Origin of the sequence: Pedococcus sp. 2YAF34 (assembly GCF_052114585.1) — a bacterium.
Taxonomy (GTDB): Bacteria; Actinomycetota; Actinomycetes; order Actinomycetales; family Dermatophilaceae; genus Pedococcus.
The window spans coordinates 1-57046 of record NZ_JBFRFA010000021.1 but is presented as its reverse complement, the minus strand read 5'-3'; the positions used below and the strand labels follow the sequence as shown (position 1 = coordinate 57046).

The 57046-nt window shown below is 69.5% G+C and carries 56 protein-coding genes and 2 pseudogenes (1 of these 58 cut by a window edge); 50 read left to right on the top strand and 8 right to left on the bottom strand.

All coding sequences use genetic code 11. From position 1 onward, the window contains the following. The 9 genes from AB4Z02_RS12410 to tuf form a co-directional block, all read left to right on the top strand. Positions 1-1243 carry the 3' portion of an MCE family protein gene (locus AB4Z02_RS12410; protein WP_441971273.1) on the top strand. 38 nt of this gene lie to the left of the window's left edge, so 1243 of the gene's 1281 nt are visible here — the last part of the coding sequence; its start codon lies beyond the left edge, outside the window; the stop codon is at positions 1241-1243. Continuing rightward, positions 1240-1857, top strand: coding sequence for a hypothetical protein (locus AB4Z02_RS12405; protein WP_441971271.1), 618 nt, complete (start codon positions 1240-1242; stop codon positions 1855-1857). The genes AB4Z02_RS12410 and AB4Z02_RS12405 overlap by 4 nt, the downstream gene beginning before the upstream one ends. Before the next feature lie 22 nt (positions 1858-1879). After that, entirely contained in the window at positions 1880-2548 is a 669-nt protein-coding gene (locus AB4Z02_RS12400; RefSeq protein WP_441971269.1) for a hypothetical protein, read from the top strand. A 399-nt stretch (positions 2549-2947) separates the two neighbouring features. Further along, entirely contained in the window at positions 2948-6424 is a 3477-nt protein-coding gene (rpoB, locus tag AB4Z02_RS12395) for a DNA-directed RNA polymerase subunit beta (RefSeq protein WP_441971267.1), read from the top strand. Positions 6425-6525: 101 nt separating this feature from the next. Continuing rightward, positions 6526-10404, top strand: a complete 3879-nt coding sequence (locus AB4Z02_RS12390; protein WP_056883289.1) for a DNA-directed RNA polymerase subunit beta' — start codon at positions 6526-6528, stop codon at positions 10402-10404. Positions 10405-10790: 386 nt separating this feature from the next. Then, positions 10791-11165 (top strand): 30S ribosomal protein S12, encoded by a 375-nt coding sequence (gene rpsL, locus AB4Z02_RS12385; protein ID WP_056883290.1) that lies wholly within the window; start codon positions 10791-10793, stop codon positions 11163-11165. Continuing rightward, positions 11165-11635 carry a 30S ribosomal protein S7 gene (rpsG, locus tag AB4Z02_RS12380; RefSeq protein ID WP_056883291.1) on the top strand — a complete coding sequence of 157 codons (471 nt, stop codon included), beginning with the start codon at positions 11165-11167 and terminating at the stop codon, positions 11633-11635. The genes rpsL and rpsG overlap by 1 nt, the downstream gene beginning before the upstream one ends. Before the next feature lie 114 nt (positions 11636-11749). Next, complete coding sequence (fusA, locus tag AB4Z02_RS12375) at positions 11750-13867, top strand: elongation factor G (protein ID WP_056883292.1); 2118 nt, start codon at positions 11750-11752, stop codon at positions 13865-13867. A 119-nt stretch (positions 13868-13986) separates the two neighbouring features. Next, a complete protein-coding gene (gene tuf / locus AB4Z02_RS12370) occupies positions 13987-15183 on the top strand; it encodes an elongation factor Tu (RefSeq protein WP_056883293.1) in 1197 nt (398 codons plus the stop codon). An 84-nt stretch (positions 15184-15267) separates the two neighbouring features. Here the strand turns inward: tuf and AB4Z02_RS12365 are convergent, their stop codons facing one another. After that, on the bottom strand, positions 15268-16554 hold the full coding sequence (locus AB4Z02_RS12365) for an alpha-hydroxy-acid oxidizing protein (protein ID WP_056883294.1): 1287 nt from the start codon (positions 16552-16554) through the stop codon (positions 15268-15270). Between the two features lie 235 nt (positions 16555-16789). On the opposite strand from AB4Z02_RS12365, the gene AB4Z02_RS12360 reads away from it, so the two are divergent. From AB4Z02_RS12360 to rplQ, 33 genes and pseudogenes are all read left to right on the top strand, one after another. Then, positions 16790-18757, top strand: a complete 1968-nt coding sequence (locus AB4Z02_RS12360) for a S53 family peptidase (RefSeq protein WP_200949229.1) — start codon at positions 16790-16792, stop codon at positions 18755-18757. A 110-nt stretch (positions 18758-18867) separates the two neighbouring features. Next, entirely contained in the window at positions 18868-19956 is a 1089-nt protein-coding gene (locus tag AB4Z02_RS12355; RefSeq protein ID WP_441971265.1) for a YihY/virulence factor BrkB family protein, read from the top strand. A gap of 345 nt (positions 19957-20301) precedes the next feature. Then, entirely contained in the window at positions 20302-20610 is a 309-nt protein-coding gene (gene rpsJ / locus AB4Z02_RS12350; protein ID WP_009775966.1) for a 30S ribosomal protein S10, read from the top strand. A gap of 11 nt (positions 20611-20621) precedes the next feature. Further along, positions 20622-21275, top strand: coding sequence for a 50S ribosomal protein L3 (gene rplC, locus AB4Z02_RS12345; protein WP_345500363.1), 654 nt, complete (start codon positions 20622-20624; stop codon positions 21273-21275). Between the two features lie 5 nt (positions 21276-21280). Continuing rightward, a pseudogene (gene rplD, locus AB4Z02_RS12340) lies at positions 21281-21952 on the top strand (50S ribosomal protein L4); the annotation flags it as partial. 95 nt (positions 21953-22047) lie between these two features. Beyond that, positions 22048-22353, top strand: coding sequence for a 50S ribosomal protein L23 (rplW, locus tag AB4Z02_RS12335; protein WP_056883297.1), 306 nt, complete (start codon positions 22048-22050; stop codon positions 22351-22353). Positions 22354-22387: 34 nt separating this feature from the next. Then, on the top strand, positions 22388-23224 hold the full coding sequence (gene rplB, locus AB4Z02_RS12330; protein WP_056883298.1) for a 50S ribosomal protein L2: 837 nt from the start codon (positions 22388-22390) through the stop codon (positions 23222-23224). 18 nt (positions 23225-23242) lie between these two features. Then, entirely contained in the window at positions 23243-23524 is a 282-nt protein-coding gene (rpsS, locus tag AB4Z02_RS12325; protein WP_056883299.1) for a 30S ribosomal protein S19, read from the top strand. A gap of 32 nt (positions 23525-23556) precedes the next feature. Further along, a complete protein-coding gene (gene rplV / locus AB4Z02_RS12320; RefSeq protein WP_056884063.1) occupies positions 23557-23925 on the top strand; it encodes a 50S ribosomal protein L22 in 369 nt (122 codons plus the stop codon). Then, on the top strand, positions 23925-24743 hold the full coding sequence (gene rpsC / locus AB4Z02_RS12315) for a 30S ribosomal protein S3 (protein ID WP_056923995.1): 819 nt from the start codon (positions 23925-23927) through the stop codon (positions 24741-24743). The genes rplV and rpsC overlap by 1 nt, the downstream gene beginning before the upstream one ends. Before the next feature lies 1 nt (position 24744). Then, on the top strand, positions 24745-25164 hold the full coding sequence (gene rplP / locus AB4Z02_RS12310) for a 50S ribosomal protein L16 (RefSeq protein WP_056883301.1): 420 nt from the start codon (positions 24745-24747) through the stop codon (positions 25162-25164). Beyond that, positions 25164-25376 (top strand): annotated as a pseudogene (rpmC, locus tag AB4Z02_RS12305) (50S ribosomal protein L29); the annotation flags it as partial. The gene rplP and the pseudogene rpmC, both read left to right, overlap by 1 nt. Before the next feature lie 35 nt (positions 25377-25411). Further along, positions 25412-25702, top strand: a complete 291-nt coding sequence (gene rpsQ, locus AB4Z02_RS12300) for a 30S ribosomal protein S17 (RefSeq protein ID WP_441971261.1) — start codon at positions 25412-25414, stop codon at positions 25700-25702. A gap of 148 nt (positions 25703-25850) precedes the next feature. Beyond that, a complete protein-coding gene (gene rplN, locus AB4Z02_RS12295; RefSeq protein WP_056883304.1) occupies positions 25851-26219 on the top strand; it encodes a 50S ribosomal protein L14 in 369 nt (122 codons plus the stop codon). Positions 26220-26222: 3 nt separating this feature from the next. Continuing rightward, on the top strand, positions 26223-26573 hold the full coding sequence (gene rplX, locus AB4Z02_RS12290) for a 50S ribosomal protein L24 (RefSeq protein WP_056883305.1): 351 nt from the start codon (positions 26223-26225) through the stop codon (positions 26571-26573). A gap of 5 nt (positions 26574-26578) precedes the next feature. Then, on the top strand, positions 26579-27145 hold the full coding sequence (rplE, locus tag AB4Z02_RS12285) for a 50S ribosomal protein L5 (protein WP_056883306.1): 567 nt from the start codon (positions 26579-26581) through the stop codon (positions 27143-27145). Between the two features lies 1 nt (position 27146). Next, positions 27147-27332, top strand: a complete 186-nt coding sequence (locus tag AB4Z02_RS12280) for a type Z 30S ribosomal protein S14 (protein ID WP_056883307.1) — start codon at positions 27147-27149, stop codon at positions 27330-27332. A gap of 99 nt (positions 27333-27431) precedes the next feature. Further along, positions 27432-27830 carry a 30S ribosomal protein S8 gene (gene rpsH / locus AB4Z02_RS12275; RefSeq protein WP_056883308.1) on the top strand — a complete coding sequence of 133 codons (399 nt, stop codon included), beginning with the start codon at positions 27432-27434 and terminating at the stop codon, positions 27828-27830. A gap of 12 nt (positions 27831-27842) precedes the next feature. After that, positions 27843-28379: a 50S ribosomal protein L6 gene (rplF, locus tag AB4Z02_RS12270; protein ID WP_056883309.1), complete on the top strand. Its 537-nt coding sequence runs from the start codon at positions 27843-27845 to the stop codon at positions 28377-28379. A 3-nt stretch (positions 28380-28382) separates the two neighbouring features. Continuing rightward, entirely contained in the window at positions 28383-28757 is a 375-nt protein-coding gene (rplR, locus tag AB4Z02_RS12265) for a 50S ribosomal protein L18 (protein ID WP_056883310.1), read from the top strand. Between the two features lie 46 nt (positions 28758-28803). Continuing rightward, complete coding sequence (gene rpsE / locus AB4Z02_RS12260; RefSeq protein ID WP_056883311.1) at positions 28804-29451, top strand: 30S ribosomal protein S5; 648 nt, start codon at positions 28804-28806, stop codon at positions 29449-29451. Continuing rightward, positions 29448-29630 (top strand): 50S ribosomal protein L30, encoded by a 183-nt coding sequence (gene rpmD, locus AB4Z02_RS12255; protein WP_056884064.1) that lies wholly within the window; start codon positions 29448-29450, stop codon positions 29628-29630. Before rpsE ends, rpmD begins: the two co-directional genes overlap by 4 nt. A 2-nt stretch (positions 29631-29632) precedes the next feature. Continuing rightward, positions 29633-30133, top strand: coding sequence for a 50S ribosomal protein L15 (rplO, locus tag AB4Z02_RS12250; protein ID WP_082590327.1), 501 nt, complete (start codon positions 29633-29635; stop codon positions 30131-30133). Positions 30134-30333: 200 nt separating this feature from the next. After that, positions 30334-31647: a preprotein translocase subunit SecY gene (gene secY / locus AB4Z02_RS12245; RefSeq protein WP_441971256.1), complete on the top strand. Its 1314-nt coding sequence runs from the start codon at positions 30334-30336 to the stop codon at positions 31645-31647. Beyond that, positions 31648-32223 carry an adenylate kinase gene (locus tag AB4Z02_RS12240; RefSeq protein ID WP_441971254.1) on the top strand — a complete coding sequence of 192 codons (576 nt, stop codon included), beginning with the start codon at positions 31648-31650 and terminating at the stop codon, positions 32221-32223. It begins immediately after the preceding gene. Beyond that, positions 32223-33065: a type I methionyl aminopeptidase gene (map, locus tag AB4Z02_RS12235; protein ID WP_056883314.1), complete on the top strand. Its 843-nt coding sequence runs from the start codon at positions 32223-32225 to the stop codon at positions 33063-33065. Before AB4Z02_RS12240 ends, map begins: the two co-directional genes overlap by 1 nt. A gap of 151 nt (positions 33066-33216) precedes the next feature. Then, positions 33217-33438 (top strand): translation initiation factor IF-1, encoded by a 222-nt coding sequence (infA, locus tag AB4Z02_RS12230; RefSeq protein ID WP_013493543.1) that lies wholly within the window; start codon positions 33217-33219, stop codon positions 33436-33438. Between the two features lie 72 nt (positions 33439-33510). Beyond that, the gene (gene rpmJ / locus AB4Z02_RS12225) at positions 33511-33624 is read left to right on the top strand and encodes a 50S ribosomal protein L36 (RefSeq protein ID WP_010148647.1); all 114 of its coding nucleotides are present in this window, start codon (positions 33511-33513) and stop codon (positions 33622-33624) included. A 257-nt stretch (positions 33625-33881) separates the two neighbouring features. Continuing rightward, positions 33882-34259 carry a 30S ribosomal protein S13 gene (gene rpsM / locus AB4Z02_RS12220; RefSeq protein WP_056883315.1) on the top strand — a complete coding sequence of 126 codons (378 nt, stop codon included), beginning with the start codon at positions 33882-33884 and terminating at the stop codon, positions 34257-34259. Next, positions 34259-34663 (top strand): 30S ribosomal protein S11, encoded by a 405-nt coding sequence (gene rpsK, locus AB4Z02_RS12215; RefSeq protein WP_056883316.1) that lies wholly within the window; start codon positions 34259-34261, stop codon positions 34661-34663. Before rpsM ends, rpsK begins: the two co-directional genes overlap by 1 nt. Before the next feature lie 23 nt (positions 34664-34686). Further along, positions 34687-35295: a 30S ribosomal protein S4 gene (gene rpsD / locus AB4Z02_RS12210; protein ID WP_056883317.1), complete on the top strand. Its 609-nt coding sequence runs from the start codon at positions 34687-34689 to the stop codon at positions 35293-35295. A 143-nt stretch (positions 35296-35438) separates the two neighbouring features. Next, on the top strand, positions 35439-36473 hold the full coding sequence (locus AB4Z02_RS12205; protein ID WP_056883318.1) for a DNA-directed RNA polymerase subunit alpha: 1035 nt from the start codon (positions 35439-35441) through the stop codon (positions 36471-36473). 62 nt (positions 36474-36535) lie between these two features. Next, positions 36536-37225, top strand: a complete 690-nt coding sequence (gene rplQ / locus AB4Z02_RS12200) for a 50S ribosomal protein L17, sunset domain variant (RefSeq protein WP_056883319.1) — start codon at positions 36536-36538, stop codon at positions 37223-37225. Positions 37226-37319: 94 nt separating this feature from the next. On the opposite strand, the gene AB4Z02_RS12195 is transcribed toward rplQ, so the two are convergent. Next, the gene (locus tag AB4Z02_RS12195) at positions 37320-38513 is read right to left on the bottom strand and encodes an MFS transporter (protein ID WP_441971250.1); all 1194 of its coding nucleotides are present in this window, start codon (positions 38511-38513) and stop codon (positions 37320-37322) included. Between the two features lie 165 nt (positions 38514-38678). On the opposite strand from AB4Z02_RS12195, the gene AB4Z02_RS12190 reads away from it, so the two are divergent. Further along, positions 38679-39626, top strand: coding sequence for a tRNA pseudouridine synthase A (locus AB4Z02_RS12190; protein ID WP_441971248.1), 948 nt, complete (start codon positions 38679-38681; stop codon positions 39624-39626). Here the strand turns inward: AB4Z02_RS12190 and AB4Z02_RS12185 are convergent. After that, positions 39581-40144, bottom strand: coding sequence for a cupin domain-containing protein (locus AB4Z02_RS12185; RefSeq protein WP_162253898.1), 564 nt, complete (start codon positions 40142-40144; stop codon positions 39581-39583). The genes AB4Z02_RS12190 and AB4Z02_RS12185 overlap by 46 nt on opposite strands. Positions 40145-40206: 62 nt before the next feature. Here AB4Z02_RS12185 and AB4Z02_RS12180 point away from each other — a divergent pair, with 62 nt between their 5' ends. Continuing rightward, positions 40207-40851 carry a TetR/AcrR family transcriptional regulator gene (locus tag AB4Z02_RS12180; RefSeq protein WP_441971246.1) on the top strand — a complete coding sequence of 215 codons (645 nt, stop codon included), beginning with the start codon at positions 40207-40209 and terminating at the stop codon, positions 40849-40851. Here the strand turns inward: AB4Z02_RS12180 and AB4Z02_RS12175 are convergent. After that, the gene (locus AB4Z02_RS12175) at positions 40841-41758 is read right to left on the bottom strand and encodes a hypothetical protein (protein ID WP_441971244.1); all 918 of its coding nucleotides are present in this window, start codon (positions 41756-41758) and stop codon (positions 40841-40843) included. The genes AB4Z02_RS12180 and AB4Z02_RS12175 overlap by 11 nt on opposite strands. Positions 41759-41959: 201 nt before the next feature. Here AB4Z02_RS12175 and AB4Z02_RS12170 point away from each other — a divergent pair, with 201 nt between their 5' ends. Continuing rightward, positions 41960-43642, top strand: a complete 1683-nt coding sequence (locus AB4Z02_RS12170) for an ABC-F family ATP-binding cassette domain-containing protein (RefSeq protein WP_441971243.1) — start codon at positions 41960-41962, stop codon at positions 43640-43642. A gap of 139 nt (positions 43643-43781) precedes the next feature. Continuing rightward, the gene (gene pulA, locus AB4Z02_RS12165) at positions 43782-49592 is read left to right on the top strand and encodes a pullulanase-type alpha-1,6-glucosidase (RefSeq protein WP_441971241.1); all 5811 of its coding nucleotides are present in this window, start codon (positions 43782-43784) and stop codon (positions 49590-49592) included. A gap of 104 nt (positions 49593-49696) precedes the next feature. Here pulA and AB4Z02_RS12160 read toward each other — a convergent pair whose 3' ends face one another. From AB4Z02_RS12160 to AB4Z02_RS12150, 3 genes are all read right to left on the bottom strand, one after another. Further along, positions 49697-50362: an LmeA family phospholipid-binding protein gene (locus AB4Z02_RS12160; RefSeq protein WP_441971239.1), complete on the bottom strand. Its 666-nt coding sequence runs from the start codon at positions 50360-50362 to the stop codon at positions 49697-49699. A gap of 142 nt (positions 50363-50504) precedes the next feature. Further along, on the bottom strand, positions 50505-51827 hold the full coding sequence (locus AB4Z02_RS12155; protein WP_441971238.1) for an MFS transporter: 1323 nt from the start codon (positions 51825-51827) through the stop codon (positions 50505-50507). Then, complete coding sequence (locus AB4Z02_RS12150; RefSeq protein ID WP_441971236.1) at positions 51824-52453, bottom strand: helix-turn-helix domain-containing protein; 630 nt, start codon at positions 52451-52453, stop codon at positions 51824-51826. Before AB4Z02_RS12150 ends, AB4Z02_RS12155 begins: the two co-directional genes overlap by 4 nt. Positions 52454-52688: 235 nt before the next feature. Here AB4Z02_RS12150 and rplM point away from each other — a divergent pair, with 235 nt between their 5' ends. From rplM to glmM, 3 genes are all read left to right on the top strand, one after another. Next, a complete protein-coding gene (gene rplM / locus AB4Z02_RS12145; RefSeq protein WP_056883326.1) occupies positions 52689-53132 on the top strand; it encodes a 50S ribosomal protein L13 in 444 nt (147 codons plus the stop codon). Between the two features lie 42 nt (positions 53133-53174). Beyond that, complete coding sequence (gene rpsI, locus AB4Z02_RS12140) at positions 53175-53675, top strand: 30S ribosomal protein S9 (protein ID WP_056883327.1); 501 nt, start codon at positions 53175-53177, stop codon at positions 53673-53675. Positions 53676-53851: 176 nt separating this feature from the next. Next, the gene (glmM, locus tag AB4Z02_RS12135; protein WP_056883328.1) at positions 53852-55198 is read left to right on the top strand and encodes a phosphoglucosamine mutase; all 1347 of its coding nucleotides are present in this window, start codon (positions 53852-53854) and stop codon (positions 55196-55198) included. A 29-nt stretch (positions 55199-55227) separates the two neighbouring features. Here glmM and lhgO read toward each other — a convergent pair whose 3' ends face one another. Continuing rightward, positions 55228-56463: an L-2-hydroxyglutarate oxidase gene (lhgO, locus tag AB4Z02_RS12130; protein WP_056883329.1), complete on the bottom strand. Its 1236-nt coding sequence runs from the start codon at positions 56461-56463 to the stop codon at positions 55228-55230. A 106-nt stretch (positions 56464-56569) separates the two neighbouring features. Here lhgO and AB4Z02_RS12125 point away from each other — a divergent pair, with 106 nt between their 5' ends. Further along, on the top strand, positions 56570-56998 hold the full coding sequence (locus tag AB4Z02_RS12125; protein ID WP_056883330.1) for an organic hydroperoxide resistance protein: 429 nt from the start codon (positions 56570-56572) through the stop codon (positions 56996-56998). Positions 56999-57046 lie beyond the last annotated feature (48 nt).

Sequence of the window (57046 nt, the reverse complement as noted above, 5' to 3'; positions counted from 1 at the left end):
CATGCTCATCACCCTGCTGACCGTCTCGGTGCTCTCGGCCCGCTACGTCGGGCTCTACGACCGGGTCGTAAGCGGCCAGTACCGCGTCTCCGCCGACTTCGCCCAGTCCGGCGGCATCTTCGTCGGCTCCGAGGTCTCCTACCGTGGCGTCACCGTGGGTCGGGTCGACCGCCTGCGGTTGTCCAAGGACGGGGTCGTCGTCGAGGCGAAGATCAAGCGAGGGGTGAAGATCCCCAAGGACACCAAGGTCGTGGTGGAGAACCGCTCGGCGGTGGGGGAGCAGTACCTCGACTTCCAGCCCCGCAGCGACCGCGGGCCCGACCTCGCCGACGGCGACAGCATCCCGCGCAAGGACACCGGCTACCCCCTGCGCGTCGACACGCTCCTCCTCGACCTCGACCAGACCGTCAACTCGGTCGACCGCGGCGACCTGGCCACCGTGGTCGACGAGCTGGGCACCGGCTTCGCCGACGGCGGGCAGGACCTCCAGCGCCTCATCGACAGCGGCGACGCCCTCACCAAGGCCGCCACCGAGGCGCTGCCGCAGACCGAGAAGCTCATCGACGACGGCCGGATCGTGCTGGACACCCAGCGCGACACGTCGGGGCAGATCAAGGTGTTCGCCAAGAACTTCAAGGAGCTGTCGCAGACGCTCAAGACGTCCGACGGCGACCTGCGCCTGGTGCTGGACAGGGGAGCGGTCGCCTCGGGCGAGCTCGAGGCCCTGATCCGCGACAACAAGGGCAACCTCGCGGCCCTGCTGGCCAACCTCATCACGATCGGCCAGGTGACCACGTCGCGGCTCGACGGCATCCAGCAGCTGCTGGTCACCTACCCCGACGTCGTCGCCGGTGGCTACACGGTGGTCCCGGGGGACGGGACGGCCCACTTCGGGCTGGCCCTGGCCCAGGCCCCGCCCGTCTGCACCCAGGGTTACGGCGGCACGAAGCGGACCAACCCCAAGACCACGACCAACCTGCCCCCGGTCAACACCTCCGCCCGGTGCACCGCGCCCCGCGGCTCGGGGACCACCGTCCGAGGCGCCCAGAACGCCCCCGGCCCCTCGGGCGGCTCGAGCACGAACTCCACCCTGCCGCTCGCTTTCGGCGACCAGCCCGTATCCCCGGGCATGGCTGCCTCGTTGGGCATGACAACGCCACAGGTGTCGGTCCCCGTCCCCCCGTCTGGGGGTGACGGCAGCGATCCCTCGTGGTTGTGGATCATGAAGGAGGCTGCTCGATGAGCACGATCACCACCCACGCCGGGAGGGCGGTGAAGGCCGGACGCGCCCGCCCGGGCGCGGCTGCCGACACGACACAGCACGAGCTGCAGGACGGTACGGCGCCCGCCGCACCCTCGCGGGTCGGCGTCGCCCGCATCACGCCCCGCCTCGTCTGGGCGTTGGTGGTCCTCGCCCTCGCCGCGTCCGTCGCGCTGGGGGCCACGCGCGGTCGCGACTGGTACTCAGCCCGCCAGACCCAGCAGGCCCACTCCGCCGCGGTGGCCGCCGCCAGGCAGCTGGCCATCAACTTCGTCAGCGTCGACTACACCAAGGTCGACGCCGACACCGCCCGAGTCCGCGCAGGCGCCACGGGGCAGTTCCTCAAGAGCTACTCGACCTCCGTCGAGGAGCTGAAGAAGGTCCTCGTCGCCAACAAGACGGTGTCCACCGTCCAGCGCACCGAGGCGGCGCTCGTCTCGGGCGACCGCGACTCGGCGGTGGCGCTGGTGGGCGTCGTCGCCCCCACGAAGAACACCGCCGTCCCGGCGGGGGAGACCAAGACCTACCGGATGCGCCTGGAGCTGCGTCGGGTCGGCGAGGCATGGAAGGTGGAGAACCTTGAGTTCGTCGGCTGACACCCCCCGTCCCCGTCCCAGGGTGGCCGGTCACCGGGCCCGCGCCCGCGCGGCGGAGCCCGTCCACCGCACCTCAGAGCCCGCGCCGGTCACCGCGACCGCGCCCGTCGTCGAGCCGGCCGCCCAACCGGTCGTCGAGCCGGTTGTCGAGCCCAGGGCCGAGGTCGGCGAGCCCGGCGCCGAGGTCGCGGGGTCCCCGGCCCGCACCCGGGTCGGCCGACGCCGGTGGGCAGTTCCCCTCGTGGCCCTCGTGGCCAGCCTTGCGGTGCTGGGCACGGTCCTCGGCGTCAGCCTGCGCGACTCCGGGCAGGAGGCCTCGGTCGAGCGCGCCGCCTCCAGCCAGGCGCGCACCTCGATCGAGCAGATGCTCAGCTACAACTACAAGACCATCGACGCCCAGTCGGCGCAGATCGAGGGCCTGCTGACGGGGGCCTTCAAGGGCGAGTTCACCGCCGCCATGGACAAGCAGATCAAGCCGCTGGCCGTGAAGAACCAGACGGTCGTGCAGGCCCGGGTGTCCGACATCGGGGTCATGAGCTCCACGCCGACCACGGTCAAGGTGATGGCCTTCGTCAACCAGGCTCGCGTCGGCAGCGACCAGAAGGACCCCGTTGTCGACCAGAACCGGGTCCTGGCGACCATGTCCAAGGTCGGCGACCGGTGGCTGGTGAGCCGCGTCGACGCCTTCTGAGCGCCCTCCCGCACCGACGCTGACCTGCGGCGACGTCCCTCCCGGGACGTCGCCGCAGGCGTCTGCACCCACCGTTCGGCCCCCCACCCGTGTGGCGCCCTTGACGTGTGGGCGCCGGGGCGTCATCCTCGTCTGCGTCGCACCCGCCCCTTGTGGGGGCGAGACCCCCGTCAAGGCGTTGGATCTTCCCGCTGGACACGGTTGGACGAGGCTGCCCTTCTACTGTATGCTCATCCTTTGCGCTGCCCTCTTTCGTCGACCCCGCCCCAGACACCAGCCCTTCGTCGTGCCCTCCGGCACGAATTCGTGGCCAGGACCGTGACGGAGCCGTGATGGCGGCTGGCGCTACTTCGGTTTCGAACCATCAGTTTTAAGACAGGCCCGTGGAAGGACCCCTCCTTGGCTGCCTCGCGCAACGCGACTCAGACTGTGTCCACCGCACGGACGGCTTCCGGCCGTCTGTCGTTCGCGAAGATCCGCGAACCCCTCGAGGTCCCCGACCTCCTGGCGCTGCAAACGGAAAGCTTCGACTGGCTGCTCGGTAACGAGCGCTGGCAGGCCCGTGTCGCAGAGGCCAAGGCCGCGGGTCGGGGGGATGTGCCGGATCGCTCCGGCCTCGAGGAGATCTTCGAGGAAATCTCACCGATCGAGGACTTCAGCGGCTCCATGTCGCTGTCGTTCCGTGACCACCGCTTCGAAGAGGTCAAGTACTCCATCGAGGACTGCAAGGAGCGCGACCAGACCTACTCCGCGCCCCTGTTCGTGACCGCGGAGTTCATGAACACCACGACGGGCGAGATCAAGAGCCAGACCGTGTTCATGGGCGACTTCCCGCTCATGACCGAGCGTGGCACCTTCGTCATCAACGGCACCGAGCGCGTCGTCGTCTCCCAGCTCGTCCGCAGCCCGGGCGTCTACTTCGAGCGCACGCCCGACAAGACCTCCGACAAGGACGTCTACACGGCGAAGGTCATCCCCAGCCGCGGTGCCTGGCTCGAGTTCGAGATCGACAAGCGCGACATGGTCGGCGTCCGCGTCGACCGCAAGCGCAAGCAGTCGGTCACGGTGCTGCTCAAGGCCCTCGGCATGTCCGAGGCCGACATCCTCGAGGAGTTCGGCGACTACGAGTCGATGCGCCTCACCCTGGAGAAGGACCACACGGCCGGCCAGGACGACGCGCTGCTCGACATCTACCGCAAGCTGCGCCCGGGCGAACCGCCGACCCGTGAGGCCGCCCAAACCCTGCTGGACAACCTCTACTTCAACCCCAAGCGCTACGACCTCGCCAAGGTCGGCCGCTACAAGATCGACCGCAAGCTGGGCGTCGCCGCCGAGCTCGGCGACTCGGTCCTGTCGGTCGACGACGTGGTGGCCACGATCAAGTACATCGTCGCCCTGCACGCCGGTGAGACCACGCTCAAGGGCAAGAACGGCGAGGACGTCGTGGTCGAGGTCGACGACATCGACCACTTCGGCAACCGTCGACTCCGCAACGTCGGCGAGCTCATCCAGAACCAGGTCCGCACCGGCCTGTCCCGCATGGAGCGCGTCGTCCGCGAGCGCATGACCACGCAGGACGTCGAGGCGATCACGCCGCAGACCCTGATCAACATCCGCCCCGTGGTGGCCTCGATCAAGGAGTTCTTCGGCACCTCCCAGCTGTCGCAGTTCATGGACCAGAACAACCCGCTCGCGGGCCTGACGCACAAGCGGCGTCTGTCGGCCCTCGGCCCGGGTGGTCTCTCCCGTGACCGCGCCGGCATGGAGGTCCGTGACGTCCACCCGTCGCACTACGGCCGCATGTGCCCGATCGAGACCCCTGAGGGCCCGAACATCGGCCTCATCGGCTCGCTGGCTTCCTACGGGCGGATCAACGCGTTCGGCTTCATCGAGACCCCCTACCGCAAGGTGGTCAAGGGTCGCGTCACCGACGACATCCAGTACCTGTCCGCCGACGAGGAGGACCGCCACGTCATCGCGCAGGCCAACGCCGTCATCGACGCCGAGGGCAACTTCACCGACGAGCGCGTCCTGGTCCGCACCAAGGGCGGCGAGGTCGACTACATCCCGGGTGAGGACGTCGACTTCATCGACGTCTCGGCCCGCCAGATGGTGTCCGCCGCGACCGCGCTGATCCCGTTCCTCGAGCACGACGACGCCAACCGTGCGCTCATGGGCTCCAACATGCAGCGCCAGGCGGTGCCGCTGGTCAAGTCCGAGGCTCCGCTGGTCGGCACCGGCATGGAGTACCGCGCCGCCCTCGACTCGGGCGACGTCGTCCGAGCCGAGGCCGCTGGTGTGGTCACCGAGGTCTCCGCCGACCTCGTCACCGTCGCCGGTGACGACGGCACCAGCCGCACCTACCGGATCGCGAAGTTCGCGCGCTCCAACCAGGGCACCTCCTACAACCAGGTCGTCGTGGTCAACGAGGGCGACCGGGTCGAGGCCGGCGGCGTCATCGCCGACGGTCCCGCGACCGACGGTGGCGAGATGGCGCTCGGGCGCAACCTGCTCGTGGCGTTCATGCCGTGGGAGGGCCACAACTACGAGGACGCGATCATCCTCAGCCAGCGCCTGGTGCAGGACGACGTCCTCTCCTCGATCCACATCGAGGAGCACGAGGTCGACGCCCGCGACACCAAGCTCGGGCCGGAGGAGATCACCCGGGACATCCCGAACGTCTCAGAGGAGGTCCTCGCCGACCTCGACGAGCGCGGCATCATTCGCATCGGCGCCGAGGTCCGCGACGGCGACCTGCTCGTCGGCAAGGTCACGCCCAAGGGTGAGACCGAGCTGACGCCGGAGGAGCGCCTGCTGCGCGCCATCTTCGGTGAGAAGGCCCGCGAGGTCCGCGACACGTCCCTGAAGGTGCCCCACGGCGAGACCGGCACGGTCATCGGCGTCAAGGTGTTCGACAAGGACGAGGGCGACGACCTGCCCCCGGGTGTCAACCAGCTGGTGCGCGTCTACGTCGCCAACAAGCGCAAGATCACCGATGGTGACAAGCTCGCCGGCCGTCACGGCAACAAGGGCGTCATCTCCAAGATCCTGCCCGTCGAGGACATGCCGTTCCTCGAGGACGGCACCCCCGTGGACGTCGTGCTCAACCCGCTCGGTGTCCCCGGTCGTATGAACGTCGGCCAGATCCTCGAGCTGCACCTCGGCTGGGCCGCCTCGCGCGGCTGGGAGATCGCCGGCAACCCGGACTGGGCCAAGCTCATCCCGGAGGACGCGCGCCAGGCCCCGGCCGGCACCCGCGTCGCCTCGCCGGTGTTCGACGGTGTGCGTGAGGACGAGATCGTCGGTCTGCTCGACTCGACGACCAAGACCCGCGACGACGTGCGCCTCATCGACGGCTCCGGCAAGTCCCGGCTCTTCGACGGCCGCTCCGGCGAGCCGTTCCCCGAGCCGGTGTCGGTGGGTTACATGTACATCCTCAAGCTGCACCACCTCGTGGACGACAAGATCCACGCCCGCAGCACCGGCCCGTACTCCATGATCACGCAGCAGCCGCTGGGTGGTAAGGCGCAGTTCGGTGGCCAGCGCTTCGGTGAGATGGAGGTGTGGGCCCTCGAGGCCTACGGCGCGGCCTACGCGCTGCAGGAGCTCCTGACGATCAAGTCCGACGACGTGCAGGGTCGCGTCAAGGTCTACGAGGCGATCGTCAAGGGCGACAACATCCCAGAGCCCGGCATCCCCGAGTCCTTCAAGGTGCTCATCAAGGAGATGCAGTCGCTGTGCCTCAACGTCGAGGTGCTCAGCAGTGACGGCACCTCCATCGAGCTGAAGGAGTCCGACGAGGACGTCTTCCGCGCGGCGGAGGAGCTCGGCATCGACCTGTCCCGGCGCGAGCCCAGTTCGGTCGAAGAGGTCTAGGGCGTCGGTGTGCCGCGCCCGCACCCCGGTGCCGCGCGGCACACCGCCCCTCCTCCCGACCCACCCCCAGACTTAACAAGAGACACGAGAGAAGGAACCACGTGCTCGACGTCAACTTCTTTGACGAACTGCGCATCGGCCTGGCCACGGCGGAGGACATCCGCCAGTGGAGCCACGGTGAGGTGAAGAAGCCGGAGACCATCAACTACCGCACGCTCAAGCCCGAGAAGGAGGGCCTGTTCTGCGAGCGCATCTTCGGCCCCACCCGGGACTGGGAGTGCAACTGCGGCAAGTACAAGCGCGTCCGCTTCAAGGGCATCATCTGTGAGCGCTGTGGTGTCGAGGTCACGCGCGCCAAGGTGCGTCGTGAGCGGATGGGCCACATCGAGCTCGCCGCCCCCGTCACCCACATCTGGTACTTCAAGGGCGTCCCGTCGCGCCTGGGCTACCTGCTCGACCTCGCCCCGAAGGACCTCGAGAAGGTCATCTACTTCGCGGCCTACATGATCACCTCGGTCGACGAGGAGCAGCGCCACAAGGACCTGCCCTCGCTCGAGGCCCAGATCGAGGTCGAGAAGAAGGAGTTCGAGAACCGTCGCGACTCCGAGATCGAGGCCCGGGCCAAGCGCCTGGAGTCCGACATCGCCGAGCTCGAGGCCGAGGGTGCCAAGGCCGACGCGCGCCGCAAGGTCCGCGAGTCCGCCGAGCGCGAGATGAACCAGATCCGCAAGCGTGCGGACCAGCAGATCGAGCGCATCGACCAGGTCTGGGACCGGTTCAAGAACCTCAAGGTCCAGGACCTCGAGGGCGACGAGATCCTCTACCGCGAGATGCGTGACCGTTTCGGCCTCTACTTCGAGGGCGGCATGGGCGCCGCGGCGATCCAGAAGCGCCTGCAGGACTTCGACCTCGAGGCCGAGGCCGAGCTGCTGCGCGAGATCATCGCCACGGGCAAGGGCCAGAAGAAGACCCGCGCCCTCAAGCGCCTCAAGGTCGTCACCGCGTTCCAGGCCACGACCAACAAGCCGGCCGGCATGGTGCTCGACGCCGTCCCGGTCATCCCGCCGGACCTGCGCCCGATGGTGCAGCTCGACGGTGGCCGGTTCGCGACCTCGGACCTCAACGACCTCTACCGTCGCGTGATCAACCGCAACAACCGGCTCAAGCGCCTGCTCGACCTCGGTGCGCCGGAGATCATCGTCAACAACGAGAAGCGCATGCTCCAGGAGGCCGTCGACAGCCTCTTCGACAACGGCCGTCGTGGTCGCCCGGTCACGGGCCCCGGCAACCGTCCGCTCAAGTCGCTGTCCGACATGCTCAAGGGCAAGCAGGGCCGGTTCCGCCAGAACCTGCTCGGCAAGCGCGTCGACTACTCCGGCCGCTCGGTCATCGTCGTCGGCCCGCAGCTCAAGCTGCACCAGTGCGGCCTGCCCAAGCAGATGGCGCTGGAGCTCTTCAAGCCGTTCGTGATGAAGCGCCTGGTCGACCTCGACCACGCGCAGAACATCAAGTCGGCCAAGCGCATGGTCGAGCGTGCCCGTCCGGTCGTGTGGGACGTCCTCGAAGAGGTCATCACCGAGCACCCCGTGCTGCTCAACCGCGCACCCACGCTGCACCGCCTCGGCATCCAGGCCTTCGAGCCGCAGCTCGTCGAGGGCAAGGCCATCCAGATCCACCCGCTCGTCTGCTCGGCCTTCAACGCCGACTTCGACGGTGACCAGATGGCCGTGCACGTGCCCCTGAGCACCGAGGCGCAGGCCGAGGCCCGCATCCTCATGCTCTCGAGCAACAACATCCTCAAGCCGGCTGACGGCCGTCCCGTGACCATGCCCACCCAGGACATGATCATCGGCCTGTTCCACCTCACCTCCGAGGTGGAGGACGGTCGGGGCACCGGTCGCGCGTTCTCCTCGGTCGCCGAGGCCCGCATGGCCTTCGACGCCGGCAAGCTCGAGCTGGGCAGCAAGATCAAGATCCGCCTGCTCGACGTCGTCCCGATCCCGGGCACCGAGCTGCCCGAGGGTGTCGAGGTCAACGAGCTGGGCCAGGTGCCCTCGCTCACCGTCGAGACCACGCTGGGCCGGGCGCTGTTCAACCAGACGCTGCCGGTGGACTACCCGTTCGTCGACGCCCCCGTCGACAAGAAGCGGCTGTCCACGATCGTCAACGACCTGGCCGAGCGCTACAGCAAGGTGCAGGTGGCGGCGAGCCTCGACGCGCTCAAGGAGTACGGCTTCCACTGGGCGACCCGCTCGGGCACCACGGTCGCCATCTCCGACGTTGTGACCCCGCCGCGCAAGCTCGAGATCCTCGAGGGCTACGAGACCAAGGCCACCAAGGTCCAGGTCCAGTACGAGCGAGGCCTGATCACCGACGACGAGCGTCGCCAGGAGCTCATCGAGATCTGGACCCAGGCCACCAACGAGGTCGCCAAGGAGATGGAGGCCAACCTCCCGAAGACCAACACCATCTACAAGATGGTCTCCTCGGGTGCGCGTGGTAACTGGATGCAGCTGCGCCAGATCGCCGGTATGCGTGGCCTGGTGTCCAACCCGAAGGGCGACATCATCCCGCGTCCGATCCGCGCGAACTTCCGCGAGGGTCTGTCGGTGCTCGAGTTCTTCATCTCCACGCACGGTTCGCGCAAGGGTCTTGCCGACACCGCGCTGCGTACCGCCGACTCGGGTTACCTGACCCGTCGCCTGGTGGACGTGTCGCAGGACGTCATCATCCGCGAGGACGACTGCGGGACCGACCGCGGCCTGACCATGCCGATCGCCCAGCGCACCAGCGCCGGCGCGCTCGTCGAGCACGACGACGTGGAGACCTCGGTCTACGCCCGCACGCTCGCCGCCGACGTCGAGAAGGACGGCTCCGTCCTCGCCGAGGCCGGCATCGACCTCGGTGACGTGGTCATCGACGCCCTCGTCGCCGCAGGCGTCGAGGAGGTCAAGGTCCGCTCGGTGCTCACCTGTGAGTCCCACGTCGGCACCTGCGCCGCCTGCTACGGCCGTTCGCTGGCCACCGGCAAGCTCGTCGACATCGGTGAGGCGGTCGGCATCATCGCCGCCCAGTCCATCGGTGAGCCCGGCACCCAGCTGACGATGCGTACCTTCCACACCGGTGGTGTGGCCGGTGACGACATCACCCAGGGTCTGCCGCGTGTCGTCGAGCTCTTCGAGGCCCGTACCCCGAAGGGTGTCTCCCCGATCGCCGAGGCCTCCGGCCGCGTCACGATCGAGGACACCGACAAGACGCGTCGCCTCATGCTGACGCCGGACGACGGCTCCGAGGAGCACGCCTACCCGGTGAGCAAGCGTGCGCGCCTGCTCGTCCAGGACGGCGAGCACGTCGAGGTCGGCCACCAGCTGACGGTCGGTTCCATCGACCCGAAGCAGGTCCTGCGCATCCTCGGGCCGCGTGCGGTCCAGATGCACCTGGTCGACGAGGTCCAGCACGTCTACCGCCAGCAGGGTGTGTCGATCCACGACAAGCACATCGAGGTCATCGTGCGGCAGATGCTGCGCCGGATCACGATCATCGAGTCCGGTGACGCCGACCTGCTCCCCGGTGAGCTGGCCGAGCGTGGCCGCTTCGAGAACGAGAACCGTCGCGTGGTGGCCGAGAACGGTCGCCCCGCCTCGGGTCGTCCCGAGCTCATGGGCATCACCAAGGCCTCGCTCGCGACCGACTCGTGGCTGTCGGCTGCCTCCTTCCAGGAGACGACCCGCGTGCTCACCGAGGCTGCGATGAACGCCAAGTCGGACCCGCTGCTGGGTCTGAAGGAGAACGTCATCCTCGGCAAGCTCATCCCGGCCGGCACGGGTCTCCCGCGCTACCGGAACATCAAGGTCGAGGCCACGGAAGAGGCCAAGGCGGCGATGTACTCGATGCCGAGCTACGAGTACGACTACCCGGTCTTCGGGCCCGGTTCCGGCGAGGCCATCCGCCTCGACGACGCCGAGCTCGGGCTCGACTGACGGTCGCTCGCACAGCACGACCCGAGGGGGTCGGCCCGGTTCGCCGGGCCGGCCCCCTCGGGCGTGCACCCTCGCCGCCGGTGGCCGGGGGAGGGGCCCCATACCGATTTGGTCGGGTCCCACGCAGGCGGTATCTTTGAACACTGTGTCTGAGGGCCAACCCTCGGGCATGCCCGCTGGAGCCGCCGCCGATCAGGCAGCCGGGCCAGCACACCTCTCGCCGGGCAACCCACGACCGATCCGCATGGATGGCGCGTGGGGAGTGCAGGGGAGAGCGCCGAGCGCGACACACCCGAGTGCGGGGGTCGGGCGGAGCGGCAACACCAAGGAGTGCCAGGGGGCGTCAGCCCCAGGGTGCAGAACATCAACTACGTACGGAGAACAGGTTGCCTACGATCAACCAGCTTGTGCGCAAGGGGCGCCAGGACAAGGTCACCAAGACCAAGACTCCTGCCCTCAAGGGCTCGCCCCAGCGCCGTGGCGTGTGCACGCGTGTGTACACCACCACCCCCAAGAAGCCGAACTCTGCCCTGCGCAAGGTCGCCCGTGTGCGCCTCACCAGCGGCATCGAGGTCACGGCCTACATCCCGGGCGTCGGCCACAACCTGCAGGAGCACTCGATCGTGCTCGTGCGTGGCGGTCGTGTGAAGGACCTCCCCGGCGTGCGCTACAAGATCGTGCGCGGCTCGCTCGACACCCAGGGTGTCAAGAACCGCAAGCAGGCCCGCTCCCGTTACGGCGCGAAGATGGAGAAGAAGTAATGCCTCGCAAGGGACCCGCGCCCAAGCGCCCCCTCGTCGTCGACCCGGTCCACAACTCCCCGTTGGTGACCCAGCTGGTCAACAAGATCCTGCTCGATGGCAAGAAGTCCATCGCGGAGACGATCGTCTACGGCGCCCTCGAGGGCTGCCGCGAGAAGACCGGGACCGACCCCGTGGTCACGCTCAAGCGTGCCCTCGACAACATCCGTCCCACCCTCGAGGTCAAGTCCCGCCGTGTCGGTGGCGCGACCTACCAGGTGCCGATCGAGGTCAAGCCCAACCGCGCGACCACGCTGGCCCTGCGCTGGATGGTCGGCTACTCGCGTCAGCGTCGTGAGAAGACGATGACCGAGCGCCTCATGAACGAGATCCTCGACGCGTCCAACGGCCTCGGTGCCGCGGTGAAGCGTCGCGAGGACACCCACAAGATGGCCGAGTCCAACAAGGCCTTCGCGCACTACCGCTGGTAGCAGCGCCCGGTGTGCCGCGCGCGTGACGCGCGCGGCACACCGGAAGGTGCGTGGTGCCCACGCGCCACCCGCACCACACAGATTTTTCGTAACGAGCGAGATGAGACGATCACATTGGCACTCGACGTCCTGACGGACCTGACCAAGGTCCGCAACATCGGGATCATGGCGCACATCGACGCCGGCAAGACGACGACGACTGAGCGCATCCTCTTCTACACCGGGGTCAACCACAAGATCGGTGAGACCCACGACGGTGCCTCCACCACCGACTGGATGGAGCAGGAGAAGGAGCGCGGCATCACGATCACGTCTGCCGCCGTGACCTCCTTCTGGGAGGGCACCCAGATCAACATCATCGACACCCCCGGTCACGTCGACTTCACCGTCGAGGTCGAGCGCTCGCTGCGCGTGCTCGACGGCGCCGTCGCGGTGTTCGACGGCAAGGAGGGCGTCGAGCCCCAGTCCGAGACCGTCTGGCGCCAGGCCGACAAGTACGACGTCCCCCGCATCGCGTTCGTCAACAAGATGGACAAGCTGGGCGCGGACTTCTACTTCACCGTGCAGACCATCAAGGACCGCCTCGGCGCCGAGCCGCTCGTGCTCCAGCTGCCGATCGGTGCCGAGAACGACTTCGTCGGTGTCGTCGACCTCATCTACCGCCGTGCGCTCGTGTGGCCCGGTGACGCCAAGGGTGACGTCACCATGGGTGCCAAGTACGAGATCCAGGAGATCCCGGCCGACATGGTCGAGAAGGTGGAGGAGTACCGCCACCAGCTCGTCGAGCGCGTCGCCGAGTCCGACGACGAGCTCATGGAGAAGTACCTCGGTGGCGAGGAGCTGACGCCCGAGGAGATCAAGGGCGCCATCCGCAAGCTCACGGTCAACTCCGTGCTCTACCCGGTTCTGTGCGGCTCGGCGTTCAAGAACCGCGGTGTGCAGCCCATGCTCGACGCGGTCGTCGACTACCTGCCGTCCCCCCTCGACGTCCCCCCGATGGTCGGCCACAAGCCGAACCACGAGGAGGTCGAGATGACCCGCAAGCCGAGCAAGGACGAGCCGTTCTCCGCCCTGGCGTTCAAGGTCGCGGCGCACCCGTTCTTCGGCACGCTCACCTTCATCCGGGTCTACTCCGGCCGCGTCGCCGCGGGCTCGCCGGTCGTCAACACGACCAAGGGCAAGAAGGAGCGCATCGGCAAGCTCTTCCAGATGCACGCCAACAAGGAGAACCCCGTGGACGAGGCCCTCGCCGGCCACATCTACGCGGCGATCGGCCTGAAGGACACCACGACCGGTGACACCCTGAGCGACCCGAACGAGCAGATCGTGCTCGAGTCGATGACCTTCCCGGACCCGGTCATCCAGGTGGCCATCGAGCCCAAGACCAAGGGCGACCAGGAGAAGCTGTCGACGGCCATCCAGAAGCTCTCCGCCGAGGACCCGACCTTCCAGGTCCACCTCGACGAGGAGACGGGCCAGACGATCATCGCCGGCATGGGCGAGCTCCACCTGGACATCCTCGTGGACCGCATGAAGCGCGAGTTCAAGGTCGAGGCCAACGTCGGCAAGCCGCAGGTGGCCTACCGCGAGACCATCCGCCGCACGGTGGAGAAGCTCGACTACACCCACAAGAAGCAGACGGGTGGCTCCGGCCAGTTCGCGAAGGTCCAGGTCTCCATCGAGCCCCTCGACACCACCGAGTCCGGCGAGCTCTACGAGTTCGAGAACAAGGTCACCGGTGGCCGCGTCCCGCGCGAGTACATCCCGTCGGTCGACGCCGGTATCCAGGACGCCATGCAGTACGGCGTGCTCGCCGGCTACCCGCTGGTCGGGATCAAGGCGACCCTGCTCGACGGTGCCTACCACGACGTCGACTCCTCCGAGATGGCGTTCAAGATCGCCGGCTCCATGGCGCTCAAGGAGGCCGTCCGCAAGGCCGACCCCGTGCTCCTCGAGCCGATGATGGCCGTCGAGGTGCGCACGCCCGAGGACTACATGGGCGACGTCATCGGTGACATCAACTCCCGCCGTGGCCAGATCCAGGGCATGGAGGACATCAGCGGCGCCAAGGTCGTCCGCGGCCTGGTGCCGCTGTCCGAGATGTTCGGCTACGTCGGCGACCTGCGTTCCAAGACGCAGGGCCGCGCGAGCTTCTCCATGGAGTTCGACTCCTACGCCGAGGTCCCCAAGGCCGTCGCCGAGGAGATCATCAAGAAGACCCGTGGTGAGTGACCGCTAAGATCAACGGTCGAAGCACGGTCTGACCCCCAGCACCACCCCCCACAGCGCGCCACGTCCCACCTGGGCACAAAGGCGTTCCACCAAGAAGAGAGTCCTGAGGAGGACACCAAGTGGCGAAGGCAAAGTTCGAGCGGACCAAGCCGCACGTCAACATCGGCACCATCGGTCACATCGACCACGGTAAGACGACGCTGACGGCTGCGATTTCCAAGGTCCTGCACGACAAGTACCCGGACCTGAACCCGCAGTTCGCGTTCGACGACATCGACAAGGCGCCGGAAGAGAAGCAGCGCGGCATCACGATCTCGATCGCGCACATCGAGTACCAGACGGAGGGTCGTCACTACGCCCACGTCGACTGCCCCGGTCACGCTGACTACGTGAAGAACATGATCACGGGTGCCGCGCAGATGGACGGCGCGATCCTCGTGGTCGCGGCGACCGACGGCCCGATGCCGCAGACGAAGGAGCACGTCCTCCTGGCCCGCCAGGTCGGCGTCCCCTACATCGTCGTGGCGCTCAACAAGGCCGACATGGTCGACGACGAGGAGATCCTCGAGCTCGTCGAGATGGAGGTCCGCGAGCTGCTGTCCTCCTACGAGTTCCCCGGCGACGACCTCCCGGTCGTCAAGGTCTCGGCGCTCAAGGCGCTCGAGGGCGACCCGGAGTGGGGCCAGTCGGTCCTCGACCTCATGGACGCCGTCGACACCGCGATCCCGGAGCCCGAGCGCGAGATCGACAAGCCGTTCCTCATGCCCGTCGAGGACGTCTTCACGATCACCGGTCGTGGCACGGTCGTCACCGGCCGCATCGAGCGCGGTGTCCTCAAGGTCAACGAGGAGGTCGAGATCGTCGGCATCCACACCGGCCCGCCGGCCAAGACCACCGTCACCGGTGTCGAGATGTTCCGCAAGCTCCTCGACGAGGGTCGCGCTGGCGAGAACGTCGGCCTGCTCCTTCGTGGCACCAAGCGCGAGGACGTCGAGCGTGGCCAGGTCGTCGTCAAGCCGGGTTCCATCACCCCGCACACCGAGTTCGACGCGAACGTCTACATCCTGTCCAAGGACGAGGGTGGCCGTCACACGCCGTTCTACGACAACTACCGTCCGCAGTTCTACTTCCGGACGACTGACGTGACCGGTGTCGTGCACCTCCCCGAGGGCACCGAGATGGTCATGCCCGGTGACAACACCGAGATGAAGGTCGAGCTCATCCAGCCCATCGCCATGGAAGAGGGCCTGAAGTTCGCCATCCGCGAGGGTGGCCGGACCGTCGGCGCCGGCCGCGTCACCAAGATCATCAAGTGATCTGACGCACCCAGCACCACCCGGAAGGGCCCCGCAGCTTCGGCTGCGGGGCCCTTCTGCATGCCCCGGGCTGCCGGGCGGTGGTCAGCCGGCGTCCGCCAGCAGCTCGGGCCCCACCTCTGCCACCGAGCCGACCCCGCAGAGCCCCAGCGTGAGGTCGAGCTCGGCGACGACGTTCGCGACCACGTCGCGCACCCCCGCCTGGCCGTCGAGGGCGAGGCCGTAGACGTAGGGCCGCCCGAGGGCGACGGCGTCGGCGCCGAGGGCGAGGGCCTTGACGACGTCGGCGCCGGACCTCACCCCGCTGTCGAGGACGACGGCCGTCTGCGTCCCGACCGCGGACCGGACCGCGCCCAGGGCGTCGAGCGAGGCGACGGCACCGTCGACCTGGCGGCCGCCGTGGTTGCTCACCACCACAGCGGCCGCGCCGAGGTCCACCGCTCGACGCGCGTCGTCAGGGTGCAGCACCCCCTTGACCACGACGGGCAGCCGGGTGCGCCCGGGCAGGGTGGCCAGGTGGTCCCAACCGAGACCGGGGTTGGAGTAGATGTCGAGGAAGGTTTCGACAGCCGCCCGGGGCACGGGGGAGCGAAGGTTGGCCAGCCACGACCCCGGGTGCTCGCGGCTGATCGAGAGCAGCGACCGCAGCGCACCGACGGTGACCTCGACGTCCCGGTCGCGCCCGGTGGGGGCGTCGGCCACGCGCTCCGCCACGATCTGCCTGAACCGGGGGTCCGAGGTGTACTGCGCGATGCCGATGCCTTGGGAGAACGGCAGGGAGCCGAGGTCGAGGTCGCGGGGTCGCCAGCCGAGCATCGTGGTGTCCAGGGTGACGACCACGGCTCCTGCGCCGCTGGCCTCGGCCCGCTGCAACAGGCTGTCCACGAGGTCCTCGTCGGTCGACCAGTACAGCTGGAACCACCACGGGGTGTCGCCCATGGCCCGTGCCACGTCCTCCATCGGGGAGCAGCCCTGGTTGGAGACGATGTACGGAGTGCCGAGCTCGGCTGCTGCCCGCGCGACCGCGAGGTCGCTGCCCCGCGCCACTAGGCCCGCCGCGCCGATGGGCGCGAGCAGGAGGGGGGAGGGCAGCCGCTGGCCGAGCAGCGTCGTGGACAGGTCACGCTCGCGGTGGCCGGCGGCCATCCGGGGGACCAGCCGACGTCGCTCGAACGCCGCCCGGTTGGACCGGATGGTGGCTCCGCTCCCGGCCCCACCCGCGACGTACGCCCACGCCTTGCGGCTCATGGCCCGCCGGGCACGGCGCTCGAGCTCGGCGGGGTCGGCAGGGACGGTGGGGCGGCGACCCAGGACGCCGGCGCCGTAGACCTCGGCCTGCCGTGCCCGCCCGGGGCCCACGGGGATCCTCATGTCGCGATCCTGTCACCACGTGCATCCGTCTGGGGCAGACCCCGTTTGGGTCCATGGAATCTGGTGCGCCTGTGCAACCGTCATTCTGCGTAGACAGGGCCATGACATCCGGCATCGGTGACCGGCGGAATCCGGACGAAACTTCGTGAGGGGGACGCGGCCCCGCGGGCCCCGCAGCTCTTCACCCTTCGGAGGTCATCGCGGCATGAAAGCTCTCACCAGGAGTCAGGCAGGGTTGGCAGTCACGAGCTGCCTCGCCCTGACCCTCGCCACCCCCGGCCTGGCGCAGGCCGGAGGCAGCCCGAGCCGGCACGTCCTCGGGCACGCCCCGACGTGGACGGCACGGGCCCACCACGTCGGCCACCTGTCCGGTTCGACCCAGCAGGACCTGAGCTTCGTGCTCAACCTGCGCGACGCGTCCGGAGCGGAGGCACTCGCCGACGCCGTCTCCACGCCGTCGAGCGCGCAGTACGGGCACTACCTCAGCGCCGCGCAGTGGCGAGCCCGTTTCGCCCCGACCGACGCGCAGGTCCGGGCGGTCTCGGACTGGTTGACGTCCAACGGGTTCCACGTCGTGGAGGTGCCTGCCAACCACCGGTACGTCAGGGTCACGGCCTCGACGTCGACCACGGAGAAGGCACTGTCGACGCAGCTGGACGCCTACGTGAAGGACGGCCACGACGTGACCGCACCGGCTGCGGAGTACTCGGTGCCCGGTGCCCTCGCGGGGGTCGTGGCCGGGGTGGGCGGTCTGGACACCTCCCAGCGCACGGTGCCGCTGCACACGACGCCCGACACCACCGAGCAACGCGCCGGGGCCGCCTCCAGCGCGACCAGCGAGCTGCTGCCCCCGCCCGACCCGGTGTTCAGGAACGCGACCCCCTGCTCGTCCTACTACGGCGAGAAGATCGCCACCGGGGTGCCGCAGCTCGTCAAGAACCCCCAGCCCTACGCGCCCTGCGGCTACAAGCCGGCCCAGGTCCGCGGTGCGTATGGCACGCAGACCGCCCTTGCGGGAGGACTCGACGGCAGCGGCGGCACGGTCGCCATCGTCGACGCCTACGCGTCGCCCTTCATCGCGCAGGACGCCGCCACGTACGCCCGGCGCAACGACTCCGCGCACCCGCTGCGGTCCGGCCAGCTGAAGCAGATCGTGCCCAGGTCCTTCACGCACGCGAAGCTGTGCGGCCCGGGTGGGTGGTACGGCGAGGAGACCCTCGACGTCGAGGCCGTCCACGCCACCGCGCCCGGCGCCAAGATCCTCTACGTCGGCGCCAGGAGCTGCCTGGACTCCGACATCAACGCCGCGGTGAACACCATCGTCGACAACGAGCTCGCGCAGGTCGTCTCCAACTCCTACGGCGAACCCGACGACGCCGTGCTGGCCTCGGACCTCGTGGCCCAGCACCAGACCTTCCTGCAGGCCGCAGCGGAGGGCATCTCGATGGTGTTCTCCTCGGGTGACGACGGCGACGAGATCCTCAACACCGGGACCCGGCAGACCGACTCGCCGGCCTCCGACCCCAAGGTCACCGCGGTGGGCGGCACGTCCCTGGCCGTGACGAAGTCCAACGGCTACGGGTTCGAGCAGGGTTGGGGCACGGGCAAGTCGACCCTCGTCGACGGCGCCTGGACGCCGGTCCCCCCGGCCTACCTGTACGGCGGCGGAGGCGGCACCAGCCACCTGTACCGGGAGCCCGACTACCAGAAGGGCGTGGTCCCGGACCAGCTCGCCGGCTACTTCGGCGACGGGACGATGCACCGGGTGGTGCCCGACGTCGCCATGGTGGGCGACCCGAACACCGGGTTCCTCGTCGGCCAGAGCCAGACCTTCCCCGACGGGAGCATCCGCTACTCGGAGTACCGCATCGGTGGCACCTCGTTGTCCTCGCCGCTGTTCGCCGGTGTCGTCGCGGTGGCCAACCAGGTCCACGGCGCGCCGCTGGGCTTCCTGAATCCGCGTCTGTACGCGCTCTCGGGCAGCTCGGCCCTCCGCGACGTCGACCACGGCCGGCGGGTCACCGACGCCGTCGTCCGGGTGGACTTCGTCAACGGGTTCAACGCCAGCGACGGCACGGTGACGTCCCTGCGGACCCTCAACCAGACGGGGACCATCTTCACCCGTCCCGGGTACGACGACGTGACCGGCGTGGGGAGCCCGCACGGCATGGCGTTCCTCACCGCGATGGGCGCCCGTCACTGAGGCACACCGGACCGGTCGGCGGCGCGGCCGCCGGCCGGTCCGTGGTGTCCGGACGTTTGCCGGTCGTCGGGGCGGGCACTCCCACGGTGTCCCCCAGACGAAGGAGCACCATGGCCACCCCAGGCACCAGCGCCGAGAAGTCGGCCACCGCACCGCCGCCGGACGACAGCAGCAAGCCCGACTCGCTGGGTGACCTGCCGAGCCGGTCCTGGACCTACACCGCGAAGAAGGCCTGGGCGGAGTTCTCCCGCGACCAGTGCACCGACCTCGCCGCAGCGCTGACCTACTACTCAGTGCTCTCGCTGTTTCCCGCACTGCTGGCGCTCATCTCCCTCCTCGGCGTCTTCGGCCAGGGCGAGTCCACCACCAACGCCCTCCTCGACCTCGTCCGGTCCCTTGGGCAGGGCGACACGGCCAACCAGCTGCGCGGCCCCATCACGCAGATGACCCAGAACCACTCGGCAGGCTTCGCCCTGGTGTTCGGGCTGCTCGGCGCCCTGTGGTCGGCCTCCGGCTACGTGGGCGCGTTCGGGCGGGCCCTCAACCGCGTCTACCAGGTGGACGAGGGGCGACCGGCGTGGAAGCTGCGCCCGCTGCAGCTGCTGCTCACCCTGGTCGGCGTCATCGCCGTGGCCCTCGTGCTCGTCGGCCTGGTGGTGACCGGTCCGCTGGCGCAGTCGGTCGGCGACACCATCGGCCTCGGCAAGGGCGCGGTCACCGCGTGGAACATCGCCAAGTGGCCGGTCATGCTGGCCATCGTCGTGGTCCTGGTCGCGATGCTCTACCACGCGACGCCCAACGTGCGGCAGCCGCAGTTCCGGTGGATGAGCGTCGGCGCCGCCATCGCCATCCTCGTGTGGATCGTGGCGTCGGTGGCCTTCGGCTTCTACGTCGCCAACTTCGGCTCGTACAACAAGACCTACGGCTCGCTGGCCGGGGTCATCGTGTTCCTGCTGTGGCTGTGGCTGACCAACCTGGCCCTGCTCTTCGGTGCCGAGGTGGACTCCGAGCTCGAGCGCTCCCGCGAGCTCGTCGCGGGCATCGAGGCCGAGCGCACGCTGCAGCTGCCGCCGCGGGACACCAAGGTCTCGGAGAAGAAGGCGCAGAAGCTGCGCGAGCACGAACAGGAGGGCCGCGAGCTGCGCGAGGAGGCCGTGCGGCGCGGCGCCGGGGAGGGCGACGGGCACCGCGTACCCTGACGCGACGCGCCACGCGCGCGGGGATGCGGTGCCCGCCCACCGCGATTTGGTAGGTCGCGGGGGCCTCTGGCACACTGGACCGGTTGCTTGACGCGCGCCGTTGACCCATGTCGACGCCGCCACCCCCGGTGACACACCTCGAACCGAGCCACCTGAGCTCGGGGCGACACTCCAGGGAAGCGCAAGCCCCGGCCTTGCCGGACTGAACCGACCCGTACGACCACTGCGTGAGAGCGCATGTCGTCGGGCCGCGGAGCGGGTGCGACACACCCGACCGCGGGGGTCGGAGAAGCCCACAGGGTCGGCCACAAGCTAGATGTTCGGCGAGAGAGAGACGTAACGGAGATGGCGGGACAGAAGATCCGCATCCGCTTGAAGTCGTATGACCACGAGGTCATCGACAACTCGGCGCGCAAGATTGTCGACACGGTGACCCGTGCTGGCGCGACGGTGGTCGGCCCCGTGCCGCTGCCCACGGAGAAGAACGTCTTCGTGGTCATCCGTTCGCCCCACAAGTACAAGGACAGCCGCGAGCACTTCGAGATGCGCACCCACAAGCGCTTGATCGACATCATCGACCCGACGCCGAAGGCCGTCGACTCGCTGATGCGCCTCGACCTGCCGGCTGACGTCAACATCGAGATCAAGCTCTGAGGCTGGCGACAATGACCACTGCTACCAAGACCGTGAAGGGCGTGCTGGGCAAGAAGCTCGGCATGACCCAGGTGTGGGACGCCGACAACCGGCTCGTCCCCGTCACCGTCATCGAGGCGGGCCCCTGCGTCGTCACGCAGGTGCGCGACGCGGCGAAGGACGGCTACGACGCCGTCCAGATCGCGTTCGGCGCCATCGACCCGCGCAAGGTGACCAAGCCCCTCACCGGGCACTTCGAGAAGGCCGGCGTGACCCCGCGTCGCCACCTCGTGGAGCTCCGCACCGCTGACGCCGCCGAGTACTCGCTCGGCCAGGAGATCACGGTGGAGACCTTCGAGGCCGGCCAGGACATCGACGTCACCGGCACCACCAAGGGCAAGGGCTTCGCCGGCGTCATGAAGCGTCACGGCTTCCACGGCGTCAGCTCCTCCCACGGTGCCCACAAGAACCACCGCAAGCCGGGCTCGATCGGTGGCTGCGCCACCCCGGGTCGCGTCTTCAAGGGCATGCGCATGGCCGGCCGCATGGGCGGCGTGCGCCAGACCACCCAGAACCTCACGATCCACGCCGTGGATGTCGAGCGCGGCCTGCTGCTCGTCAAGGGTGCCGTTCCCGGCCCCCGTGGCGGCACCGTCCTCGTCCGCACGGCCGCGAAGGGAGCCTGATCACCATGGCTACCAAGACCGTCGCTGCTGACCTGCCCGCCGAGATCTTCGACGTCCAGGTCAACGTGCCGCTGATCCACCAGGTCGTCGTGGCGCAGATGGCTGCCGCACGCCAGGGCACCCACTCCACCAAGACCCGCGGCGAGGTCCGCGGCGGTGGGCGCAAGCCCTACCGCCAGAAGGGCACCGGCCGCGCCCGCCAGGGCTCGACCCGTGCGCCGCAGTTCGCCGGTGGTGGCGTCGTCCACGGCCCGCAGCCGCGTGACTACTCCCAGCGCACGCCCAAGAAGATGAAGGCCGCCGCCCTGCGTGGCGCCCTGTCCGACCGGGCCCGTCACGACCGCGTCCACGTGGTCGACTCCCTGGTCACGGCCGACGCGCCGTCGACCAAGGACGCGGCCGCGCTGCTGGCCGGCCTCACCACCCGGACCAACGTGCTCGTGGTGCTCGACCGCAGCGACCTGGTGTCGCTGAAGTCGGTGCGCAACCTCGAGGGCGTCCACGTCCTGGCCGCCGACCAGCTCAACACCTACGACGTGCTGATGTCCGATGACGTCGTCTTCACCAAGGCCGCCCTGGACGCGTTCGTGTCCGGTGCCCAGCCCGTCGGTGGCGTCGTCGAGGTCGAGGTCGAGGTCGAGGTGACCGAGGCCGCGGCCGAGAAGCCCGCCAAGAAGGCCGCCGCGAAGAAGTCCGCTGCTGCCAAGGCCGACAAGGCCGACAAGCCCGCGAAGGCTGCCAAGGCCGAGACCGCGGATGAGGAGGATGGCAAGTGAGCACGCTCGCTGCAGGCAAGGACCCCCGCGACATCCTGATCGCTCCGGTCGTGTCGGAGAAGTCGTACTCGCTGCTCGACCAGGGCAAGTACACCTTCATCGTCGACCCGCGGGCCAACAAGACCGAGATCAAGATCGCCGTTGAGCGTGTCTTCGGTGTCAAGGTCGACTCCGTGCACACCCTCAACCGTGTCGGCAAGACCCGTCGCACGCGGTTCGGCATCGGCAAGCGCAAGGACACCAAGCGTGCGATCGTCACCCTCCGCGAGGGCTCGATCGACATCTTCGGTGCCGGCGCCTGACCAGGACGCTGAAGAGACGTTAGGGACTTAGAACATGGGTATCCGCAAGTACAAGCCGACGACGCCTGGGCGTCGAGGCTCCAGCGTTGCCGACTTCGTCGAGGTCACGCGCTCCACTCCGGAGAAGTCGCTGGTCCGTCCACTGACGAAGTCCGGTGGACGCAACAGCAACGGCCGCATCACGACCCGCCACATCGGTGGGGGTCACAAGCGCGCCTACCGCGTCATCGACTTCCGTCGCCACGACAAGGACGGCGTGCCGGCCAAGGTCGCTCACATCGAGTACGACCCCAACCGCACCGCACGCATCGCCCTGCTGCACTACGCCGACGGTGAGAAGCGCTACATCCTGGCCCCCAAGGGCCTGGAGCAGGGCGCCAACATCGAGAACGGCCCCGGTGCCGACATCAAGCCCGGCAACAGCCTGCCGATGCGCAACATCCCGACCGGTACGGTCATCCACGCCGTCGAGCTGAAGCCCGGTGGCGGCGCGAAGATCGCCCGTTCGGCCGGTGTGCGTGTGCAGCTCGTCGCGAAGGACGGCCCCTACGCGCAGCTGCGTATGCCGTCCGGTGAGATCCGCAACGTCGACCTGCGCTGCCGCGCCACGGTCGGCGAGGTGGGCAACGCCGAGCAGTCCAACATCAACTGGGGCAAGGCCGGCCGCATGCGCTGGAAGGGCAAGCGCCCGACCGTCCGTGGTGTCGCCATGAACCCGGTCGACCACCCGCACGGTGGTGGTGAGGGCAAGACCTCCGGTGGTCGCCACCCGGTCAGCCCCTGGGGTCAGGCCGAGGGCCGCACCCGCCGCCCCGGCAAGCCGAGCGACAAAATGATCGTGCGCCGCCGTCGTACTGGCAAGAAGCGCTGAGAAGGAGCCTGAAGAAACATGCCTCGTAGCTTGAAGAAGGGCCCCTTCATCGACGACCACCTTCAGAAGAAGGTCGACGTCCAGAACGAAGCGGGCACCAAGACAGTCATCAAGACCTGGTCGCGTCGGTCGGTCATCAGCCCCGACATGCTCGGTCACACCTTTGCCGTGCACGACGGCCGCAAGCACGTCCCGGTGTTCGTCACCGAGTCGATGGTCGGCCACAAGCTCGGCGAGTTCGCGCCGACCCGCACGTTCAAGGGTCACGTGAAGGAAGACAAGAAGGGGCGTCGTCGCTGATGGCCGCCCCCACCGAGAACAAGGACAACGTGATGGAAGCCAAGGCGAGCGCGCGGCACGTCCGCGTCACGCCCCAGAAGGCGCGTCGCATCATCGACCTCATCCGCGGCAAGCAGGCCGTCGAGGCCGTCGCGACGCTGCGGTTCGCCCCGCAGTCGGCGTCCGACCCGATCCAGAAGGTGCTCGAGAGCGCCATCGCCAACGCGCGGGTCAAGGCCGACAAGGCGTCTGAGGCGTTCGACGAGCGCAACCTCGTCATCAGCGCCGCCTACGTCGACGAGGGCCCGACGATGAAGCGGTTCCGCCCGCGTGCCCAGGGCCGCGCGGCCCGCATCAACAAGCGGACCAGCCACATCACCGTGGTCGTCACGCCGAAGACCCCCAAGGGAGGCACCCGCTAATGGGCCAGAAGGTCAACCCGCACGGCTTCCGCCTCGGCATCACCACCGAGCACAAGAGCCGCTGGTTCGCTGACTCCACCAAGGAGGGGCAGCGTTACCGCGACTACGTCAAGGAAGACGTCGCCATCCGCAAGCTCATGTCCGAGGGCATGGAGCGGGCAGGCATCTCCCGCGTCGAGATCGAGCGCACCCGTGACCGCGTCCGTGTGGACATCCACACCGCGCGTCCCGGCATCGTCATCGGTCGCCGCGGCGCCGAGGCCGACCGCATCCGTGGCGAGCTCGAGAAGCTCACGGGCAAGCAGGTGCAGCTGAACATCCTCGAGGTCAAGAACCCCGAGGTCGACTCCCAGCTCGTCGCGCAGGGCATCGCCGAGCAGCTCTCTGCTCGTGTGTCGTTCCGCCGCGCGATGCGCAAGGGCATGCAGTCCGCCACCCGCGCCGGCGCCAAGGGCATCCGTGTGCAGGTCTCCGGCCGCCTCGGCGGCGCGGAGATGTCCCGCACGGAGTTCTACCGTGAGGGTCGCGTCCCGCTGCACACCCTGCGTGCGCAGATCGACTACGGCTTCTACGAGGCCCGCACCACCTTCGGGCGCATCGGCGTCAAGGTGTGGATCTACAAGGGCGACGTCACCGCTCGCGAGCTGGCCCAGCAGCAGGCTGCTGCGCCGCGCCCGAGCCGTGGCCCGCGTCGCGACGGCGCCGACCGTCCGGCCCGCGCTCGTCGCGAGCGTCCGGAGGCCGCCGCCACCGAGACCGCTGCTGAGGCACCCGCCGTCGAGGCGACCGCCGCCAGCACTGAGGGAGAGCAGTCCTGACATGTTGATTCCTCGTCGAGTCAAGCACCGCAAGCAGCACCACCCGGGTCGCTCGGGCGCTGCGAAGGGTGGCACGAAGATCGCGTTCGGCGACTACGGCATCCAGGCCCTCGAGCCCGCCTACGTCACCAACCGCCAGATCGAGTCCGCTCGTATCGCGATGACGCGTTACATGAAGCGTGGCGGAAAGGTGTGGATCAACATCTACCCCGACCGCCCGCTGACCAAGAAGCCCGCCGAGACCCGCATGGGTTCCGGTAAGGGTTCCCCCGAGTGGTGGATCGCCAACATCAAGCCTGGTCGCGTGATGTTCGAGGTCTCCGGTGTGTCCGAAGAGGTCGCCCGTGAGGCGATGCGTCTGGCGATGCACAAGCTCCCCATGAAGTGCCGCTTCGTTCGGCGTGAGGGTGGTGACATCTGATGGCAGTCGGATCCAAGGACCTGACGTCCGAGAACCTGCGTGGTCTCGACGACGAGCGTCTCGTCGACGAGCTGCGCAAGGCCAAGGAGGAGCTGTTCAACCTCCGGTTCCAGTCGGCCACCGGCCAGCTGGACAACCACGGGCGGCTGCGCGCGGTCCGCAAGGACATCGCACGCATCTACACCGAGCTGCGTGAGCGCGAGCTCGGCATCGGTGGGGCCACCCCGCAGAGCACGGAGAAGTCGGCATGAGCAAGAACGACAAGGATGAGGCCGTGACGGCGCAGGACCGCAACTACCGCAAGACCCGCCAGGGTTACGTGGTCAGCGACAAGATGGACAAGACCGTCGTGGTCGAGGTCGAGGACCGCGTCAAGCACGCGCTCTACGGCAAGGTCCTGCGGCGCTCGAGCAAGGTCAAGGCCCACGACGAGGACAACGCTGCCGGCATCGGCGACCGCGTCTCGATCATGGAGACCCGTCCGCTGTCGGCCACCAAGCGCTGGCGCGTGGTGGAGATCCTCGAGAAGGCCAAGTAGTCCTTTCAGGCCTGCACCACCCAAGCATCCGCCGCCACCGCGGCGTACCGGCCCCGGTCGGTATGCCGCGGGGGAGCGGCAACAGACCACCCACAGTTCGGCAAGGCTCACCGTGAGTGAGAACCAGCTCGACGACAGGAGTTAGACAGTGATCCAGCAGGAGTCGCGACTGCGTGTCGCCGACAACACTGGTGCCAAGGAGATCCTTTGCATCCGTGTTCTCGGTGGTTCCGGTCGTCGTTACGCCGGCATCGGTGACGTGATCGTCGCCGCCGTCAAGGACGCCATCCCCGGCGGCAACGTCAAGAAGGGCGACGTCGTCAAGGCCGTCATCGTGCGCACCACGAAGGAGCGTCGCCGCTCCGACGGCAGCTACATCAAGTTCGACGAGAACGCCGCCGTCATCCTCAAGGGCGACGGGGACCCCCGTGGCACCCGCATCTTCGGTCCCGTGGGCCGCGAGCTGCGTGAGAAGAAGTTCATGAAGATCATCTCGCTGGCGCCGGAGGTGCTCTGAGCCATGGCTGCAAAGATGAAGATCAAGAAGGGCGACCTCGTCCAGGTCCTCACGGGCAAGGACAAGGCCAAGCAGGGCAAGGTCATCGCCGTCTACCCGGAGACCCAGCGCGTGCTGGTCGAGGGTGTCAACCGCGTGACCCGCCACACGAAGGCCGGCCAGTCCGCCCGTGGCACCCGCACCGGTGGCCTTGTCGTCCAGGAGGCCGCGATCCACGTGAGCAACGTGGCGATCGTCGACCCGACCGAGAAGAAGCCGACCCGGGTCAAGACCCGCGTCGAGACCGTCGAGCGCAACGGCCGCGACAAGGCCGTCCGCACCCGCGTTGCGGTGCGCTCGGGCAAGGACCTGTGAGAGACATGACCGAGACTGCAACCACGCAGGCGCCCCGTCTGAAGACGCGGTACGCCGAGGAGATCAAGGGCCAGCTGCAGCAGCAGTTCGGCCACGCCAACGTCATGCAGGTGCCCGGCGTCGTCAAGGTCGTCGTGAACATGGGTGTCGGCGACGCCGCCAAGGACGCCAAGCTCATCGAGGGCGCCATCCGCGACCTGTCCGCCATCACCGGCCAGAAGCCGATCGTCACCCGGGCGCGCAAGTCCATCGCCCAGTTCAAGCTGCGCGAGGGCATGCCGATCGGTGCGCACACCACGCTCCGTGGCGACCGCATGTGGGAGTTCCTGGACCGCCTCGTGTCCGTGGCGCTGCCCCGTATCCGCGACTTCCGCGGCCTGTCGCCGAAGCAGTTCGACGGCAACGGCAACTACACCTTCGGCCTCACCGAGCAGTCGATGTTCCACGAGATCGACCAGGACCGCATCGACCGCGTGCGTGGCATGGACATCACCGTGGTGACCACCGCCACCAACGACGACGAGGGCCGCGCACTGCTCAAGGCGCTCGGCTTCCCCTTCAAGGAGAACTGACATGGCGAAGACCGCCCTGGTCAACAAGGCCAACAAGAAGCCGAAGTTCAAGGTGCGTGGCTACACCCGTTGCCAGCGCTGCGGCCGACCGCACTCGGTCTACCGCAAGTTCGGGCTGTGCCGTGTGTGCCTTCGCGAGATGGCCCACCGCGGCGAGCTGCCCGGCGTCACCAAGAGCTCCTGGTAAGAGAAGCTCAGCACCACCCCACCCATTGATTTCGTTCTACATCGCAGGTCGCAGCGCGAAGCGCAGTGAAACCGCGGTGAGAGAGGGCCGGAGAAGCCCATGACCATGACTGACCCGATTGCGGACATGTTGACCCGCGTCCGGAACGCCAACTCGGCGCACCACGACGCAGTCTCCATGCCGTTTTCCAAGCTGAAGTCCCACATCGCCGAGATCCTCCAGGCCGAGGGCTACATCGCCTCCTGGAAGGTCGAGGACGCCGAGGTCGGCAAGACGCTGACGATCGAGCTGAAGTACGGCCCCAACCGCGAGCGTTCCATCGCTGGCGTGCGGCGCGTGTCCAAGCCCGGTCTGCGCGTCTACGCCAAGTCGACGAACCTTCCCAAGGTCCTCGGTGGCCTCGGTGTGGCCATCATTTCCACCTCGTCTGGGCTCCTCACGGACCGCCAGGCGGCTTCCAAGGGTGTGGGCGGGGAAGTCCTCGCCTACGTCTGGTAAGGGGTATTCGACATGTCGCGTATCGGACGACTCCCGGTCGCCATCCCCAGCGGTGTCGACATCACCGTCGACGGCCAGACCGTCAAGGTGAAGGGCCCCAAGGGCGAGCTCAGCCACCGTGTGGCCGAGCCGATCACCGTCGAGAAGGGTGACGAGGCCCTCGAGGTCAAGCGCCCCAACGACGAGCGCCAGTCCCGTGCCCTGCACGGCCTGACCCGCTCGCTCATCAACAACATGGTCCTCGGTGTCACCGAGGGCTACGAGAAGAAGATGGAGATCCACGGCACGGGTTACCGCGTGGCCAACAAGGGCGGGAACCTCGAGTTCGCGCTCGGCTACAGCCACCCGATCACCGTCGAGGCCCCCGAGGGCATCTCCTTCGCCGTCGAGAACCCGACCCGCTTCGCGGTGCAGGGCATCGACAAGCAGCTGGTCGGCGAGGTTGCCGCGAACATCCGCAAGCTGCGCAAGCCCGACCCGTACAAGGGCAAGGGCGTGCGCTACGCGGGCGAGCACATCCGTCGCAAGGTCGGAAAGGCCGGTAAGTAAGTCATGGCAATGATCGTCAAGCGCGCCAAGGGCAAGTCCGCCGCACGCGGCCGCCGCCACCTGCGCCTGCGCAAGAAGGTGACCGGCACCGCCGTGCGTCCCCGCATGGTCGTCTCGCGCTCCTCGCGCCACGTCTTCGTCCAGGTCGTCGACGACACGGTTGGCAAGACCGTGGCCTCGGCCTCGACCATGGAGGCGGACCTGCGCACCTTCGAGGGTGACAAGACCGCCAAGGCCCGCAAGGTGGGCGAGCTGCTCGCCGAGCGTGCCAAGAGCGCCGGCATCGAGGCCGTCGTCTTCGACCGTGGCGGCAACCGCTACCACGGTCGCGTCGCGGCCATCGCCGAGGGCGCCCGCGAGGGTGGGCTGTCCCTGTGACCGGCACCGCAATGAACTCGACTGTTACTGAGATGAGGAACGTCTGATGCCCGGACCCCAGCGTCGAGGCACTGGAGCCGCTGGCGCCGCCGGAGGCGAGCGTGGCGACCGCCGCGACCGCCGCGACAACCGTCGTGACGGTGGCCGCGACCAGGCCGAGAAGAGCGCCTACGTCGAGCGCGTGGTGACCATCAACCGCGTCGCCAAGGTCGTCAAGGGTGGCCGCCGCTTCAGCTTCACCGCCCTCGTGGTCGTGGGCGACGGCGACGGCACCGTCGGCGTCGGCTACGGCAAGGCCAAGGAAGTTCCCGCCGCGATCGCCAAGGGTGTCGAGGAGGCCAAGAAGCAGTTCTTCAAGGTCCCGCGCATCCAGGGCACCATCCCGCACCCCGTGCAGGGTGAGGCCGCCGCGGGTGTCGTCATGCTGCGCCCCGCCGCCCCCGGTACCGGTGTCATCGCCGGTGGCCCGGTGCGTGCGGTGCTCGAGTGCGCCGGCATCCACGACGTGCTGAGCAAGTCGCTCGGCTCGGACAACGCGATCAACATCGTCCACGCGACGGTCGCGGCCCTGCAGGGCCTCGAGCGTCCGGAGGCCGTGGCTGCCCGCCGTGGCCTGCCCGTGGACCAGGTCGCCCCGGCCGCCATGCTGCGCGCCCAGGCTGCTGGCCGCGAGGCCGCCAAGGCAGGTGCCTGATGCGTCTCAAGGTGACCCAGACCCGTTCCGAGATCGGCGGCAAGCAGAACCAGCGTGACACGCTGCGCAGCCTCGGTCTGAAGCGCATTGGCGACGTCGTCGTCAAGGAGGACCGTCCCGAGATCCGCGGGATGGTCAAGACGGTGACCCACCTGGTCACCGTCGAGGAGGTTGACTGACCATGGCAGAGAAGAAGGCCACGACCAAGGCCGCTGCGAAGTCGGAGAAGTCCGTCGAGGGCGCAGCGCTGAAGCTGCACCACCTGCGTCCCGCCCCGGGTGCCAAGACCGCCAAGACCCGCGTGGGTCGCGGTGAGGGCTCCAAGGGCAAGACCGCCGGTCGCGGCACCAAGGGCACCGGCGCCCGCTACCAGGTGCCGGAGCGCTTCGAGGGTGGCGCCATGCCGCTGCACATGCGGCTGCCCAAGCTCCGCGGCTTCAAGAACCCGTTCAAGGTGGAGTACCAGGTCGTCAACCTGGACAAGCTCTCCGCCCTCTACCCGCAGGGCGGCGACGTGACCGTCGACGACCTCGTGGCCAAGGGTGCGGTCCGCGACAGCGCACCGGTCAAGGTGCTGGGCGACGGCGAGATCAGCGTCAAGGTCAACGTGACCGCTGACAAGTTCTCGGCCTCCGCCAAGGAGAAGATCGAGGCCGCCGGCGGCTCGGTCACCTCCGCCTGAGCACCACCACGTTCCACGGTATGCCGCGGTCTCACCGCTTCACGGTGAGCCCGCGGCATACCTGTTTGTCCTGATCGTCCCTCGCGGCCCGTCACGGGTCGTGTTGGATGACGACCGGCACGGCCCGCGGGGTATCGTGCCTAGGATTGCCTGACCGTCTCACCGCGTGGCCGATGCGCCCGCGTCACCCAGGAGGACCTGTGCTCACCGCCTTCACCCGTGCGTTCAAGACGCCGGACCTGCGCAGGAAGCTGCTGTTCACCCTCGCCATCGTCATCCTCTTCCGGCTCGGCTCGCACGTGCCGGTCCCGGGGGTCAGCTACACGGCGGTGCAGGCGTGCATCAAGAACGCGCCGACCAACTCCGGGGTGCTGGGCCTGGCCAACCTGTTCAGCGGTGGCGCACTGCTCCAGCTGTCGATCTTCGCGCTCGGGATCATGCCGTACATCACGGCGAGCATCATCGTGCAGCTCCTCACCGTGGTCATCCCACGGTTCGAGGCCCTCAAGAAGGAGGGCCAGCAGGGCCAGACGAAGATGACGCAGTACACGCGCTACCTGACGATCGGGCTCGCGATCCTGCAGTCCTCGACGCTGATCACGTTCGCCCAGAACCCGACGGCGCTGTTCGGCCCCGGCTGCACGAGCATCCTGCCCAACGACTCCATCCCGACCCTGGTCATCATGGTGCTCACCATGACCGCCGGCACCGGCGTGGTCATGTGGCTCGGCGAGCTCGTCACCGACAAGGGCATCGGCAACGGCATGTCGCTGCTGATCTTCACCTCGATCGCCAGCTCGTTCCCCGGCTCCCTGTGGGCGATCCAGCAGCAGGACGGCCGCTGGGACATCTTCGTCGGGGTCATCCTGCTCGGCTTCCTCATCATCGCGCTCGTCGTCTTCGTCGAGCAGAGCCAGCGCCGCATCCCGGTGCAGTACGCCAAGCGCCAGGTCGGCCGCCAGATGTACGGGGGCACGTCCACCTACATCCCGCTCAAGGTCAACATGGCCGGCGTCATCCCCGTGATCTTCGCCTCCTCCCTGCTCGCGCTGCCTTCGTTGCTGGCACAGTTCAACCGGTCGACCACCGGCAACCAGGCCGGCTGGGTGACGTGGATCGAGCAGCACCTCGTCCGGGGTGACCACCCGATCTACATGGCGCTCTACATCGGGCTGATCCTGTTCTTCACGTTCTTCTACGTGTCGATCACGTTCAACCCGGTGGAGGTCGCCGACAACATGAAGCGCTACGGCGGCTTCATCCCAGGTATCCGCGCCGGGCGACCCACGGCCGAGTACCTCGACTACGTGCTCACCCGCATCACCGTTCCCGGGGCCATCTACCTCGGCCTCATCTCGCTGATTCCGCTCATCGCGCTGGTGCTCGTCAACGCCAACCAGAACTTCCCGTTCGGTGGCACCTCGATCCTCATCATCGTCGGCGTCGGCCTCGAGACGGTGAAGCAGATCGAGTCCCAGCTGCAGCAGCGTCACTACGAAGGGTTCCTCCGGTAAATGCGCCTCATCATCCTCGGCCCGCCCGGCGCGGGTAAGGGCACCCAGGCCGCGAAGATCGCCGACGCGTTCGGCATCCCCGCCATCTCGACCGGCGACATCTTCCGCGCCAACATCAAGAACGAGACCGACCTCGGGCGCCAGGTGAAGGACATCCTGGCCTCGGGCGGCTACGTCACCGACGAGATCACCAACGCCATCGTGCGTGACCGCCTGTTCGAGGACGACGCCGAGAAGGGCTTCCTGCTCGACGGCTACCCGCGCACCTCGGCCCAGGTCGACGCCCTCGACGCCATTCTCGCCGAGCACGGCCACCAGCTCGAGGCGGTCCTCGAGCTCACCGTCGACGAGGACGCGGTCGTGTCCCGGCTGCTCAAGCGTGCCGAGATCGAGGGCCGCGAGGACGACACCGAGGCGGTCATCCGCGAGCGCCAGGCCATCTACCGCCGCGAGACCGCGCCGCTGACCGAGGTCTACGCCGGCCGCGGGCTGCTCGTGCAGGTCGACGGCATGGGCTCGGTCGACGAGGTCTTCGCCCGGATCAGCACCGCCCTCGAAGGGGTTGCTCGCTCCTGATGTTCGGCAGGTCCCGCATCGACACCAAGACGCCCGACCAGATCCTGCGCATGCGCAAGGCGGGTCTGGTCGTCGGCCAGACGCTCCAGCTCATGGCGCAGACCGTGCGGCCGGGGATGACCACCAAGCAGCTCGACGAGCTGGCCGAGGAGCACATCCGCGGCTGTGGGGCCACCCCGAGCTTCTTGGGCTACCACGGCTTCAAGGGCTCGTTGTGCACCTCGGTCAACGACGAGGTCGTCCACGGCATCCCGGGCTCCCGGGTGCTCGCCGAGGGTGACCTCATCTCGATCGACTGCGGTGCGATCGTCGACGGCTGGCACGGCGACGCCGCCATCTCGGTCATCGTCGGCGGCCGCGACGCGGGCCGGCCCGAGGACCTTGAGCTCATCGACGCCACCGAGGACTCCATGTGGGCCGGCATCGCCGCCCTGACGGTGGGGGAGTCGCTGTACGCCGTGGGCGCCGGGGTCGAGGACAGCGTCGTCGCCAGCGGTGAGCGGCAGGGGCGCGAGTACGGCATCGTCGAGGAGTACGTCGGCCACGGCATCGGCACGTCCATGCACATGGACCCCCAGGTGCCCAACTACCGCGTCCGCGACAAGGGCCCCACGGTGCGCTCCGGCGTGACGGTCGCCATCGAGCCGATGGTCACCCTGGGCTCGCCCGAGACCCGTGTGCTCGGCGACGACTGGACCGTGGTGACCACCGACGGCTCGCGCGCCGCCCACTGGGAGAACACCGTGGCGGTCACCGACGAGGGCCTGTGGGTGCTCACCGCCCTCGACGGTGGCAGGGAGCGGCTCGAGGCCGCCGGCGCCCCGTACGCCCCGCTGGGCTGAGCGCGCAGGCCCCCGTGGGGGCCGCTGAGCACGATTTCGTGCTGGGAACGGACTGACGTAGACTGTCACGTCGGCATGCGTGTGCGCGCGTGCCGGTTTCCATGCGTGTGTCCCAGCCTGGGGCAGACCGATGCAACGGATTGTGGAGGCTATGGCCAAGAAGGACGGTGTCATCGAGATCGAGGGCACGATCGTCGAGGCTCTCCCGAACGCGATGTTCAGGGTCGAGCTGTCGAACGGTCACAAGGTTCTCGCTCACATCTCGGGCAAGATGCGTCAGCACTACATCCGGATCCTCCCCGAGGACCGGGTCGTCGTTGAGCTGAGCCCGTACGACCTGACCCGTGGCCGGATCGTCTTCCGCTACCGCTAGCAGTCCGCACACCCCGCAAGACCTGCCGGCCCGTCCGGGACGGCAGTGCCAGATCGACTCGAAGCAGAGGCTATGAAGGTTCAGCCGAGCGTCAAGAAGATCTGCGACAAGTGCAAGGTGATCCGCCGTCACGGCCGGGTCATGGTCATCTGCGAGAACCTGCGCCACAAGCAGCGCCAGGGCTGAGCATGACCTGGGTCCCGCACGGGGCCTCCGCCCGGGTTCGCGCCCGAGCACGAGTCGCATCTCTTCGAGAAGCGCAGACAAGTGAATGACGCAGTACCCGGCCCCTGTGCGCGGCGTCGTCGACCGACGACATCCATGCCGACCAGGACGTCACCCCCGGCCCGGAGGCCGGGGACCGGTGCCCCGAGGAAAGCTTCGGGAACACGCCCGGACCGGTACTGCACCAGACCTCCGGTGAAACAAAGGAAACACACAACATGGCACGTCTTGTTGGTGTGGACCTCCCGCGCGAGAAGCGCGTCGAGATCGCTCTCACCTACATCTTCGGAGTGGGTCGTACCCGCTCCCAGCAGGCGTTGGCTGCCACCGGGGTCGACCCGAGCACCCGCGTCCGCGACCTCACCGACAACGACCTCGTCGCCCTGCGCGACTACCTCGAGGCCAACGTCAAGATCGAAGGTGACCTCCGCCGTGAGATCGCCGCCGACATCCGCCGCAAGGTCGAGATCGGCTCCTACGAGGGCCTGCGCCACCGTCGCGGCCTTCCCGTGCGTGGTCAGCGCACCAAGACCAACGCGCGCACCCGCAAGGGCCCGAAGCGCACCGTCGCCGGCAAGAAGAAGGTTGGTAAGTAATGCCTCCCAAGGCTCGTACCGCTGGCGCCAAGAAGGTGCGCCGCAAGGAGAAGAAGAACGTCGCCCACGGGCACGCTCACATCAAGAGCACGTTCAACAACACCATCATCTCGATCACGGACCCCACCGGCGCCGTGATCTCGTGGGCCTCCGCCGGCCAGGTCGGCTTCAAGGGCTCGCGCAAGTCCACCCCGTTCGCGGCGCAGATGGCTGCCGAGGCGGCCGCCCGTCGTGCCATGGAGCACGGCATGCGCAAGGTCGACGTCTTCGTCAAGGGCCCGGGCTCCGGTCGTGAGACCGCCATCCGCTCCCTGACCGCCACCGGCCTCGAGGTCGGCGCCATCAGCGACGTCACCCCCTCGCCGCACAACGGCGTCCGCCCGCCCAAGCGCCGTCGCGTCTGAGAACTGGGAGATAGAGAACACTCATGGCTCGTTACACCGGCCCCATCACCAAGAAGTCGCGTCGCCTCAAGGTCGACCTCGTCGGCGGCGACAAGAACTTCGAGCTCCGTCCCTTCCCGCCCGGCCAGCACGGCCGTCGCCGGATGCAGGAGAAGGAGTACCTCACCCAGCTGCAGGAGAAGCAGAAGGCCCGCTTCACCTACGGCGTCATGGAGAAGCAGTTCCGCGGTTACTACGAGGAGGCCTCGCGCCGCTCGGGCAAGACCGGTGAGACCCTGCTGCAGATCCTCGAGTCCCGCCTGGACAACGTGGTCTACCGCGCCGGCCTGGCCCGCACCCGTCGTGCGGCTCGCCAGCTCGTCACGCACGGCCACTTCGAGGTCAACGGCGTGCGCGTGGACGTCCCGTCCTACCGCGTCGAGCAGTACGACATCATCACCGTCCGCGCCAAGTCCGCGAACACCTTCCCGATCGAGCTGGCTCGCCAGACGTTCGGTGAGCGCCCCACGCCGGCCTGGATGCAGGTCGTCCCGGGCACGCTGCAGATCATGATCCACAGCCTGCCCGTGCGTGAGCAGATCGACACGATCCTCACCGAGCAGCTGATCGTCGAGCTCTACTCGAAGAACTGATCGCACGAGGTATGCCGCGGGGTCTCCCCGCGGCATACCTCGCCCTCGGTCGTGGCCCCGGACAGAGGGGGCACGCGACCTGGACCAACCGGTCCGAATTCCTCGGCGTCATATAGCGGTCGCCGACGAGAAAGGAATCACCCGTGCTCATCGCACAGCGCCCCACCCTCAGCGAAGAGGTCGTTGCGGACAACCGCAGCCGCTTCGTCATCGAGCCCCTCGAGCCCGGCTTCGGCTACACGCTCGGCAACTCCATGCGCCGCACGCTCCTGTCGAGCATCCCCGGCGCCGCCGTCACCAGCATCCGCATCGACGGTGTGCTGCACGAGTTCTCCACGATCCCCGGGGTCAAGGAGGACGTCACCGAGATCATCCTCAACATCAAGGGCCTGGTCGTCTCCTCGGAGCACGACGAGCCGGTCGTCATGTACCTGCGCAAGCAGGGTGCGGGCGCCGTCACCGCCGCGGACATCGCGCCGCCGGCCGGTGTCGAGGTGCACAACCCCGACCTGCACATCGCGACGCTCAACGGCAAGGGCAAGATCGAGATGGAGCTGACCGTCGAGCGCGGTCGCGGCTACGTCTCGGCCAACCAGAACAAGTCCGGTGACCAGGAGATCGGCCGCATCCCGGTCGACTCCATCTACTCGCCCGTGCTCGCCGTGACCTACAAGGTCGAGGCGACCCGTGTCGAGCAGCGCACCGACTTCGACAAGCTCATCGTCGACGTCGAGACCAAGAACTCGATGGCTCCCCGCGACGCCATGGCCTCTGCCGGCAAGACCCTGGTCGAGCTGTTCGGCCTGGCCCGCGAGCTCAACGTCGAGGCCGAGGGCATCGACATGGGCCCGTCGCCGACCGACGCCGCCCTGGCTGCCGACCTGGCCCTGCCGATCGAGGACCTCGACCTCACCGTCCGGTCCTACAACTGCCTCAAGCGCGAGGGCATCCACACCGTGGGTGAGCTCGTCGGGCGCAGCGAGGCCGACCTGCTCGACATCCGCAACTTCGGTGCGAAGTCGATCGACGAGGTCAAGGCCAAGCTCGTCGGCATGGGCCTGGCGCTCAAGGACAGCCCGCCCGGGTTCGACCCGAGCGCGATCGCTGACAACTACGGCGACTACGACGACGACTTCGCTGACGACGGCCGCGCGCTGGCCGAAGACGAGCAGCTCTGACCAACCGCCGCTGAGGTGGCGGCCGGGAAGCCGCCGCCTCACACACCAAGGAGAACCCAAACATGCCTACGCCCACCAAGGGTCCCCGTCTCGGCGGCGGTCCGGCTCACGAGCGGCTCATCCTGGCCAACCTGGCCAGCTCGCTCTTCGAGCACGACTCCATCACCACCACCGAGGCCAAGGCCAAGCGCCTGCGCCCGCTGGCCGAGCGTCTGGTGACGTTCGCCAAGCGCGGTGACCTGCACGCCCGTCGTCGCGTCCTGTCGGTCATCTCCGACAAGGGTGTCGTGCACCGTCTCTTCACCGAGATCGCGCCCGACATGGCCGAGCGCCCCGGCGGCTACACCCGCATCACGAAGATCGGCGCCCGCAAGGGTGACAACGCCCCCATGGCCGTGATCGAGCTCGTCCGCGAGCCCATCGCCAAGAAGGCCACGGTCAAGGAGGCGGAGGCCGCCACCAAGCGCTCCGCCAAGCAGGCCGAGGCCAAGGAGGCCGCGGCTGAGACCAAGGCCGCCGAGGACGAGGTCAAGGCCGAGGAGACCACCGAGGCGGTCGCGCTGCCCGAGGGTGCGATCGCTGCCAACGAGGACGGTTCCTCGCCTGACGAGGCCTACGTCGTCAAGGGCAACGCCGACTCCGGCAAGTACCACGAGGCCGACGGCCAGTGGTTCGAGCAGACGCAGGCCGAGTTCTGGTTCAAGTCCGCCGAGGACGCCGAGAAGGCCGGTTTCACCAAGGCCGGTTCCTGACCCGGGAGCCACCCGCTGCACCGTCGAAGGGCCGCTCACCCAACAGGGGGTGGGCGGCCCTTCGCCATCTCTGCGGTCCGGGAGTGGCCCGGGGTCACACGAGGGCGGGGCGGGTCCTGAAGACGCCTGCCAGCGGCAGGATGAGCAGGACCAGCACCATGGGGACGGCGAACCCGACGCGCAGTGAGTCCTGGCCGACCGCCCCGGTCAGCACCGCGCCGAGCAGACCCCCGACGTAGTTGAACTGGTTGAAGCGGGCGATGACGGCGTCCACCCGGGCCCGGCGGGCGTCGCCGTCGACGCCGCCTCCCGCGACGGCAGCCGCTGCGGAGAAGCTGAGCGGTGCGATGACCGCCACGGAGGCGCCGACGACGGTGAACCCGAGCACCGCGACCGCCCACCCCGGCGAGAAGACGATGACGGCGAGCCCGACGGAGGCGATGACCGCGCCGGTGCGCAGCAGGGCGACGGAGCCGAACCGCTCGACGGCCCGGTCGCCGAGCAACCGGGTCAGGCCACTGGCCACGAGGTAGGGGAGCGTGGCCAGCGGAAGCAGCCACGCGGGCGCACCGTGGGTCGAGCGCAGGAAGACCGGCCCCCACGTCGTCGCGGCGGTGTCGACCATGTAGAAGAGCACCATCGCGGCCCCGAGCAGGCCGAGGCGTCGCCACGGCACCTCGACGGCGACGGCGGCGGGCGCGTCGGCCTCGGCGGAGACGGCGTGCGGGAGCAGGGGTGCGGCCAGGACGAGCAGGGCGACCGCCGCCAGTGGCAGGAGCCCGGCGGTGAGCCCTGCCCCGGTCACCGCGATGGCCACGACCGTCCCGGCGATGCCGCCCACGGTCCAGGCGCCGTGGAAGGACGGCAGGATGGTTCGTCCCCACCGGTGCTCCAGGGCCACCGCCTGCATGTTGCCGGCCGCGTCGACCGCGCCGAGCCCCAGGCCGTAGACGGCGAGACCGGCCACGAAGACGGGCCGCTGCGGCGCGAGGGCGACCAGCGCCAGCCCCACGGCGATGAGCACGAACGCGGTGCGCAGCACGCGCGCACTGCCGAGCCGCACGGCGCCTGGCTCGGCGAGGACCGACCCGAGGCCGGCGAGCAGGACGACCATGAGCAGCAGTCCCGTCACGAACAGCTCGGAGAGGTCCCAGCGCTCCTGGAACCGTGGCAGCCGCGTCGTCACCGAGATGAAGAGCAGGCCCTGCGTCGCGAACGTCGCTGCGATGCCCAGGCGGTGGCGGGCGAGGTCGGCGCTGGGGTCGGTCGAGGTCCGCTGCAGGCTCACGGGGCCACTGTCCCAGACGGTCAGGGGAGGCGCGGGCCCACGCGCCGCGGCACCCGCACCCTCGAGCTCACCGGCGCCGACGCCACCGGCGCCGACGCCACCGGCGGGGACCTCGTCCACGGGCCGCGCACGGGGCTGTCCTGCAGCCGTCGCTAGGCTGCCGCCATGGTCGAGACGCCTGCGCCGGGGGACACGCTGCGCGTCCGGTTCGACCTCGCCTACGACGGCACCGACTTCTCGGGCTGGGCGGCCCAGCCGCGGCTGCGCACCGTCGAGGGTGAGCTGTCTGCAGCCCTGACCACGGTCCTGCGGGCCCCGGACCCGGTGCGGCTCACCGTGGCCGGGCGCACCGATGCCGGCGTGCACGCCCGGGGCCAGGTGGCCCACGCAGACGTCGCCCTCCAAGCCTGGCAGTCCCTCCCCGGACGGTCCGACCGCGCACCGGCCGAGGCGGCGCTGTCGCGGCTGCGCGGGGTGCTGCCCCCTGACGTGGTCGTGCACTCCGTACGGGTGGCGCCGGAGGGCTTCGACGCGCGCTTCTCTGCGCTGCGGCGCCGCTACCTCTACCGCCTCTGCGACGACCCCACGTCAGCAGACCCGTTGCGGCGCCGCGACACGGTGCTGCACAAGCGGACCCTGGACGCCGCAGCCATGGACGAGGCCGCCCGGCGGATGGTGGGGCTGCACGACTTCGCGGCGTTCTGCCGGCGGCGGGAGGGCGCCACGACGGTGCGCACACTGCTGGAGTACTCGTGGCTGCGCCTGGACGACGGGACGCTCGTCGCGACCGTGGTGGCCGATGCGTTCTGCCACTCCATGGTCAGGGCCCTCGTGGGGGCGGTCGTCCCCGTCGGGGAGGGGCGTCGCGACGCTGCCTGGCCGACCGAGGTCATGGCGGCCGGGCGACGAGACCCCGCGGTGGGCGTCATGCCTCCGCACGGTCTGTCGCTGGAGCAGGTCGTCTACCCCGACGACGCCGGGCTCGCCGCGCGCGCCGCCGAGTCACGCGCCGTACGCAGCCTGCCCGGGGGTCCCGGCGAGGCGGAGGGCGGGCGGGATGCGCCCGCTCAGGCGGTCTCGGGCAGCGGGGGACCGACCACCTCGAGCCCGTAGCGCGGCCCGACGACGTTCCAGCGCGCGATCTCCTCGCCCATCGGGCGGCCGTCGGCGCCCGGCAGCCGCCGTGCGGTGGCCGGGAGGCCCACCTCGTCGTAGAGGTCGAAGAGGTGCCCCGGGTCGGTGAGGCCGAGGAACCTGACGCCCTCGTCCCCGGTGACGCGGAAGGCGTGGGGGACGTGGGCGGGGAGCCAGATGAAGTCGCCCTCGGCCAGGTGGAAGATGTCGTCGCCGGCGCGGTAGGTCATGGTCCCGGACAGGATGTAGAAGGCTTCGGCCTCGCGGGTGTGGCGGTGCAGCGGCGTCGCCGTCCCGACCGGCTGGGTGACCAGGGCGACGCCGACGAGACCTCCGGACTCCTCGGCGGTGAGCAGGTGCTCGAACAGGCTGCCCATGGCCCAGGTGCCCCGGGCGCTGCCGGCGGGGCGGTGCACCACCTGCGAATCCGTCGTGCCGGACGGGTCAGTTGAATCATCCGCATCAGCGCGGCTCGCGATGGCGTCGACGTCGGACATGGAAGCCTCCTCGTCCATTTCGCCCGAACCAGATTCCGGCGAATATTGCTACGGTAGGTGGCGTGCCCGACACCGTCAAGACCCGCGCCTACCGCTCGACCGTCCGGGCGGAGAAGGCCCGGCAGACGCGCCGCTCGGTGCTCGCCGCGGCGCGGACCCTCTTCGTCGAGCAGGGTTACGAGCGCACGTCGGTGGCGCAGGTCGCCGCGGCTGCAGGCGTGTCCGTCGACACGGTCTATGCCGGCGTGGGACGCAAGCCCGAGCTCGCCGTCGCGGTGGTGGACATGGTCCTGGGGTCGTCCGACGAGCCCGTCCCCGCCGAGGAGCGTGACTACGTGGTCGCGGTGCGGGCCGCGGAGACCGCACGCGAGAAGATCGCGGTCTATGCCGGGGCCCTGCGCACCCTCGTCCCGAGGACGGCGCCGCTGCTCGAGGCGCTGCGGCGCGCGGGCGAGACCGACCACGCCTCGGCCCGCGCCCACCAGACGGTGATGGACCGCCGGGCGGCCAACATGCTCCTGTTCGCCCGCGACCTGCGGGCCACCGGCGAGCTGCGCGACGACCTCAGCGACCGGGACGTCGCCGACATCGTGTGGTCGACCAACGCTCCCGGCCACTGGCTGGCGATGCAGTCTCGTGGGTGGTCGGCCACGCGCTGGTCGGAGCTGCTCGAGGACCTGTGGTGCCGGGTCCTGCTCAGTCCGTGACGGCCGCGTATCCCGCCGCGTCGTGCACCGCGAGGCCGGCGAACGAGGGGGAACCCGCGTAGGCGGCGGTGATGCGGCTGAGCTGGGACTCCATCTGGGTCAAGCCCTGGCCGAAGAAGGTCTGCTTCACCTCGGTCGGGTCGGTGCCCAGGAAGGTGGTCTCCTGGCCGATCCGCACCTGTCGGCCCAGGTCGGCGCCTGCTTGGATCTCGGTGGCGGACAGGGCGATCGAGCCGTCGACCCCGTCGGCGAGGTTGCGGTAGGCCATCACCGTCACGGCGGTCGTGCGCCGTATGGTCTCGCGGTCGAGGGTCGAGCCGTTCGCAGCGATCTCGTCGTACCAGAAGGGGATGTCGGCCTCGATCGGCGCCGTCCCCGCGGCCGTGCGCAGCGTGTCGAGGGTGGAGAGGTAGCGCTTGACGACGGCCTTGCGGTTCGTCGTCCAGGCAGCGGTCGTGTAGGGCTCGATGTCGACGTGCACGCCGGTGAACAGGCCGGTCGCGAGCGCGGGCTTGAGCCAGCTGTTGACCACCCAGGTGGGGTTGTCGACCCAGCCGGGGTCGCCGCCGAGGGCGTCGACGCGCAGGCCCGCCTCGTCGGCCAGCTCCACGAGCCGGCGCAGCTGTGCGAGCTGCGGTGAGGTGCCCACGTTGGGGGGCACGGCGGCGTACAGCTGGCCGATGCCCCGAGTGGTGGCGAGGGTGACGACGGACTCGGGGTCGGAGGTGTCCCACACCCACATGGCGCGGGGTGCAGCCGGGCGGTCGGCGCGCGACGAGGTGGCCACCGCCGCGGTCGTCGACCGCACCGGCGCGGCCCCTGCGGCGGTGACGCCCACGGCGCCCAGGATGGCCACGAGGGCGACGATAGCCACGAGGCGCAGCGGGTGGGCGGTGCGGGGGGTCACGGGGGGTTCCTTTCGACGACCGCTCCATGCTCCGACGGCCGCACCGGTGCTCCTCGCCAACTTGGCCAAGGCTTTACGGTCGCCTCCACCGTTCGTCCAGGCAGGCCTCGGGCGACCGGCGTGCGGGTGCCCGGGCGGGAAGGCGTGCGTCCGCGCGATATGAAGGTGACGGACGGGCGCCCCGTGCAGCAGGCTGGACCCGTGGGCCACATCGACGTCAACTCCGTCACCTTCGTCCTGCCCGACGGCAGGCCGCTGCTCGGCGGGGTCTCGCTGCGGGTGGGTGAGGGCGCCAAGGTCGCGCTCATCGGCCCCAACGGCACCGGGAAGACGACGCTGGGCCGGATCATCGCCGGTGACCTCGTGCCCCAGGACGGCGCGGTGACGCGCTCGGGTGGGCTCGGCGTGATGCGCCAGTTCGTGGGCCAGCTGCGCGACGAGTCCACCGTGCGCGACCTGCTCGTCTCGGTCGCCCCGGCGGCCGTGCGGGCCGCTGCCGCCGAGATCGACCGCACCGAGCTGGCGATGATGGAGCGCGACAGCCAGGACGACCAGATGGCCTACGCCCAGGCCCTGGTGACGTGGGGCGACGTCGGTGGCTACGACTACGAGATCCTCTGGGACGTCTGCACGGTCGCCGCGCTGGGCATGCCGTTCGAGAAGGCCCAGTGGCGCAAGGTCACGACGCTGTCGGGTGGCGAGCAGAAGCGGGTCGTCCTCGAGGCTCTGCTCCGCGGACCCGAGGAGGTGCTGCTGCTCGACGAGCCCGACAACTACCTCGACGTGCCCGCCAAGCGCTGGCTCGAGGACCAGCTGATCGCCTCGCCCAAGACGGTGCTGTTCGTCAGCCACGACCGCGAGCTGCTCGACCGCGTCGCCACCAGGATCGCCACCCTCGAGCCGGGGAGCTCCGGCTCGAGCCTGTGGGTGCACCCGGGCCGCTTCGCGACCTACCAGCAGGCGCGCGAGGACCGGAACTCCAAGCTGGAGGAGCTGGGCCGGCGCTGGGACGAGGAGCACGTCAAGCTCAAGGCGCTCGTCGTGATGTACAGGCAGAAGGCGTCCTACAACTCCGACATGGCCCCCAAGCTGCAGGCTGCCGAGACCCGGCTGCGGCGGTTCGTCGAGGCGGGTCCGCCCGAGGCGATCCCGTTGCGGCAGAACGTCCGCATGCGGCTTCAGGGCGGGCGCACCGCCAAGCGCGCCGTCATCGCCGAGGGCCTCGAGCTCACCGGCCTCATGCGGCCGTTCGACCTCGAGGTGTGGTTCGGGGAGCGCGTCGCCGTGCTGGGCAGCAACGGCTCCGGCAAGTCGCACTTCCTGCGCCTGGTCGCCGGCGGTGGCAGCGACCCCGATGCCGAGCACCAGCCTGTGGGGGACTTCGTGCCGAAGCCCGTGGCGCACACCGGTCGGCTGCGGCTGGGGTCGCGCGTGCGCCCCGGGTGGTTCGCCCAGACCCACGAGCAGCCGTCGCTGACCGGGCGCACGCTCCTGGAGATCCTGCACCGCGGCGACGAGCACCGGGCCGGCAAGGCCCGCGAGGAGGCCGCCCGGGCGCTGGACCGCTACGGCCTGGCGCGGGCGAGCGAGCAGACGTTCGACTCGCTCTCGGGTGGGCAGCAGGCGCGGTTCCAGATCCTGCTGCTCGAGCTGTCCGGCGCGACGTGCCTGCTGCTCGACGAGCCCACCGACAACCTCGACCCGCACTCCGCGGAGGCGCTGGAGGAGGGGCTGGCGGCGTTCGAGGGGACGGTCATCGCCGTCACCCACGACCGGTGGTTCTCGCGCGGCTTCGACCGGTTCCTCGTGTTCGGCGCGGACGGACGGGTCTACGAGAGCAACGAGCCGGTCTGGGACGAGGGGCGGGTGGCCCGCGCCCGCTGAGGGTGGTTCCCGCAGGTCAAGAGAGTGCAATTTCTTGCAGAAACTTGCACAGGCCCTCTGGCGGGGTGTCGGCGCCGCGCCCTAGGGTGGCCCGCGGTCCTCTGGCAGGTGGGCCACCTTCCGCAGCAAAGGAGCTGTCATGGCCCGCAGGCCCCTGGTCGCCGCCCTCAGTGGCGCGGCCCTCGTCGTCTCGGGGCTGCTGGTCCCGCTCGGTGCGCTGCCCGCCCACGCCGCGCAGCGCACGGTGACCCTCGTCGGCTCGCTGCAGTCCGAGCTCGGCTGCGGCAAGGACTGGGACGAGACGTGCACGGCGACCGACCTCGCGCAGGTGGCCGGCACCACGACCTACGCCAAGACCGTGACCGTCCCGGCCGGGACCTACGAGTACAAGGTCGCCATCGACCACAGCTGGGACGAGAGCTACGGCGCCGGCGGCACCAAGGGTGGCGCCAACCTGCCGCTGGTCCTCAAGGGCCCCGCGAAGCTCGAGTTCAGCTACGACGACACGTCGCACCAGATCGGCGTGCGCCCGGTCCGGCTGTCGGGTCCGGCCACCAGGGCCGACCAGGCGTATGCCGGCGACTCGCTGCGTCAGCCGCTCACCAAGGAGCGCTACTACTTCGTAATGGCGGACCGCTTCGCCAACGGTGACAAGGCCAACGACCTCGGCGGGTTGTCGGGCGACCGGCTCAAGACCGGCTACGACCCCACCGACAAGGGCTTCTACCACGGTGGTGACCTCAAGGGGATCCAGCAGAAGCTCGACTACATCAAGGGGCTCGGCACGACGGCGATCTGGCTGACGCCGTCGTTCAAGAACAAGCCCGTGCAGGGCACCCCGGGCACCGAGAGCGCCGGCTACCACGGCTACTGGATCACCGACTTCACCCAGGTCGACCCGCACCTCGGCACCAACGCCGACCTCAAGGCACTCATCGCCGCGTCCCACGCGAAGGGGATGAAGGTCTTCTTCGACATCATCACCAACCACACCGCGGACGTCATCAACTACCAGGAGCAGCAGTACACCTACCGCGACAAGACGGCCTTCCCCTACAAGGACGCGGACGGCACGGTCTTCGACGACAAGCAGTACGCGGGCAAGCCCGGCTTCCCGGCCATGGACCCCGCCACCTCCTTCCCCTACACCCCGGTCTTCACCAACCCCGGCGACGCGACGGCCAAGGTCCCGGCCTGGCTCAACGACCCCACCAACTACCACAACCGGGGTGACTCGACCTTCGCCGGCGAGTCCGCGGAGTACGGCGACTTCGTCGGCCTCGACGACCTGTTCACCGAGAAGCTGAACGTCCAGCAGGGCATGGAGGACATCTACAAGTCGTGGGTCGACTTCGGTGTCGACGGCTTCCGCATCGACACGGTCAAGCACGTCAACATGGAGTTCTGGCAGTCCTTCAGCCCGGCGATGCTGGACCAGGCGCGCAAGGACGGCAACGACGACTTCTTCATGTTCGGCGAGGTCTACGACGCACGCCCGTCCTACATGTCGCAGTACACGACGACCGGCAAGCTGCCGGCGACGCTCGACTTCGGGTTCCAGGCGCAGGCCACGAGCTGGGCGCAGGGCAAGGCGGGCACCGACCTGCGTGACCTCTACGCCGACGACGACTACTACACCGACACCGACTCCAACGCCTACGAGCTGCCGACGTTCCTCGGCAACCACGACATGGGTCGCGTCGGATTCCTCCTGCAGGGCAAGGACCCGGTCGGCCCCGCGCTGATGGCGCGGGTCAAGCTCGCCGACTCCCTCATGTACCTCACCCGCGGGCAACCCATCACCTACTACGGCGACGAGCAGGGCTTCGTCGGCTACGGCGGTGACAAGGACGCGCGGCAGGACATGTTCGCGACCAAGGTCGAGGACCGCACCAAGCCGGACGGCTCGGTCGACAAGGGGTACGCCTCGCAGCCCGTCCTCGGCGGCACCGCCGGGTCACAGGACCGCTACTCCACGAGCGCGCCGCTCTACCAGCACATCAAGGGGCTCGCGGCGGTCCGCGCGGCCAACCCGGCGCTGGCCGACGGCGCCCAGGTGCACCGCTACGCCAGCAACAACGCCGGCATCTACGCGTTCTCCCGCATCGACCAGGGCAAGCGGGTCGAGTACGTCGTGGCCGCGAACAACGCGACGACGACCTCGTCGGCGACCTTCGCGACCTACGGCCACAACCAGACCTTCGCGCCCGTGTACGGCGCGAGCGGTGCGGTGCGCTCGGGCAAGGACGGCCGCGTGAGCGTGAGCGTCCCGGCCCAGTCGGTCTCGGTCTGGAAGGCGACCTCGCCGATGGACAAGCCGAAGTCGGCGCCCCCGGTCTACCTCACCTCGCCCGGTGCCGGCGACGTCGTCGGCGGTCGCGCCGAGATCGGCGCAGCCATCCCGGCCAACACCTTCGCCCAGGTGAGCTTCCTCTACCGCCCTGTCGGCACCACCGGCTGGAAGCGGCTCGGCACCGACGACAACGCCCCCTACCGCGTCTTCCACGACGTGACGGGCTTCGCCAAGGGGACCCTGCTGGAGTACCGCGCCGTCGCCAAGGACAGCGCGGGGCACCTGTCGGCCTCCTCGTCGTACGGCATCGTCGGCGACCCCAAGGCCAGCGGCGGCGGCGACGGTGGCGGCGTGGGTCCGGTGACCCAGCCCGACAGCGTCAGCGTCCCCGGCGACCACAACAGCGAGATGGGCTGCGGCGGCGACTGGGACCCTGCCTGCCCGCAGGCGCAGCTGACCCTGGACCCCAAGGACCAGGTCTGGAAGGGCAGCTACACCCTCCCGGTGGCACCGCACGCCTACAAGGCCGCGATCGACAAGAAGTGGGACGAGAACTACGGGGCCGGGGGACGGTCCAACGGCGACAACATCAGCTACACCGTGCCCGCCTCGGGTCAGGTCAGCTTCTACTACGACCACTCGACGCACTGGGTGACCAGTGACGCCGAGGGCGACATCATCACCGCTCCCGGCTCGTTCCAGTCCGAGCTGGGCTGCCCCGCCGACTGGAGTCCTGACTGCATGAAGCCGTGGCTGCAGGACCCCGACGGTGACGGCACCTACACCTGGTCCAGCGACCAGCTCCCCGCCGGCACCTACGAGTTCAAGGTGGCCCACGGCCTGACCTGGGACGAGAACTACGGTGCGGGCGGTGCGCCGGGCGGCGCCAACATCTCCGTCACGGTGCCGGCCGACGGCATGGTCACCTCCATCTCCTACGACCTCGCGACCCACGAGACCACGACCAAGGTGGCCAGGGCAGGCTCGGCCCCCGACCTGACCAAGGAGCGTGCCATCTGGGTCAACCGCGACACGGTCGCGTGGCCGGCCGCGATGGTCCCGGACGGCGCCAACCCGGCGCTGCTGAAGTGGCGCCTGGCCTGGTCGCGCACCGGCGGCCTGACGGTCGACGCCGAGGACATCACCGGTGGCTCGTCCGCAGCGCTGCGCTACGACACGAAGGGGCTGCCCGCCGGCGTCGTCGCCGCGCACCCGGAGCTCAAGGGCTACCTCGCCCTGCGGCTCGACCGCGCCACCGCCGCGCAGGTGCCGGACATCCTCGAGGGCCAGGTGGCGGTGGGCATGTACGACTCCCTGAACCGGCTGCTCGACGCCACGGGTGTGCAGACCGCCTACGTGCTCGACGACGTGTACGCCGCCGCGGCGGCCAAGCGCGCGTACGGCGTCAGCTTCGCCGGGACGAAGCCGTCCTACCGCCTCTGGGCGCCCACCGCCCAGAAGGTCAACGTGCTCACCTGGGAGCCCGGCTCCGCGGCCGACGCCCCGACGAGCGCCGCGACCCGGACCGCGATGGAGCGGGCCGACGACGGCTCGTGGTCGGCAACGGCGGGCACGCGCAACTCGCGCTACCTCTACGAGGTCACGGTGTGGGTGCCCACGACCGGGAAGGTGGAGACCACCCAGGTCACCGACCCGTACTCCGTTGCCCTGACACTGAACTCGACCAGGTCAGTTGCCGTGGACCTGGGCGACGCGGCCTACCGGCCCTCGCTCTGGTCGACGACGAAGGCTCCCGCCCTCAAGCAGGACGTCGACTCGACGATCTACGAGCTGCACGTGCGTGACTTCTCCGACGGCGACCCGACGGTGAGCGCGGAGAACCGCGGCTCCTACCTGGCGTTCGCGGAGAACGGCAACGGGACCAAGCACCTCAAGGCGCTCGCAGCTGCCGGGCTCAACACGGTGCACCTGCTGCCGACCTTCGACATCGCCTCGATCGAGGAGGACCCGGCCAAGCAGGCCAAGCCCGCCTGCGACCTGAAGTCCTACGCGCCCGACAGCGAGCAGCAGCAGGCGTGCATCGAGCCGACCCGCTCCGGGGACGCCTTCAACTGGGGCTACGACCCGTGGCACTGGATGGCGCCGGAGGGTTCCTACGCCTCCACGCCGGCCAAGGCCGACGGCGGTGCCCGTGTCGCGGAGTTCCGCACCATGGTCGGTGCGCTGCACCAGGACGGGCTCCGGGTCGTCCTCGACCAGGTCTTCAACCACACCCCGACCTCGGGGCAGGCCTCGACCAGCGTCCTCGACAAGGTCGTCCCCGGCTACTACCAGCGCCTCAACGCCTCCGGCGCGGTGGAGACCTCGACCTGCTGCCAGAACGTCGCCACCGAGCACGCCATGGCGCAGAAGGCCATGGTCGACGCGGTCGTGCTCTGGGCCAAGCAGTACAAGGTCGACGGCTTCCGGTTCGACCTCATGGGCCACCACAGCAAGGCCAACATGCTCGCGGTGCGTTCGGCGCTCGACGCCCTGACCCTCGCGAAGGACGGGGTCGACGGGAAGAAGGTCTACCTCTACGGCGAGGGCTGGAACTTCGGCGAGGTGGCGAACAACGCCCGCTTCGAGCAGGCCACCCAGGGCCAGCTCGGCGGCACCGGCATCGGCACGTTCTCCGACCGCCTCCGTGACGCCGTCCGCGGCGGTGGCCCCTTCGACGACGACCCCCGCACGCAGGGGTTCGGCAGCGGCGAGGCCACCGACCCCAACGGTGACAGCGCCGCAAACCCTTCAGCCGCAACGCGGTTGAAGCACGACACCGACCTCGTCCAGCTCGGGATGGCAGGCAACCTGCGCACGTTCTCCATGCGGCTCAACGAGAACGGCCAGGTCGCCCAGGGCAAGGACGTCGACTACAACGGCGCCCCAGCCGGCTACGCCGACCAGCCCGACGAGGTCATCAGCTACGTCGACGCGCACGACAACGAGACCCTGTTCGACAGCCTGGCGTTCAAGCTGCCGCAGGCCACCTCGATGGCCGACCGCGTGCGGATGAACTCGATCTCGCTGGCGACCACGGCGCTGGCCCAGACGCCGTCGTTCTGGCACGCGGGCGCCGACCTGCTGCGGAGCAAGTCGCTCGACCGCAACAGCTACGACAGCGGTGACTGGTTCAACACCCTCGACTGGACCGGGGCCGACAACGGCTTCGGGCACGGGCTGCCGCTCAAGGGCGACAACGAGGCGAAGTGGCCGTACATGAAGCCGCTGCTGGCAGACTCCGCCCTCAAGCCGTCGGCGAACGAGGTGCAGTCCGCGACGGCGCAGGCGCAGGAGCTGCTGCGACTGCGGTTCTCCACGCCGCTGTTCCGGCTGGGTTCGGCGAGTGCGATCAACGCCAAGGTCAGCTACCCCGCCAGCGGCACCGCAGACTCGCACGCCGGCGTCATCGCGATGCGCATCGACGACACGGTCGGCACCGACGTCGACCCTGCCCTCAAGGGCCTGGTGGTCGTCATCAACGCCTCGCCCGACGCCGTCACGCAGAAGGTGCCCGGCCTGGCCGGTTCGAGCCTGTCGCTCTCGCCGGTGCAGGCCAGTGGCGCCGACACGGTCGTGAAGGCCTCGACGTGGGACGCGGCGTCCGGTTCGGCGACGGTGCCGGCACGCACGGTGGCGGTGTTCGTGCAGCACTGACCGGGCTCACTCGGCCCAGTGCCCGGCACGTCTCGAGGTGGTGGCAGACCGTACTTTCCCGAGGGGAAGGAGACGGTCTGACACCACCTCGGCGTTCGTGGTTCCTACTGCGTGAGGACCACGTCGCTGCCGGTGAGGGTCGCGCGGAACCCGTCCTGCTCGACCTTCACCCCCGTCAGCCGCACTCCTGCAGGTAGTCCGGTCACCGTGTGGCGGATCGTCACGAGCTCGCGCGCCGCGGTCGACAGGGCGGAGTCGAGCAGTTCGGGACCGCCGAGGTCGACGCTTGTGGGGACGATGACGAGCTGGCCGTTGCCGGCGGTGACCGTGGCCGTGGCGCGGACCGCGAGCCGTCGGCCCAGGACCGTCTCGGTCCGCCGCACGCCGACGCGACCGCCGCCCGCGTCGTAGAGCTCGACGTTGTTGCCGATCTGCCGGGCGACCGTGGCGAAGGGGAAGACCGCGTCGAGGTCGAGCCGTTGCGCACGCAGGCCGTCGGTGGTCAGGCGGACGCCGGCGCCGCGGGCGGTGACGTCGGTCAGGGGACCGTCCGACGTCAGCACGCGGCTGCTGGACAGGTCGACGTCAGCCAGCCACGTCTCGCCCTTGGCGACCGATGCGGGTGCAGGGACGGCCGGGGGAGTGGACGGCGTCGCAGGGGCGCGCGTGGAAGGCGCCGCGTCGGCCACCGGCAGCGAGGCGACCACGAGGACGGCGGTGACGGCCAGGGCCACGAGGGTGGCCAGGACTCCGGCGAGGAAGGCGCGCACGGGCCCAGTCTGGGTGCTCGCACGACCTGCTGCCTCGACGTCGACGACGCCCTCGCCTCGCCCTCACGTGCCCGCCGAGTCCCGCTTGGCCGGCCTGTCGCCTCGGGCTCCCGGGCTCCCGGGCTCTCGGGCTCCCGGGTTCTCAGGGGAGAAGGGGTAAGGCGGGCGTGGGGGCGGGGGTGGGTTCGGCGGTGTCTTCGGCAGTGGGGTCGGTGCTGGTGCGTTCCTGCCGGATGGCCGGGAGGTAGAGCGCCGCGCCGAGGATGCTGAACGCACCGGCCGCGATGATGGCCGTGGTGGTGCCGGCGTGCTCGGCGAGGGGACCTAGGACGAGCAGGCCGAGGCTGTAGCAACCACCGGCGACCATGGAGTTCATCGAGAGCACCGTGGTGCGGTTGCGTGGCTGCGCCTGCCGGTGGAGCAGGGTGCTGTGCACCGGGCCGCCCGAGCCGTGCAGCGCGTAGGTGATGAGGAACGCGGTGACGAGCCCGACCGGGCCGGCCATGAGGCCCATGACGACGACGAAGCCGCCGTTGAGCACCCGGGCCACGAGGGCCGTCCAGCCGACGCCGACACGACGGCTGGTGAGCCCCGCGGCAGCGGACCCGACGGCGAACAGGCCCCACGCGGCTGCCGACACCGGGCCCATGAGGGCGCCTGCGCGGGTCTCGCCGCCGGCGACCTCGGCGAGACGCACCGGCATGAGGGTCTCGAAGGCGATCATGCCGATGGACCAGAAGACCTCGACCAGCACCAGGGCGAGCAGCACCCGCGAGGTCCGCAGGGTGCGGATGCCGTCGACCACGACAGCCGGTGCCTGCCTGACGGACAGCCGCGCCCGCCGGAAGCCGGTGGAGTCGACGTGGGTTCGCGGCTCGCGCACCAGCAGGGACACCGCGACCAGGTGGAGCACGAGGAAGCCGATGGCGCACCAGTACGGGAACTCCAGGGCGGTCATCGACCGCACGGGGTGCCAGGCGATGAGGCCACCCGAGAGCAGCGCGCCCGAGGCGATGGCGAGGCCGAGCACCACCCCGGCGCGCGAGAGCGCGTCCTCCACCCTGGTGGTGGGGTCGTCGGCGTGCGCGGTGTCGACGTACCAGGACTCGAGCGGCCCGGAGTCGAGCGCGCGGAAGACCCCCTGCAGCAGCATGGCCACGACGAAGGCGGTGAAGGTGTGCGCGGTGATGAACAGCAGGGCCGACAGGAGGGCCACGACTGCCGAGGCCACGAGCACCGGGCGCCGGCCGAGGGCGTCGGCGAACCCACCGGTGGGCAGCTCGAGACCCAGCACCACGAAGCCCTGCATCGAGAAGATCACGCCGATCTGGGCGAGGCTCATGTGGCGCTCGAGGGCGAGCAGCGTGACCACGCCGATGATCAGCCCGCCCGGGAACCAGCGGGTGAACGTCAGCAGGAGCAGGACCGCGCGGGCGCGGCGGGCGGTGAGGGGGGCGTGGGTCATGACTGCTCCGTTCCTCGCGGTACGCGGTCGAGGTCGAGGGGGTAGGTGGCGGTGTAGACGGCCAGGCGTCGCGCGTTGGGGTTGCCCTGCCCGACGCGGCGGTAGCGGGCGATGAGCTCGTCGAGCTCGGCCTTGAGCTCCTCGACCTGGGCGGCCGTGGCGACGATGAAGGAGTCGTTCATGCCCACGGCGTCGCGCCACTCGGTCGGCCAGGTGCCCTCGACGTCGAGCCACCGCTCGAACTGCTCGGAGAAGTGCCGCGTGTAGTCGCGCACCAGCCAGTTGAGTGCGGTCTCGGAGTCCTCGTCGCCGACGAAGTCGCTCGGCTCGAACTGGTGGCTCTCGGTCGCGGCCTGCCACAGCCGTCGCTTCCCCTCGCCCTCACCGGTGTCGCTGACCAGGCCGACCGACTCCAGCTTGCGCAGGTGGTAGGAGGTGGCCCCCGAGTTGGTCCCGAGGTCGGCCGCGAGGTCGGTGGCGGTGGCGGGGCCGCCGACGCGCAGCCTCGACAGCAGCCGCGAGCGCAGGGGGTGGGCCAGCACCTTCAGGGAGGCGGCGTCGAGCCGGATGCCGGTCAGCCCGGCGCTCGTCTGGGGGGTGGAGCGGGAGGGGGTCTCGGAGGCCATGCGTGCACAATACCTGTGCACACTCTGTTTGCACAAGAGTTGGGCACTACGACCTCCGCGGCACGTTTCCGCAGGTCAGGGGGCGTGCGCAGGTGTTCCCAGAGCGATTTGGGCGCTGGTCGTGCCACCCGTAAACTTGATCACTGTTGTGCCGTGCGCCCTCGCAAGGCGACACACCAGCGCCTCGGGCGCCCACGGCACACCGTTCCTTCCCAGCAAGCAAAGGGCCAGTACATTGCGCACTTTCACCCCGAAGCCGGCCGAGGTCACTCGGACCTGGCACGTCATCGACGCCACGGACGTCGTCCTGGGTCGCCTGGCGAGCCAGACCGCGATCCTCCTGCGTGGCAAGCACAAGACCACCTTCGCGCCGCACGTCGACGGTGGTGACTTCGTCATCATCGTCAACGCCGACAAGGTCGCCCTCACCGGCGCCAAGCTCGAGCAGAAGAAGGCCTACCGCCACTCGGGCTTCCCGGGCGGCCTGCGGAGCACCTCCTACACCGAGCTCCTCGCCAAGAGCCCCGAGAAGGCCATCGAGAAGGCCGTTCGCGGCATGCTCCCGAAGACCACCCTGGGGCGCGAGCAGCTGACGCACCTCAAGGTCTACGCCGGTGGCGAGCACCCCCACCAGGCGCAGCAGCCCAAGCCCTTCGAGATCTCACAGGTCGCGCAGTAAGTCCGCAAGGACCTGTGCAAGAAAGCGAATTGAGGACATCACGTGGCTGACACCACCGAGAACATCGACTCGACCGACGAGGTCGAGCTCACCGAGTACACCTCCGAGTCCGAGGGCCCCGTCTCCGGCGAGGCCGTCCGTCGCCCCAGCGCGTCGGCTCCGGGCGCCGCGACCGGTCGTCGCAAGCAGGCCATCGCCCGCGTGCGCATCGTCCCCGGCACCGGCGAGTGGAAGATCAACGGGCGCACGCTCGAGCAGTACTTCCCGAACAAGGTCCACCAGCAGATCGTCAACGAGCCGCTCACGCTGCTCGAGCTCGACGGTGCGTACGACGTGCTCGTGCGCGTCCACGGTGGTGGCCCCTCCGGCCAGGCCGGCGCGGTCCGCCTCGGCGTCGCCCGCTCGCTGAACGGCGTGGACGAGGAGCTGAACCGTCCGGCACTCAAGAAGGCCGGCTTCCTCACCCGCGACGCCCGCGTCCCGGAGCGCAAGAAGGCTGGTCTCAAGAAGGCCCGCAAGGCGCCTCAGTACTCGAAGCGCTGATCCCGGCCGGGCGCCATACCCGGCGCCCACTGGATCGACCCGAAGGCGGCACCCCACAACGCGGGTGCCGCCTTCGGCGTCTGGGGGAGTAGGTTCGCCCAGACGCCTCCTGCCGCGTGCCGATGCCGATCCCGGTATGCCGCGAGCACCTCCGTTCGTCGAAAGGCTCTTCCTCCATGGCACGACTGTTCGGGACCGACGGGGTCCGCGGCCTCGCCAACGTCGACATCACCGCCGAGCTCGCCCTGCGGCTGAGCGTCGCCGCGGCACACGTCCTCGGCGACGAGGCGCGCAAGCACGGTCGTCGCCCCAAGGCCGTCGTCGGGCGCGACCCGCGGGCCTCCGGCGAGTTCCTCTCGGCCGCGGTCATCGCCGGGCTCGCCTCTGCGGGCGTCGACGTCTACCACGCGAACGTGCTGCCGACCCCGGCCATCGCGTTCCTCACCGCCGACACCCACGCCGACTTCGGCGTCATGCTCTCGGCGTCGCACAACGCCATGCCCGACAACGGCATCAAGTTCTTCGCGACCGGTGGGCACAAGCTCGACGACGCGATCGAGGACGAGATCGCTGCGCTGCTCGACCAGGACTGGGAGCGCCCGACGGGGGCCGACGTGGGCCGCGTCGTGACGATGCCCGACGGCCACACGCGGTACATCTCCCACCTGCTGGCCGTGCTGCCCCACCGGCTCGACGGGGTCTCGGTCGTCATCGACGGCGCCCACGGCGCCGCGAGCTCGGTCTCACCCGAGGTGTTCCGGCTCGCGGGGGCGACGGTCCACGAGATCGGCACGGAGCCCGACGGCCTCAACATCAACGACGGGTACGGCTCGACCCACCTCGACCACCTCAAGGCGGCCGTGCTGGCCCGCGGGGCGGACCTCGGGATCGCGCACGACGGGGACGCCGACCGCTGCCTGGCCGTGGACGCGGCCGGCACCGAGGTCGACGGCGACCAGATCATGGCGATCCTCGCGGTCGACATGAAGCAGCGCGGCGTGCTGGCGCAGGACACCCTCGTCGCCACCGTCATGAGCAACCTCGGCCTCATCCAGGCCATGGAGCGTGAAGGCATCACCGTGCGCCAGACCGGCGTCGGCGACCGCTACGTGCTGGAGGAGATGCGCGCTAGCCAGCTGTCCCTGGGGGGAGAGCAGAGCGGGCACGTGATCTTCCTCGACCACGGCACCACCGGCGACGGTGTCCTCACCGGGCTCATGCTGGCGGCTCGCATGGCCTCGACCGGGCGGTCCCTGGCCGACCTGGCGGCCGTCATGCGCCGCCTGCCGCAGGTGCTCGTCAACGTCAAGGGCGTCGACAAGTCCCGGGTCGAGAGCGACGAGGAGCTGCAGGAGGCCGTGGCCAAGGAGGAGGCGGCGCTCGCCGGCTCCGGCCGGGTGCTGCTGCGCAAGTCGGGCACCGAGCCGGTCGTGCGCGTCATGGTCGAGGCGGCCGAGGAGGACGAGGCCCACGCGGTCGCGGGACGCCTGGTCGACGTCGTCAAGGAGCGCCTCAGCCTCTAGGGTTGCGCACCTTTGACGGGTTGTCGCCGTCAGCCCTCGTGCAGCAGGTCGTCCACGATGTGCCGCGCGATCTCGAACGCGCTCGTCGCCGCCGGTGACGGTGCGTTGAGAACGTGCACGACCCGGCCTGACCGCTTCACCAGGAAGTCGTCCACGAGGCTGCCGTCGCGCCGTACGGCCTGGGCCCTGACGCCAGCGGGGGCCGGCAGCAGGTCCTCGTCACGCAGCTCCGGCACCAGTCGGCGCAGGCTGTCGGCGAACCGGTGTGCGGACAGCGACCGTGCCATCTCGTGCGCACCTGTCCGGAGGTGGCGGGCGGCGAGCCGCCAGGAGCCGGGGAAGGCCAGGGTGTCCCGCAGGTCGGGCCACGAGGCCGTGCCCCAGGTGTAGCCCTCACGGGCGAGGGCGAGGACAGCGTTGGGCCCGGCGTGCACCTCGCCGTCGATGCCCCGGGTCAGGTGGACCCCGAGGAACGGCAGGTCCGGGTCAGGCACCGGGTAGACCAGCCCGCGCACGAGGTGCGTGGCAGCGGGGGCGAGCACGCGGTACTCACCCCGGAAGGGGACGATCCGGGTGTCGGGCTCGTGCCCCAGCCGGCGGGCGACCACGTCGGCGTGCAGCCCCGCGCACGCCACGACCAGGTCGGCCGGGAGGTCGCCCCGGGTGGTGCGGACGGTGACGCCGCCGCGGGCGCCCATCCCCGCCGTACCGAGCGCCGGCGCAGCAGGCGTCGAGGTGCCGAGCACCTCGACGCCCAGCAGCAGCGTGGCGCCGTACGCCTCCAGCCGGCGGACGAGGGCCGCGCAGACCCTGCCGTAGTCCACGACCCCCGTCTCGGCGACGTGCACGGCGGCGAGCGCATCGACGTGCGGCTCGTGCTCGCGCGCCCCTGCAGGGTCCAGCTCGGTCACTGTCAGGCCGTTCTCGCGACCTCGTGCGGCAAGCTGCCGGAGCCGCGGCAGCTCGTCCGCCCTGGTGGCCACCACGAGCTTGCCGCACACCTCGTGCGGGATCCCCTCGGCGCGGGCGAACTCGACCATTAACGTCGCACCCGCCCGGCACAGGCGCGCCTTGGCCGAGCCCGGCGGGTAGTAGAGCCCGGAGTGGATGACGCCGCTGTTGCGCCCGGTCTGGTGACGGGCCCAGCCCGGCTCCTTCTCGACCACGGTCACCTCGGTACCGGGCCGGGTGCGGCACAGGCGCTCGGCGACGGCCAGGCCGATGATGCCGCCGCCGACCACGACGACGCGCTGGGACCTGGACATGCCCCCAACCTAGGTCCAAGTGGTGGAACCCACCGAAACCGAGGGAATGGTCCCCAGGGGCCCGCGGTTGCCCCAGAGGTACCCATCCCCGACAGGCAGGACCACCATGCCCTTCGAAGCAGTGAACGAGACGCTCTACACCACCGCCGCCTCCGCCCAGGGTGGGCGCCAGGGACGGGTCAGGAGCGAGGACGGGGTCGTGGACCTGCCGCTCGGCAAGCCCGGCAGCACGAGCAACCCCAAGGCCAACCCGGAGACGCTGTTCGCGTCCGGCTACGCCGCCTGCTTCAGCGGTGCCCTGGCTGCGGTGGCCCAGAAGGAGGGCATCGACGTCAGCACCTCCACCGTCACCGCGAACGTCGAGTTCGGCAGCACCGACACCGGCTTCGGCCTCGCGGTCGCGCTGACTGCCGACGTCCCGGGTGTCGACGACGCGACCGCGCAGAAGCTCGCCGACGCTGCCCACGAGGTCTGCCCCTACTCCAAGGCGACCCGCGGCAACATCGACGTCACCATCACCGGCAAGGGCGCCTGAGCGACCCGGCCGCCCACGCAGAGGGCGGGGTACGGCGCGTGCTCACCA

Coding starts and splice junctions, on each gene's coding strand:
- AB4Z02_RS12280 (WP_056883307.1), top strand. CDS start 27,147: ATGGCGAAGACCGCCCTGGTCAACAAGGCCAACAAGAAGCCGAAGTTC.
- rplE (WP_056883306.1), top strand. CDS start 26,579: ATGACCGAGACTGCAACCACGCAGGCGCCCCGTCTGAAGACGCGGTAC.
- rpsM (WP_056883315.1), top strand. CDS start 33,882: ATGGCACGTCTTGTTGGTGTGGACCTCCCGCGCGAGAAGCGCGTCGAG.
- rpsQ (WP_441971261.1), top strand. CDS start 25,412: ATGAGCAAGAACGACAAGGATGAGGCCGTGACGGCGCAGGACCGCAAC.
- rplX (WP_056883305.1), top strand. CDS start 26,223: ATGGCTGCAAAGATGAAGATCAAGAAGGGCGACCTCGTCCAGGTCCTC.
- rplV (WP_056884063.1), top strand. CDS start 23,557: ATGGAAGCCAAGGCGAGCGCGCGGCACGTCCGCGTCACGCCCCAGAAG.
- rpsG (WP_056883291.1), top strand. CDS start 11,165: ATGCCTCGCAAGGGACCCGCGCCCAAGCGCCCCCTCGTCGTCGACCCG.
- rpsK (WP_056883316.1), top strand. CDS start 34,259: ATGCCTCCCAAGGCTCGTACCGCTGGCGCCAAGAAGGTGCGCCGCAAG.
- rplF (WP_056883309.1), top strand. CDS start 27,843: ATGTCGCGTATCGGACGACTCCCGGTCGCCATCCCCAGCGGTGTCGAC.
- AB4Z02_RS12185 (WP_162253898.1), bottom strand. CDS start 40,144: ATGTCCGACGTCGACGCCATCGCGAGCCGCGCTGATGCGGATGATTCA.
- rpmJ (WP_010148647.1), top strand. CDS start 33,511: ATGAAGGTTCAGCCGAGCGTCAAGAAGATCTGCGACAAGTGCAAGGTG.
- AB4Z02_RS12125 (WP_056883330.1), top strand. CDS start 56,570: ATGCCCTTCGAAGCAGTGAACGAGACGCTCTACACCACCGCCGCCTCC.
- rpsJ (WP_009775966.1), top strand. CDS start 20,302: ATGGCGGGACAGAAGATCCGCATCCGCTTGAAGTCGTATGACCACGAG.
- rplR (WP_056883310.1), top strand. CDS start 28,383: ATGGCAATGATCGTCAAGCGCGCCAAGGGCAAGTCCGCCGCACGCGGC.
- rplB (WP_056883298.1), top strand. CDS start 22,388: ATGGGTATCCGCAAGTACAAGCCGACGACGCCTGGGCGTCGAGGCTCC.
- AB4Z02_RS12190 (WP_441971248.1), top strand. CDS start 38,679: ATGGTCGAGACGCCTGCGCCGGGGGACACGCTGCGCGTCCGGTTCGAC.
- lhgO (WP_056883329.1), bottom strand. CDS start 56,463: ATGTCCAGGTCCCAGCGCGTCGTCGTGGTCGGCGGCGGCATCATCGGC.
- rplQ (WP_056883319.1), top strand. CDS start 36,536: ATGCCTACGCCCACCAAGGGTCCCCGTCTCGGCGGCGGTCCGGCTCAC.
- rplC (WP_345500363.1), top strand. CDS start 20,622: ATGACCACTGCTACCAAGACCGTGAAGGGCGTGCTGGGCAAGAAGCTC.
- rpsE (WP_056883311.1), top strand. CDS start 28,804: ATGCCCGGACCCCAGCGTCGAGGCACTGGAGCCGCTGGCGCCGCCGGA.
- rpsH (WP_056883308.1), top strand. CDS start 27,432: ATGACCATGACTGACCCGATTGCGGACATGTTGACCCGCGTCCGGAAC.
- AB4Z02_RS12155 (WP_441971238.1), bottom strand. CDS start 51,827: ATGACCCACGCCCCCCTCACCGCCCGCCGCGCCCGCGCGGTCCTGCTC.
- rpsC (WP_056923995.1), top strand. CDS start 23,925: ATGGGCCAGAAGGTCAACCCGCACGGCTTCCGCCTCGGCATCACCACC.
- rplP (WP_056883301.1), top strand. CDS start 24,745: ATGTTGATTCCTCGTCGAGTCAAGCACCGCAAGCAGCACCACCCGGGT.
- map (WP_056883314.1), top strand. CDS start 32,223: ATGTTCGGCAGGTCCCGCATCGACACCAAGACGCCCGACCAGATCCTG.
- AB4Z02_RS12405 (WP_441971271.1), top strand. CDS start 1,240: ATGAGCACGATCACCACCCACGCCGGGAGGGCGGTGAAGGCCGGACGC.
- glmM (WP_056883328.1), top strand. CDS start 53,852: ATGGCACGACTGTTCGGGACCGACGGGGTCCGCGGCCTCGCCAACGTC.
- rpsS (WP_056883299.1), top strand. CDS start 23,243: ATGCCTCGTAGCTTGAAGAAGGGCCCCTTCATCGACGACCACCTTCAG.
- infA (WP_013493543.1), top strand. CDS start 33,217: ATGGCCAAGAAGGACGGTGTCATCGAGATCGAGGGCACGATCGTCGAG.
- AB4Z02_RS12150 (WP_441971236.1), bottom strand. CDS start 52,453: ATGGCCTCCGAGACCCCCTCCCGCTCCACCCCCCAGACGAGCGCCGGG.
- AB4Z02_RS12240 (WP_441971254.1), top strand. CDS start 31,648: ATGCGCCTCATCATCCTCGGCCCGCCCGGCGCGGGTAAGGGCACCCAG.
- rpsD (WP_056883317.1), top strand. CDS start 34,687: ATGGCTCGTTACACCGGCCCCATCACCAAGAAGTCGCGTCGCCTCAAG.
- rplO (WP_082590327.1), top strand. CDS start 29,633: ATGGCAGAGAAGAAGGCCACGACCAAGGCCGCTGCGAAGTCGGAGAAG.
- AB4Z02_RS12355 (WP_441971265.1), top strand. CDS start 18,868: ATGGCCACCCCAGGCACCAGCGCCGAGAAGTCGGCCACCGCACCGCCG.
- AB4Z02_RS12365 (WP_056883294.1), bottom strand. CDS start 16,554: ATGAGGATCCCCGTGGGCCCCGGGCGGGCACGGCAGGCCGAGGTCTAC.
- pulA (WP_441971241.1), top strand. CDS start 43,782: ATGGCCCGCAGGCCCCTGGTCGCCGCCCTCAGTGGCGCGGCCCTCGTC.